General features: G+C 67.7%; 30 protein-coding genes and 7 pseudogenes. 23 read left to right on the top strand and 14 right to left on the bottom strand.

Going from position 1 to position 57671, the window contains the following annotated elements:
• Positions 1 to 424: 424 nt before the first annotated feature.
• Entirely contained in the window at positions 425 to 2392 is a 1968-nt protein-coding gene (locus PV342_RS32665; protein WP_500319833.1) for a competence protein CoiA family protein, read from the top strand.
• Positions 2393 to 2827: 435 nt separating this feature from the next.
• Here the strand turns inward: PV342_RS32665 and PV342_RS32660 are convergent, their stop codons facing one another.
• The 3 genes from PV342_RS32660 to PV342_RS32650 form a co-directional block, all read right to left on the bottom strand.
• Entirely contained in the window at positions 2828 to 3334 is a 507-nt protein-coding gene (locus PV342_RS32660) for a hypothetical protein (RefSeq protein ID WP_500319832.1), read from the bottom strand.
• 3 nt (positions 3335 to 3337) lie between these two features.
• A complete protein-coding gene (locus PV342_RS32655; RefSeq protein WP_500319830.1) occupies positions 3338 to 10249 on the bottom strand; it encodes a polymorphic toxin-type HINT domain-containing protein in 6912 nt (2303 codons plus the stop codon).
• A gap of 258 nt (positions 10250 to 10507) precedes the next feature.
• A complete protein-coding gene (locus tag PV342_RS32650) occupies positions 10508 to 14983 on the bottom strand; it encodes a LamG domain-containing protein (RefSeq protein ID WP_500319827.1) in 4476 nt (1491 codons plus the stop codon).
• Positions 14984 to 16414: 1431 nt separating this feature from the next.
• On the opposite strand from PV342_RS32650, the gene PV342_RS32645 reads away from it, so the two are divergent.
• From PV342_RS32645 to PV342_RS32630, 4 genes are all read left to right on the top strand, one after another.
• The gene (locus tag PV342_RS32645) at positions 16415 to 17506 is read left to right on the top strand and encodes an ImmA/IrrE family metallo-endopeptidase (RefSeq protein WP_500319825.1); all 1092 of its coding nucleotides are present in this window, start codon (positions 16415 to 16417) and stop codon (positions 17504 to 17506) included.
• Between the two features lie 424 nt (positions 17507 to 17930).
• Positions 17931 to 18275: a hypothetical protein gene (locus PV342_RS32640; protein ID WP_089229411.1), complete on the top strand. Its 345-nt coding sequence runs from the start codon at positions 17931 to 17933 to the stop codon at positions 18273 to 18275.
• 600 nt (positions 18276 to 18875) lie between these two features.
• Positions 18876 to 19895, top strand: coding sequence for a Mu transposase C-terminal domain-containing protein (locus tag PV342_RS32635; protein WP_500319823.1), 1020 nt, complete (start codon positions 18876 to 18878; stop codon positions 19893 to 19895).
• An 82-nt stretch (positions 19896 to 19977) separates the two neighbouring features.
• Positions 19978 to 21024 carry an ATP-binding protein gene (locus PV342_RS32630; RefSeq protein WP_500319821.1) on the top strand — a complete coding sequence of 349 codons (1047 nt, stop codon included), beginning with the start codon at positions 19978 to 19980 and terminating at the stop codon, positions 21022 to 21024.
• 72 nt (positions 21025 to 21096) lie between these two features.
• Here the strand turns inward: PV342_RS32630 and PV342_RS32625 are convergent, their stop codons facing one another.
• Positions 21097 to 23598: a helicase associated domain-containing protein gene (locus tag PV342_RS32625; RefSeq protein WP_500319819.1), complete on the bottom strand. Its 2502-nt coding sequence runs from the start codon at positions 23596 to 23598 to the stop codon at positions 21097 to 21099.
• A 192-nt stretch (positions 23599 to 23790) separates the two neighbouring features.
• On the opposite strand from PV342_RS32625, the gene PV342_RS32620 reads away from it, so the two are divergent.
• The 4 genes and pseudogenes from PV342_RS32620 to PV342_RS32605 all read left to right on the top strand — a co-directional run bounded on the left by PV342_RS32620 (position 23791) and on the right by PV342_RS32605 (position 28097).
• On the top strand, positions 23791 to 24924 hold the full coding sequence (locus PV342_RS32620; RefSeq protein ID WP_500319818.1) for a hypothetical protein: 1134 nt from the start codon (positions 23791 to 23793) through the stop codon (positions 24922 to 24924).
• Positions 24925 to 25034: 110 nt separating this feature from the next.
• Positions 25035 to 25124: pseudogene (locus PV342_RS32615) on the top strand (succinate dehydrogenase/fumarate reductase iron-sulfur subunit); the annotation flags it as partial.
• 71 nt (positions 25125 to 25195) lie between these two features.
• On the top strand, positions 25196 to 26875 hold the full coding sequence (locus PV342_RS32610; RefSeq protein ID WP_500319816.1) for a serine/threonine-protein kinase: 1680 nt from the start codon (positions 25196 to 25198) through the stop codon (positions 26873 to 26875).
• A 472-nt stretch (positions 26876 to 27347) separates the two neighbouring features.
• Complete coding sequence (locus PV342_RS32605; RefSeq protein WP_500319814.1) at positions 27348 to 28097, top strand: hypothetical protein; 750 nt, start codon at positions 27348 to 27350, stop codon at positions 28095 to 28097.
• Positions 28098 to 28267: 170 nt separating this feature from the next.
• Here the strand turns inward: PV342_RS32605 and PV342_RS32600 are convergent, their stop codons facing one another.
• A complete protein-coding gene (locus tag PV342_RS32600; RefSeq protein ID WP_500319812.1) occupies positions 28268 to 28771 on the bottom strand; it encodes a zinc finger domain-containing protein in 504 nt (167 codons plus the stop codon).
• A 586-nt stretch (positions 28772 to 29357) separates the two neighbouring features.
• Between PV342_RS32600 and PV342_RS32595 the strand changes: the two genes are divergently transcribed.
• Complete coding sequence (locus tag PV342_RS32595) at positions 29358 to 30653, top strand: IS256 family transposase (RefSeq protein ID WP_500319810.1); 1296 nt, start codon at positions 29358 to 29360, stop codon at positions 30651 to 30653.
• 392 nt (positions 30654 to 31045) lie between these two features.
• On the opposite strand, the gene PV342_RS32590 is transcribed toward PV342_RS32595, so the two are convergent.
• Together PV342_RS32590 and PV342_RS32585 are read right to left on the bottom strand one after the other, a co-directional pair.
• The gene (locus PV342_RS32590; protein WP_500319808.1) at positions 31046 to 31183 is read right to left on the bottom strand and encodes a hypothetical protein; all 138 of its coding nucleotides are present in this window, start codon (positions 31181 to 31183) and stop codon (positions 31046 to 31048) included.
• Between the two features lie 85 nt (positions 31184 to 31268).
• On the bottom strand, positions 31269 to 31796 hold the full coding sequence (locus tag PV342_RS32585) for a peptidoglycan-binding domain-containing protein (protein ID WP_499508784.1): 528 nt from the start codon (positions 31794 to 31796) through the stop codon (positions 31269 to 31271).
• Between the two features lie 299 nt (positions 31797 to 32095).
• Here PV342_RS32585 and PV342_RS32580 point away from each other — a divergent pair.
• A pseudogene (locus PV342_RS32580) lies at positions 32096 to 32607 on the top strand (hypothetical protein); the annotation flags it as partial.
• A 399-nt stretch (positions 32608 to 33006) separates the two neighbouring features.
• Complete coding sequence (locus PV342_RS32575) at positions 33007 to 33825, top strand: phosphotransferase (RefSeq protein ID WP_499516675.1); 819 nt, start codon at positions 33007 to 33009, stop codon at positions 33823 to 33825.
• Positions 33826 to 33849: 24 nt separating this feature from the next.
• Here PV342_RS32575 and PV342_RS32570 read toward each other — a convergent pair.
• Positions 33850 to 34134: pseudogene (locus PV342_RS32570) on the bottom strand (glycosyltransferase family 2 protein); the annotation flags it as partial.
• A gap of 285 nt (positions 34135 to 34419) precedes the next feature.
• Positions 34420 to 34732, bottom strand: a pseudogene (locus PV342_RS32565) (SOS response-associated peptidase family protein); the annotation flags it as partial.
• A gap of 1036 nt (positions 34733 to 35768) precedes the next feature.
• Between PV342_RS32565 and PV342_RS32560 the strand changes: the two are divergent.
• The gene (locus PV342_RS32560) at positions 35769 to 37850 is read left to right on the top strand and encodes a helicase associated domain-containing protein (protein ID WP_500319805.1); all 2082 of its coding nucleotides are present in this window, start codon (positions 35769 to 35771) and stop codon (positions 37848 to 37850) included.
• Between the two features lie 274 nt (positions 37851 to 38124).
• Positions 38125 to 38382, top strand: a complete 258-nt coding sequence (locus tag PV342_RS32555; protein WP_500319803.1) for a hypothetical protein — start codon at positions 38125 to 38127, stop codon at positions 38380 to 38382.
• A gap of 358 nt (positions 38383 to 38740) precedes the next feature.
• Here the strand turns inward: PV342_RS32555 and PV342_RS32550 are convergent, their stop codons facing one another.
• Entirely contained in the window at positions 38741 to 39478 is a 738-nt protein-coding gene (locus PV342_RS32550) for a hypothetical protein (protein WP_500319801.1), read from the bottom strand.
• A 463-nt stretch (positions 39479 to 39941) separates the two neighbouring features.
• Here PV342_RS32550 and PV342_RS32545 point away from each other — a divergent pair, with 463 nt between their 5' ends.
• Positions 39942 to 40451 carry a hypothetical protein gene (locus PV342_RS32545; RefSeq protein WP_500319800.1) on the top strand — a complete coding sequence of 170 codons (510 nt, stop codon included), beginning with the start codon at positions 39942 to 39944 and terminating at the stop codon, positions 40449 to 40451.
• A 96-nt stretch (positions 40452 to 40547) separates the two neighbouring features.
• On the opposite strand, the gene PV342_RS32540 is transcribed toward PV342_RS32545, so the two are convergent.
• The 3 genes from PV342_RS32540 to PV342_RS32530 all read right to left on the bottom strand — a co-directional run bounded on the left by PV342_RS32540 (position 40548) and on the right by PV342_RS32530 (position 47034).
• The gene (locus tag PV342_RS32540) at positions 40548 to 44792 is read right to left on the bottom strand and encodes a tetratricopeptide repeat protein (RefSeq protein WP_500319798.1); all 4245 of its coding nucleotides are present in this window, start codon (positions 44790 to 44792) and stop codon (positions 40548 to 40550) included.
• An 831-nt stretch (positions 44793 to 45623) separates the two neighbouring features.
• Complete coding sequence (locus tag PV342_RS32535; protein ID WP_500319796.1) at positions 45624 to 45842, bottom strand: hypothetical protein; 219 nt, start codon at positions 45840 to 45842, stop codon at positions 45624 to 45626.
• Positions 45843 to 45849: 7 nt separating this feature from the next.
• Positions 45850 to 47034, bottom strand: a complete 1185-nt coding sequence (locus PV342_RS32530; RefSeq protein ID WP_500319794.1) for an IS5 family transposase — start codon at positions 47032 to 47034, stop codon at positions 45850 to 45852.
• Between the two features lie 877 nt (positions 47035 to 47911).
• On the opposite strand from PV342_RS32530, the gene PV342_RS32525 reads away from it, so the two are divergent.
• The 7 genes and pseudogenes from PV342_RS32525 (at position 47912) to PV342_RS32495 (ending at position 56372) form a co-directional block, all read left to right on the top strand.
• A complete protein-coding gene (locus PV342_RS32525) occupies positions 47912 to 49429 on the top strand; it encodes a site-specific integrase (RefSeq protein WP_500319792.1) in 1518 nt (505 codons plus the stop codon).
• Between the two features lie 412 nt (positions 49430 to 49841).
• Positions 49842 to 50633 (top strand): annotated as a pseudogene (locus tag PV342_RS32520) (sigma-70 family RNA polymerase sigma factor); the annotation flags it as partial.
• 1261 nt (positions 50634 to 51894) lie between these two features.
• Positions 51895 to 52578 carry a hypothetical protein gene (locus PV342_RS32515; RefSeq protein ID WP_500319790.1) on the top strand — a complete coding sequence of 228 codons (684 nt, stop codon included), beginning with the start codon at positions 51895 to 51897 and terminating at the stop codon, positions 52576 to 52578.
• Between the two features lie 291 nt (positions 52579 to 52869).
• Positions 52870 to 53010, top strand: a pseudogene (locus PV342_RS32510) (IS1380 family transposase); the annotation flags it as partial.
• A gap of 225 nt (positions 53011 to 53235) precedes the next feature.
• Positions 53236 to 53712: a hypothetical protein gene (locus PV342_RS32505; RefSeq protein WP_500319788.1), complete on the top strand. Its 477-nt coding sequence runs from the start codon at positions 53236 to 53238 to the stop codon at positions 53710 to 53712.
• 443 nt (positions 53713 to 54155) lie between these two features.
• Positions 54156 to 55530, top strand: a pseudogene (locus PV342_RS32500) (IS1380 family transposase).
• Between the two features lie 308 nt (positions 55531 to 55838).
• Positions 55839 to 56372 carry a hypothetical protein gene (locus PV342_RS32495; RefSeq protein WP_500319787.1) on the top strand — a complete coding sequence of 178 codons (534 nt, stop codon included), beginning with the start codon at positions 55839 to 55841 and terminating at the stop codon, positions 56370 to 56372.
• A gap of 215 nt (positions 56373 to 56587) precedes the next feature.
• On the opposite strand, the gene PV342_RS32490 is transcribed toward PV342_RS32495, so the two are convergent.
• A complete protein-coding gene (locus PV342_RS32490) occupies positions 56588 to 57148 on the bottom strand; it encodes a hypothetical protein (protein WP_500319786.1) in 561 nt (186 codons plus the stop codon).
• A gap of 61 nt (positions 57149 to 57209) precedes the next feature.
• Here PV342_RS32490 and PV342_RS32485 point away from each other — a divergent pair, with 61 nt between their 5' ends.
• Complete coding sequence (locus PV342_RS32485) at positions 57210 to 57524, top strand: hypothetical protein (protein ID WP_500319784.1); 315 nt, start codon at positions 57210 to 57212, stop codon at positions 57522 to 57524.
• The last annotated feature ends 147 nt before the right edge of the window (positions 57525 to 57671 follow it).

Below are 57671 nucleotides of genomic sequence, written 5' to 3'. Positions count from 1 at the left end.
CTGCGGACCTGCCGGTGCGGCGAGCTCGGCTGCCGCTGGCATCCACGCCACCGCGGCTGCGACGGGACGATCCTCCTGCTCCTGAGCTGCAGCGCCGGGGGCCGCATTTGGCGCCTCACCGATGCATGCCAGGCCTGTTTGGCTGTCACGGATCACGCCGCCGCGGTCCCTGAGCCCTGCGCATCCGTGGGAACGGCCGACGAGACGGCTTCCCGTCACAGGGAGTCGCTCACAGTCGGAGCCCAAGAACTCGACGCCGATTTCTACTGGCACGACGGTGCGCTGTATGAGCAGATCTAACGCCAGGGGCCATCCGGCGCGGGTTCACGTACGAGGGAAGCCCGCCGCCCCACCGAGAACCGTTCCGCACACCGGGGCAAATCCGGGCGGCCGGAGAACTACCAGCACCTCGAAGGAAGGCCCTGTGGGCTCCGAGAACAGGCCGGCATCCGGCGACCTCAACGCGTTCCTGACCGACGTCGAGCTCACTCAGGCCCATGCCATCGCCGGGATCATCAGCCGGGCGCTGGCCCGCCAGTTCGCCAAGCGACTGCGTCGGCTGGGCAGGCAGTTCCAGGACCGTCCCCGTCAGGCCGCCGCTATGAAGCGATGGCTGGTGAAGCTTCCACCCGACCGCCTCTCGCTCTTCGCCGAGCTTTCTGCCTTCGAGGGTGCAGCCCTCCTGATGCCGCCCGCCGATGCCGGCGAACGGGACTGGCAGACAGCGGCATCCATCATCGACGTCTATCCCGGCATCATCCCGGCCTCTCAGGACACCCGCGCGCGACAGCTGCTCAGCCTGCGGTCAACAGCCCAGCAGCGTCAGGAAATCGCCGCCCAAGGCCTACCCTTCCTGCGGGACCGCCCCGGGCCCCTGACGCCGTCGGATCCCAGGTACGCCGCGGCAGACGTACGGTGCGGCGCCCGGCCACGACACTGCCGCCGCCCGGCCTGGAGTGACTGGGGGGAGCGAGCGCTCGCATTGCTCTGCAATGGCGCCACTGATCCGCTGACCGAACTTTGCCGTCGCCCGAATCACGCGACCTCGCGCGCGGACCACAACACGAATTCGGACGCGGCCTCGCCGGCACTCTTCCCTGCACACGTGCGGCGCTTTACGGTCAATCGCATGGCCAACGGGGTTTTCCATACTAAGTACGGCATAAAGATCAATCTGACTCGCGATGATCTGGGCCACCCGGAACGGCCCGGGCTACTCGAGGAAATCACGCAGTCAGTCGGACAACGAGCCCGGGATCTTCTGCAGTGCCTGAGGGATTACGACGGCGGCCAATGCCAGTGCGCACTGGCTGACAAGACGCCTTGGATGTTCGTACGCCGGCAGCGCCGCGGCGGCACCGTGGCTTGGGTGGCGGCCCACCTGCCGCTCACCCATGTCGCTACGCCACAGGAGAGCGAGAAGCACAAGGCGATGAAGGAGCGGATCGCTCGCACCGCGTCCCGGCACGGGCTCCAGGTGCAGACCGAGGCCCGGTCCGAAGACGGCAAGGTGATCACCGACGTACTGGTGACCGGAGCGGGCGGAAGTGTCGGATGGGAAGCGCAGTACTCCCCCGTCAGCGCCAGCACCGTACGTCGCCGCTCCGCCAACGCCAGAACCCTCAACATCGCTCCGCTGTGGGTGACCGGGGACGAGACCTCCGCCCTGATCGACCGAGTGCCCTGGACCCGAGTGGACAACGTGCCCTGGCAACGCATTGCCTCCCCCCTGACCATGATGATCCGTGGCGGCGTGCGGCACCTGCAGATCTGGAAGTGCACCCCCGTCAGCGAGCGCACCTGCCCAGAAACCGGGCACGCCTGCGGCAGATGGCACAGCGGCTGGTTCCTGCCCGCCCTGTGCATCCCACAGGAACGCGCCACCTCCCTGGACGAACTCGTCGTCACCAGCGCAGACGGCGAACACCTCGCCGTGCGCGCCCGAAACCGGCACGACCCCAAGCGGATCTCTTACCTGTGGGCCCTCGCCCGAGATGTACGGCAGTGGCAGGAGCTCACCGGCGAGAGCGACAGCCCGCCCGAGTCCGGCCCGGACGACGAGCCGGTCACCTACGCCGAGCAGGACCTCGACAGTTCCTGCCGCTACGGTGAGGAGCGATACGGGACCAGCGATCCTCGTCCCCGGCGCGAGATGGCCTCAGCCATCGGCCTGCACACCTTCGACGAGGCCCACGACGCCACCCACCGCCAGCCGAGCCGCCCCATTCAGCTCCGGCTGACTCCTCGCGAGCGCTCAGCGGTTGCCACCCAGCTGAAGTGTCCGCCCTGGGAGATCGGCCCATGCATGCTGTGTGCCGCCCCCATCCATCGCTACGGACCACGCAGTCCCCTCGTCTGCGCATCCTGCCGCTCCAGCTCCCCGATTCCCTAGGCTGGCGGGCTCCGGTCCGGCCGTCCTCCAGTGAGCCGCTGATCGCCGACGCAGAGGTCATCGAAGCGGAACTCACGGCCGCGCAGGAAGAAGACAGGGAGCCTGATGCCGGCCTCCTGCGGCGTACCTGGCTGCAGATGCACACTCAGGCCGAACCTGCGGCCATCGCCGTGGCCGGCAGCGCAACCGCATCGCTGGTCACTCAACTCGGCCACTTGTTCGGAGTGGCCTGACGCAAGCCCCGGCAGCCGGGCCATACCGAGTGGCCGTCGACACACCACTCCAAGGGAGTTGACCAACACAGCTCGCCCTGTGCCCACAGACAGAGTGCCCCACTGGCAGCAGCCAGTGGGGCACTCTGTCTCATCAGCCAGACCGAAGCGACGCTGGCATCTCATGACGCGTCGTCCGCAAAGGCCTCAACTGCACCGCCTCCTACATGCGCTTCTCGCCGTCATCCGAACCGAATTTCACTCGCCACGGTGTCGATCTGAAGCGCTCGTCGCCTTGAGCCCAATAGCCGCGAGCCATTTCGACGATCGTGGCAAATTCAGCGGATCTCACAACGGAGATCAGGGTAGGACCCACCAGGGATCCGCCCTCGTACGGTCGAGCCAGCATGGTAACGCTGCCCTCGTAAACATAGCCTTGGATGAGCCATCGATCCAGTGACTCCGTGAGAGACAAGGTTGCAGGATCGTGGAGTTCCTCCTCGGATAGCAACACCGCCAGGACGACGTCCGGGTCCTCGGAAAGTAGGCTGAGCCTCTTATCCGAAAACCACGGAAGGTCCCCCAATTCCTCGAAGGCCCCGTAGGCAAAGCCCGAGTCAGCGGCCCCGACCAACCTACCGTCGATGATCAATTGAAATCGGGACTCACCCGAACTCGCTACCCGGTCGACAAGAAGGCCAAATCGACCGTCGTTGGTCAGAAACCTCAACCCTTAACCCCTTCTGACCGAAATCGGAATATCATCCAGCGGAATAGGAACCGACGTCCCGGACTTTGTGACCCCATTACTACTTCCACTGAAATGCCAGACATCGTCGGTGTGCTGGGAGTAACGGTAGTATACGGCCTTTCTCCCGGAACCGATCTTCGTCCAACGCACCTTGCCCACCTGGACACTGTTGGCAAACTGTTGTTCCGCATCAGCCGGCAATACCCCCTTGGCGGGGTTATACGGATTGGGTCCGCCTACCGGGTCGTGATGTCCCGGATTCTCATAAATGGGCCCACACGTCTGTGAATTGTGAACAAGCACCGGCGTAGCCCCCGCCAGCACATAGTACGTGTGGAGATCCGCGACGGTGAGGTTGTACATGTCGCGGTCACCGAGGCGGATCGTCACCTTGACGACGCGAACCTGGGTGTTGTCGACGGTGTTGAGTGCGTCGCCAGCCTTCAGTTTCCCTGCGGGTACCCACGTGCGGCGGGTGTCGTTCCAGAAGGGGTGCTTGGCGGTGGTGTGGAGGGTGATGACGGCGCCGTCGGCCTGGCGGATTGCGACGTCTACCAAGTCGTAGTCGTGGTTGACCAGGGTGGCTGTGACGGTGTGGCCTTCACGGTGCTTTCCGGTGTCGGGGTCTGCCGCTTCGACCTTGTCGCCCTTCTTCACGGTGGCGATGGGCTTGGTTGTGCCGTCGTCCATTAGGACCGGCGTGTCGGAGGTGAAGCTGCAGCCCTCCTTGAGGGCTGAGGCGACCTCGCGACTGGCGCTCGCTGTCTCCGCTTCGAATCCGGCAAAGGCCAGGCGTTCGATGGATGCTTCGCCGGCGGTGAAGATGGTCGCCGCGGTCCAGGCGCAGGCCTCGCTGTCTCCGTGTGCGACGCAGTTGTACGCGTCGACGAGCGGTGAGATGAGGACGCTGGCGGCTGTGAGGGCAGCCGTCTTCCTTATTTCGTTGTAGGCCTCGCCGAATTCTTCCGGGGCATAGAATCGAACGCCGAACTCGTCGTGGCCGATGTAGACCTGGCGATTGTTCTTGGCTTTTTGCTCGACCTTTTTCTTTTTGGCCTGGTAGGTGACCGTCGCACTCCAGCTCTTCCTGGGCTTGCCGAAGTAGATGTGCTGGACCTTGAAGGTGTGCTTTTTCCCGGTCGACTTCTTGGGGGTGACGATGGTGTATTGCCAGTCGCCAGGGCCGCCGGTCCAGTACTCCTGGCTCCCGCCGCCGCAGCGGCCGCTGCACGCGCCCTCGGGTCGTTGCCCCGAGGGGTCCGACAGGGTGAGGGGGTTGTTGTTGCTGTAGGCGTAGCCGTTGAGGGACTGGGGGTCGGCGCTGGCCAGGATCGGGTCGACGCTGATGAATCGGCCGGTGGTGGGGTCGTAGTCGCGGGCGCCGAGGTGGGTCAGGCCGGTTGCGTCGGTGGTTCCTCCGATGAAGCCGTGGCTGCCGGCCCAGTTGGCGGGCTTGGCACCGCGGTCGGTGCCGAACGGCGATGTGTAACGCTGGGTCAGGGCTCCGGTGGTGGCGTTGATGTTGCTCACGCCGGTGCCGTGGTGGTCGTCGACCTCGAAGGTGACCTGATTGCTGTCGCTCCGGACGGCTGTCGCGCCGGCGAGGCCGTAGTAGCGGGTGGCGGTGGCGGCGGTGGCACCCTTGACGTAGTTGATCTCGGTGCCGCCGAGGTACAAGGTCGTGTTCTCGGCGGACGGGTTGCCCGTGTCGAGGGTGTGGGCGGTCAGCCGGCTGCCGTCGGAGCCGTAGACGTAGTCGGTGGTCTTGGTGCTGGTGCCGCTGCTGGTCTTGACGGTGTCGACGACCTTGTCGAGGTGGTCCTCGGTGCCCCAGGTGAGGATCTGGTCGCTGGTCTGGCCGAGGGCAGGGTGGAGGTGCCGTTCGGTGGTGTTGCCTGCGTCGTCGTACAGGTAGCTGTCGGTCGTCGGCGCGCCGATGTTGCCGACGATCGTGGTGACGCTGTCGAGCTCGTGGTCGCCGCCCGCCGGGTAGGTGTAGGCGCGGGTGGTGTCCTTGGACGGGTCGCCGGACAGGTCGTGCTGGGTTTCGCTCTTTCGGGTTCCGTCGGGGTTGTAGCTGTAGCTGGTCCAGTAGGGCGCGACGGTGCCGAGCTTGCTGCTGTCGGGGGTGGTGCCGCAGGTGGCGTTGGTGGTGGTCCAGGCGTTGGTGAGTCGGGCGAGACCGTCGTAGTTGAAGCACTGGTTGTCGGTGCCGGTGCGGGCGGTGTTGGTCAGGGCCGTGATGTTGCCGGCCTTGTCGTAGGTGTAGGCGGCGGCGCGTGCGGCGCCGGTGACGCCTTCCTGGTCGGTACGGCTGCTGGCCAGTCGCTGGGTGCCGTGCTCGTAGGCGTTGGTGATCCAGGTGCTCTTGCCCGCGGTGGCCATAAGGGTGGACTGCGTGGGCTTGCCGGTGAGGCTGTAGGCCTGGTCGGTGAGGTAGCTGACCAGGTTGCTGGTGACGGTGTCCAGGCGGTGCTGGGCGTCGTAGGTGTAGGCGACGCTTTCAGCGGCCAGGGCTCCCGCGGCCGGGTAGCTCACCGACTTGACGGTGCCGTCGAGGTTGTAGGTGGTGCCGAGGATGTAGCTGCCGGCGAGCTTTTCCTGGCCGGATACGGAGGGCACCACGACGGTGGTGCGGGCGGGCCGGTACAGCGCGTCGTACAGGCTCGGGGTGGAGGTGTACTGGTACGTGGTCCCGCCGATGGTGGCGTAGCGGGTGGAGGTGCCCGGCATGCCCTTGTTCCCGGCGGGGTCCCAGGCCTGCTTGGTCAGCAGGGGGCCGGTCTCCGAACCGTCGTGGGTCTCGGTGACGCGGGAGAGGTTGTCGTAGACAAAGGCGACGGTCTTGTTGCGGCCGTCCTTGACCTTGGTCTGTTCACCGCGGTCGTTGTAGGTGGGTGTGGTGGTGCCGGAGTCAGGGTCGACGGCCTTGATCTGCCGGCCGAGCTGGTCGTAGGTCCAGGTCCAGGTGGCACCGGCGGAGGTCAGGCGGGTGAGGTTGCCCGCCGGGTCGTAGCCGTAGTTGGTGGCCTGGTAAGGGCCCGTGGCGGTACCGCTCTTGTCGGTGTACTCACGCAGCTCTGTGGCGTGGCCGTCGGCGTCATACAGCGTGGTGGTCGGAGTGCCGCCGTCCGGGGGGATCACTGTGGTGCGGTCGCCACCATAGATGGTCCTCGTGTTGGAGATCGGTGTGCCCATGCCGTTGCCGGCGAGCAGCGTGGTCTTGGTCTCGCGTCCCAAACCGTCGTACTCGGTGGCGGTCTGCGAGTCGAGGTTGGCGACGTCCTCGATCTTGAAGAGAGTGCTGCTGGGCGCGCCGCTAGCGTAGTAGGGCGCGTAGGTCAGGACGGGCTGGCCGCGGTCGTCGTAGAAGGTGTCGGCGATCAGGCGTCCGCCGCCGTCTCCGGGTGCCTGCACTTCGCGGGTGCGGCCGAAGCCGTCCAGCAGGGTGTAGGTGGTGTCCTGGGTGCCGTCGTTGTTGAGGGTGGCGGCCGCGGTGGCGGCGATCTTGCCTTCGGTCAGGTTGTAGGTGAACTGCTGGTTGGGGGTCTGGTTGCTGGCCTTGGAGCGGTTGGGCAGCCAGACCTTCACGATGCGGCCGAGGGCGTCGTAGACGACGTCGGTGCGCAGGGTGTTGGCGTCGACGGTGGTGGTGGGCAGGCCGCGCAGCAGGTCGAGGGTCGTGGTGGTGGTCTGGGCCGTGGTCGAGGAGCCGACGACTGCGGGCGGAGTGGTGACCTTGACCTGGGTGGGGCGGCCGGTGGCCGGGGTGTAGGCCGTGGTGGTCGTCCGCGGGTTGCTCTGGGCGGTGGTGACCGGGCCTGGGCTGCCGGTGGTGTCGAAGACCGTGGTGGAGGCCAGGTCCGTGGTGGTCAGGTCGCGCCCGTACTGGTCGTAGGTGGTGGCGTCGTCCAGGTAGGTGGCTTTGGTGCCGGTGATGTCCTTGAGCGTCTCGGTCACGCTCGGGTGGCCCTTGGTGGGGGCGGTGCCGTAGGCCTGGCCGTCGTAGCGGATACGGACGTCGGACAGGACGGCGGAGGTGCCGTCGGCCTTGGTGGTGCGGTCCACCGTGGCGGAGCACTTGGCGGCGACGGTCTCGGTGTGCTCGGGGGTGTCGAGGATCCAGGCGGTGGTGTTGTCGGCGTAGGTGGTGCGGATGCACCGGTCGTCGACTGCGGTCGCCTGGTCGCCGAAGTCGTCGGTCTGTGTCGGGCGCCCGTAGGCGTCGAAGCTGGTGTCGGTGCGGGTTTCCCGCCACTGGGCGCCGTCACCGTCGTCGAGTGAGGTGAAGGTGCGGGTGGTCCCGGTTCCGGTGAGGTTGGCGGTGGTCGTGCCCCAGGAGCGGACGCGCTTGGCGGTCTCCTTCTTCCAGGGGGCGTTGACCGTCTTGTTGAGGATCTTCCCGCCCGGTCCGCTGTAGGTCTCGGTGCGGTACTCGAAGCCGGCCCAGGCCGGGTCGTCGGTGAGGGTGGTGCCCTGGCCGTCGGGGACGGTGACGGTGCGGGTCTTGGTGGCGTCGGTGGGGTCGGTGCGGTCGCCGTTCATGCCGCGCAGGAAGTAGTGGTCGTCCTGCGTCTTCATGGTGTCGACGCCGCCGGTCTGGACCCGGGTGTGGGCGTAGCCGCGCCACTGGGACCAGGTCTTGAGCTTGTCCTTGGTCAGTCCCTCGTCGTCGTCGAAGGCCCAAGCCGCGTCACCGAGGTAGGTGTAGTTGGTGACCTGGTCGGGGGATCCGCCGGTGCGGTCGGTCAGGAGGACGGCGTCGACGACGTACTTGTTGAACCACTCTGTGGTGGCGGCGACCTCGTTGGAGGGCTGGTAGATCTGCGGGAAGCAGCGGGTGGTGTTGCTCTGCGGTGTGGGCAGGTGGTCCGCGTCGCATGCGGCCGCGGAGTAGTTGATGTCCGTCTGGGCGCCGAGTTCGTCGTCGATGGTGCTCAGGCGCTGCTTGATGAACGGCGATCGCCCGTCACCGACCTTGTCCAGCCGGTTGACCATCGCGGTGTAGCTGAGGGTGGTCTTCGGAAGGGTGATCGACGTGGTCGCGTCGGATCCGGTGTGCTGGATGGAGTCCAGCAGCAGCTGGTACTCGGCGCCGGAGGTGCCCCACTTGTGGCCAAGAGCCCAGGAGTCGATGTCCTTGTAGGTGCCGTCGGCCTGCAGGGTCTGAGCGGTGACCTTGGTCAGCCGGGTGCGGGTGAAAAAGGCCGGGGAGAACTGGGTGGTGCAGTCGGTGCCGGCCTTGCAGTTCAGGTCCCAGGGCGTGTCGTACCAGTACTGGCGCTGGGTGTCGATGGTGTCCGGGTCGCAGGTGACACCCGGCTGCGGCAGGCAGCGCTCGGCAGTGCCGAAGGTGACCTTGGCCATCGGCTTGACCGTGCTCGAGTAGATGTCGGCCTTCTGCTGGCCGTACTCGATGTGGTCCACCACGCCGCCCCGCACATAGGGGGTGTCGTCGGTGGCCTTGAGGTTGCGGCCGTAGGAGTTGGTCTCCTGCTTGTACCAGTAGGTGATGTCGTTGCCGTCGGTGTCCAGGACGTAGTCCAGGTTCCACCGCCAGCCCTGCTGGCACCAGGAGTCGGCGAAGGCAGTGGCGTGGCAGGGTTCGCTGCTGTCGTCGCCGAAGACGGGCACGGTGTAGACGGACTGGGTTTCGGTCTTGCCGGAGGCCCAGTTGGGCAGGCGGTTGTAGCCGAAGTAGTACTGGGTGCCGTCGGTGGTGGTGGCGATGAAGTACTCGCCGTCGTTGTCACCGTTACCGCGGGCGGTGTCGCGCTTGCGGACAACCTTGGTGTTGTCGTCGCCCTTGATGCGCCATTCGTCGGTACCGACGGGTATCAGTTCACCGGAGTGCCCGTCGAAGCTGATGGTGGCGTTGTCATAGCCCCAGCACAGGTCGCCGGGCTCGACACCATTGGTCTTGACGCCGTCGTCGCCGCACGCCTTGTAGGCACGCTCGATGAAATTGGAGCCGATGTCGAAGCCGTCACCGGCCCAGGACGACTGGTTGTTGCTGTTGGCGGTACGGCCGTCAAGGGCGCCGGAGTCGTAGGCCAAGCCCACGGTAGGCGCGAGTTCGCCAGGTACCGACGGCATCGGCATGGCGTACGACCACGAGAAGGAACCGGTGTTGAGCTGCGTCTTCCAGGTAGAGGAAGAGCTCAGCGGGCTGGCCTTGTAGTCGCCGGTCGGGCCGGATGCACTGGCGGTGACCGCCAGGACGGTCATGGCAATGACGCCCGCCGACTGTGTCTTGGCGGCAGGCACGGCCACGGCGTCGGCGGTCACCGTCTGCTGCTCGGGGTTGTTGGCTCCGGGCAGCTCGGTGGGGGTGTGACAGGCCGGCTTGTCGGGGGTGGTGAGGACGCAGGCCGGGAGCTGGACCATGCGCAGGCGCGCGCCGTAGCTGGCGCCGCCAGCCTGCGCGAAGCCGCTGTAGTCGACGGTGACCTTGGCGGCACCGGCCGTGGTGGCGGTGGTGTCGGCGCCGGTGACGGTCAGCAGGACGCCGTCGACGCCGGCCTTGTGGGCTGCGTCGCGGCCCAGGACGCGGACGGTCGCCTTGCCGGGGGTGTTCGCGGCCGTGGTCTTCTTTGTGCCGTGTTCGCTTGCCGCGTTATGGCGGTGTGTGGCGGCACCGACGGTGACGGGCAGGCCGGTGGCACGGTGCGGTGTAGCCGCCAGGTCGACGTCGGCCGCGCCGCTGCGCGGCCAGATCACCTTGGGCGCCTTGGGCGGCTTCGGCTTGTGGTGCTTACGTGCCTTGACGTGGGTGTTGGCGTGGCCGGGGACGGGCTTGTCGGCGGTGGGGATGGCCGGCCTGCCGGTGCTGGCTGCTGCCGGGATCGCCTGCGGCAGAGCTTGCAAGAGCGATGCCGCCAAGGTGGCGGCCACGACAGTGGCGATCGTCGATGCTCTGCGGCCTGTTGGCCGAGGTATGCGCATGACTGGAAACGCTTCTTTCTGCTGGCAAAAGCGGCTGACGTCGCAGCTCGCTGTCGATGAGCGGGCCGGCTCTCCACCCCCACAGCTCGCGACCGGCGGTAGGGGCGCGGCCAGGGCTGGGACGGAGGACCGTGGGGCCGGGGTGCGGGGCCCGGACAGTTGGCGTGTCCGGCCCCCGCACCCGTGCGGTCTCGTGTCGGTCAGGCGTCAGGCGTCAGGCGTGGGCAGCTCGGCGCTGAAGTCGGCGAGCTGGATGATCTGCGCTGCGCTCAGCACGCCCTGGTAGGCCCACACATCCTCGATCTGACCGGAGAAGTACTCCGTCCAGACGCTGCCAGTGCGGTTGCGGCCGAACTGCAGGCCACCGGTGGCTTCGAAGGGCTGCTTGGCACTGCCCCAGGAGGTGTAGCCGGTGCAGTCGTCGGGGTTGGTTTCGCTGCAGGCCTGGTTTTCCAGGTTGCCGTTCACGTAGAGCGACAGCTGGTCGGTGAAGGCGTCATAGGTGACGGCCAGGTGGTTCCACCCGATGCGCAGGCTCGCGTCATAGGTGTGGGAGAGCGTGGTCCGCACGGCGGGGTTGCCGTCCTTGTCCTTCGGTCCGTCGCCGTTGGTGACGGCAACGGTCCAGGTGCCGGTGACGATGCCGTCGACGGTGCCCAGGTAGTGCCAGCGCACGGTAACCGCGCTTTCGGCAGTGCCAGCCATGGACAGAACGGTCATGTCCCGGGTGGGCTCTCCGGCGGTCTGCGCCCATCCGGCAAGGCTGAAGCTCTGGCCGGTGTGGAGGCCCACGGAGGCTGTGGCGTAGTCGCTGGTGCCGTTCAGACCGAGCGCACCTGGCGGGTCGGAGGGCAGCAGGGCGTTGACCGGGTCGATGCTCGCCTGGTTGGCGAGCACGGCCGGGTGGTTGGCCTTGGAGCCGTCCGGGGAGGACAACGGCGAGCCGGTGGCGGTGTTGAAGGCCCAGCGGCCGGCGATGACCGGGCTGCGCTGGACCATGGACTGTGCTTCCAGCGGCGTCAGGATCCGGTCGAAGACGTGAATGTCGTCGATCAAGCCGGAGAAGAACTCGTCGCGGACGCCTGCCCGGTAGACGGCGCCGACCTGGAACTCCTTGTGCGGGAAGGCACCGGTGGCGGTGTAGGCGGTTTCGCCGGTGAGTCGGCCGTTGACGTACATCCGGATCTTGCCGGCTGCGGCGTCGTAGACGCCGAGCAGGTGGGTCCACTCATTGGTGGTGGGTCCGGCGCAGAACATGCCGTTGGTGGTGGTGCCAGGCGTGCAGCCGGCGGGCTCGGATGCCTTGATCAAGGTGGCGGTGGAGGTGTCGGCCTGGTAGCGGCCGAACACCCACCGCTTGTCGGAGGCGGAGTAGTACAGCGACAGTTCGTTGTTGTATACGCCGTTCTGGGTCAGGACCATCTTCGCCTTGGTGTCTCCCGCGGCAGGCACGGGGGTCTTGGCCCATGCGGTGACGGAGAAGGAGCGGGTGCCGTCGAGCTGCGGCCGTGAGGTGATGCCGTAGGCGTTGACGCCGTCGAACTTCACCGCCTGGTCGATCACGCCGCCCTGCGACGGGGTGGGGCCGTTGAGGAGCTGCAGTGCGTCGGCCTCGGGGTTGCCGATGGTGGTGAGCAGTCCGCCTTCAGTGAGGGTCTTGAACGGTGCGTCGAAGTCCCACACCGCGCGGGCGGGCAGGCCGCTGGTCAGAGCGGTGTCCTGGGCGACCTTGGCGATGTCGGCCGTGCTCAGGGCGCGGTCCCACACCTTGACGTCGTCCAGCTTGCCGTTCCAGGGGTCGATCTGCGCGCCCTTGTACCAGGAGCTGCCGATCTCGAAGGGCTTCGGGCCGTTCCACAAGGACGGCACCGTCACCGACGGGGCTGCGACTCCGTTGACGTACAGCGTCATGGTCTTGGTGGTGGCGTCGGCGACGCCGAGGAGGTGCGTCCACTGGCCCGTGGTGACCGGCGCAGTGGAGGCGGATGGGTAGCGGACCCAGCCGGTGGCCACGTCGGCGTTGTAGGTGGAGAACTCCCACTTGCCGCCGCGGATGCCGAGGAAGAACGCCGACATGTAGCGGCCGTTCTGGCTGACCGCGGCCTGGGTGGAGGTGGCGGCGTTGGCGGTGTTCACCCACGCGGAGACGGTGTAGCTGGCCGACGTGTCGAGGATGGCCCGCTCGGTGGCGGCGTAGCTGGGCAGGGCGCCGTCGGTAGTCAGTGCGGACCCGCGGTGTCCGGCGGTGCTCTGAGCCGCCGCTCCGGAAAGCTCGGCGGGGAGGTCGCCGCCGCGGCCGGTCATGGTGGTGTCGGACTGGTCCATGCTCCATCCGGCCCGGGCCGACTGACCTTCGAGCACGTTGAAGTAATAGGGCTCGGGCTCTGATTCTTTGCCAGCGCCGTCGACCGCCGTGACGGTCAGCCATCGCGGGCCGGACCGATCGGGCATGATCTGGACGGCCTTCAGGTCACCGTTTGTGGTGGCGACGTCATGGATGACGGTGGGGGCGGTGTCGATGGACCAGCGGTACTTGACCACGTCGGTGGCCGCCGAGTCGAAGGTGAACGTGCCGTATCGGCCCACCCCGTCGGTCCACGGCAGGTTGTCGCTGTGGGTCATTTCGCCGACGTAGTCGTTCGAGCGGATCCGCGGGCCGTCCGGGACAGTGGTGTCGACGTTGAAGTAGCAGTCGGTGGGCGCGTCACCGGTGGAGCTCCACGGGCCCCACTCGCCGCCGTCCCAGGCACGCACCTCCCAGCCGACGGTCTTGTTGAGCGGGATCGCAGTCGGCAGGGGGTAGGAGAACGACGAGCCGGACGCCTTGAACGTGCTGGACGCCGGAGCCGTGGCTTCGGCGCCGGTGGACCACCAGCGGCGCTTGAACCCGGTGCCGTCGTCCCACGCCGCGGCGAACTGTGCACCGATCTTCTCCCCGGAGTCGGGGTCGGTGAGCGTCGCAGTGACCTGGGGCAGCTTGTTGATGGGGACCGGAGACGTCGAGCAGACCGAGCCGGGCGCCATGGACAGGGCGGTCATGGGAGCCTGCCGAGGCGGCAGGTTGTAGCGCACGGTCAGCGACGCGTCGTCGGAGAACCGCTTCCAGCCGTAGGCGTCCGTCTCATCGCCAGCCCGAAGACCGAAGGTCATCGACGAGGCGCCGCTGGTCGCGGCGGACTGAACCTGGTCCTTGACCGCGCCGGAGGTGCCGCCGAACTCCAGGTCCGCCGCCGGGCACGAGCCGGAGTATCCGTAGGCGGCCGAGACGGTCTGCAGGTCCTTGATCCAGAAACCGGAGACCTTCTGGGCGTCCCAGTCGGTGGACTTGCTGATGCCCTTGGTCGTCCACAGATGCACAGGCCGGGCCGAGCAGGAGTACGAGTGCGTCTCGTGGACGCTGAACTGCGCGGACAGCACATGCTTGCCGGAGAACTTGCTGACCGGGATCTGGTAGAAGACCCGCTTGACGTCGCCAGGCGCGCAACCGGTGTCGACGTCGGCGCAGTAGCCGGTGCCGAACGTACTGACGTAGTCACCGTTGTAGGAGAAGTGCCAGTAGGGCTGGGAGGGGTAGGCCTTGGAAACCCCCGCCCAGTTGGTGGTCACTGGGGTTTCCCAGGTCGGGTCGATCATCACCGGGTAGACCGTGTGGTCACCGGTCAGGATGTCCGCGTCAGCAATCAGCGTCATCGACTTCTGGTCCGTTGCGACCGACACATCCAGCGGGGCCGAGTGATCGCCGCCGTCCAGGCCGCTGCCCGGCTCCTCTCCGCCACCCTCATCACTGGCCCCATCATCACTGGCAGCCTCATCGCTAGCGACCTCGTCATCCGCGCCAGCTGCCGCACGCAGGGATGACCGCTCCGTGGCCTCCCCGGCGAGCGGCTCTGTGGCCGGGGCCCCGGGACCGAAGTCCGCGGCATCGGTCGAGTCGTACATCATCGGCTTCGGCGCGGTGAATACCGTCCCGCCGGCCGCCTCGTCCACGGCGGCCAAGGAGCCGTCCGAGCGCTCGGTGACCTTCAGGCCGTCACCGTCCATCCCCAGGCGCAGCGTGGCAAGCGCGGGGTTGTGGGCGGCCTCGGCCGTCTTGACCACCAGCACCTGAGAGAAACCGGTATCGGTGGCGGTCAGGCGCAGGTCCACGTCCGGAAGCACCGAGTGGTACTCGGCGGTGTCGCCGTCCAGAACCGGCTTGGGCAGATCCGTGGGCCAGGTCAGCCGCAGCGTCTTCCCCGCCTTGGACATGGTGACCATCGCCCGGTCACCACCGCCGGAGAACCGCACGTCCGCCAGCGAGGCCTCAGGTGCGAGCGCTCCGCCTGCGACGGTGCGCAGGCTGGTGTCGATCGCCGTCCACGCGCCGTCCTTGAGCGTGCGCACCGGGCGGGTGTGCTCGGTAGCCACCAAGGTGCCGTCCGGGTGGGCGCTGACCTCGCTGGTCTCCGTCCGCAGGCTCGGGACGTCGACCGCCTTGTCGGTCTTCTTTGCCTTGGCCAGAGCCAGCGACTCGGGGGTGTCGCCTTGGTCGGGCTGCGACGGCGGCTGCTTGGCAGGCTCCTGGGCAGAGGCGGCGGCCGCAGCGGGCGTGAAACCGGCCGCTGGAAGGCCGGCCAACAGCGCGCCGACGGCAACAGCCACAGCGAAACGACGGCGCTTGGGCCGCGGTCGTGTCGTAGACACGGATGGTTCTCCTGGGGGGATGAATGCGCCGCCGCCACTCGGCGACCTCGCGCATGGGCGCCCCGCTACAGCCCACCGTTCACGCGAGTATGCGTGCACTCAGCGAGCAGCGGCCGGGGCAACCGGTATAGCCAGTCCTGCACGGGACCGGCAGGGGCGTCAGGGAGCAGGAAGCGATCAGGCGGAGGCAGCCACAAAACCGCGCGACGGCGGAACCACACCGACCGCCCCGCGGCCGCCGGGGACTCCCCCGACATGTCGCACGGCAGCGCCGAGCAGCCCACGAAGGTCGCCCAGGGGCCAAAAAAGCATCACGCCTCCTTCAAGAAATCTCCATGAGAGATCAAGGAGGAGATCTTCACCCGATCCGGAACCACACATTCCGCCGGGCCCATCGAAGCGACAGCACCCACCCACCAGCAGACGCCGATCAGTGCCGATTTGACCACATCAGAGCACCCACAAACCCACCCGCCACAGACGCCTCACAGGCAACCGGCAGTCAACAGGAGCCCAAATAAGACATGAGCAAACATTTACATTTGACACGCCACAATCAAGTTATCCGGTCAATGCATACCGATCGAAACGACCTTAATCGGCGTCAGTTACTCATAAAATTACAAAGTCGCTTACGAGAGATTTGAGCACTGTGTTAGCCTTCACGGCTAATGAGAGCAATGGGGTTACCAGAGGGCCTTAGGGCCCCATGCGTCATCCCACAAGCGATACGCACGTCACGATGCGGCGATGCCAGCGAGCAGCCGGCATCGGCCCGCTCGTCGATCGGAGAGAGCACTCAGCAAATCCACACCTGAGGCCAAGATCGTCTGGGCTTCCCAAGCAACTTCACCGGAAACCAGCCGGGGAGATGGCGGTGATCAACCGCTGCCGTACAGCCGGCGCAGGCTGACTACGTGGATCCTGTCGAGCTCGCTACCAAGGACTGTGACCTTGTGAATCTGCCTGTCAGCGGTGGCTGCGAGGACAAGGCTGGACGCGCAACGTGCATTCATCCTTCTGGGGGATCAGGTCGATGTCGCCCTGTGCGCTGCGGAGATCGTCGACAGGCTGTCTGCAGTGGCGTACGCCCTGGTCCTGCTCCTAATTCCCTGGGCTGCGGCTCATGAGTTCCTGGGCTGGAACGCTCTCAGGCTTATCTGCGGTGCAGCAAGTGAGGGAGGAGCTGGGATTGTTGATCGAAGGGCGGCCGGAGGGACGTGCTGGCGGTGGCGGCGGAGGTGATGCACAGCCAAGACTGCCTGAGAGCGGGTTCGAGCAGATTCGGCGCGCAGTACGACGTCAGAACGTGGCGGAGGCGTGCTGGGGGCGTCGATTTTGCCTTGCCCGCACGGGAGACCGGCGGCAGTTCCCCGGACCGGCATGCCCGCCTCATGCGGTTACTGGCCGGCCAGGGGTAAGGGAGGCGCGATGAGGCAGGATTTCTCCGCGATGGCGCCGGGGCAGGCGCAGGCGATACTGGCCGTAGTGGAGCGCGATCACCCGGGCCGACTCGATGCCTTGCGGACGAATACTTTGGTAGAGCTGCGCACATGGAGGGCGGAGATCCAGCTATGGATGCATCCTCCGCACAGCGGCTGGGGACCTTGCTCGGTGGACGGCGAGTACAACAACGAGACCATGCCGCCCTCCCTGCACGTCGGTGGGGCGTCGCCGCGCGAGCAAGCATTCGCCGCCCTGCACGAACTGGGTCACCATCTGCAGCAGTCCGACTCCGGTCTGAGGGCTCCCCTGTCCGACTGGAGTTGGAACGAGTCCAAAGCCCTCTCCGGTCTGGGGGCTCGCCTGTCCGACTGGAGTTGGAACGAGTCCAAAGCCCTGGAGGAAGAGGCGTGCGATGCCTTCGCCGCCCGTGTCCTGCTCCCCGAGCCTCATCTTCCCGACGCTCTGCGGAAGGCGGGGCCGACGGCTGCCGACGTAGTCGCACTGCTTAGCAGCTCGCATGCCTCGCGGGAGGCCTGTTGTGTGCGCGCCTCGGAGTTCTTCCTCCGCAGCGGCCTCGTGGTGCTTCTCGACGCGGAAGGCAGAGTTGTCTTCGCGGCCCGCCACGGCATGATGCCGCCCCAGCGCGGTTCCGACCAAGCGGCCACCCCGCTGATCCGTGCCGCGTTGAGGAGCCGAGGCAGCGCCCAGGTGGACCGGACCCACCTCGTCCTTTGCGACGGGCATCCCAGTGAGGATCTGTACGGTCAGGCCGCGTGGCTGGACGAGAATTACCTGGTGGCGGTGCTCGGTGTCGATCAGGTGGCCTGGCGCCGGTTCAATCCGCCCGGCAGCAGTACGAGCCGATTCCTCTCAGGGAGGCTCTGCGAGACCTGCGGCGAGGAGCTCTCGGTGTCGGAGACCTGCGAGATGTGCTGGCAACCGAAATTTCCGCATGGGCAATGCGGCTGCGCTGCCGCCTGGCCTGCCGCGTATCGGTGGTGCCCCTTCTGCATCCAGAGGAAGTTCACGGCGCAGTTCCCGAAGCCGGGTCTAACTGCCTGCCGGGACTGCGATTAGCGGCTCCGCAGCCCGCCCTCACCAGTTGCTTGCCGAGGGCCCGGATGATTCGCACGGTGCGACGTGAAGCATCGGTGGACGGCACCGGTGGCGTCCCGCCGCCGGCCCGCGGGGGCTGGCTGTGCCTGGAGCACGGCCGCCCAGGGCACTGCGTGGCGGCTTCGCCCTGGCCGTCTACATCCTCAACCCTGATCTGCCCGAGCAGACAATGACCATCGCCTTTGGGCTCGGGCGACCGGACACACCTACGTCTTCTTCAACGGCTCATGGCAGTCCCCCACCAGTACAGTGACAGCCCCTTGTGTATGTGGTCTTCGGGTGATCCCCCCCAAACAGCGTTGGAACCGGCGGCGCGACGGGCCAGCCGCACTCCACGGGTTATGAGGCCCTGTCCGGCGGATCACGGCGTCGTAGTCTGCAGCACATGCACAGCACATTGACCGAGCACGCCCGGTGTCTTTACGGAGACGAATACCGTCCGACACCGGCATGCGGTCAGGAGCACCGCGAGCGCTACTTCGTCGAGGAACTGACCTTCGCTGATGCGGACGCGATCCTCTCGATGCTTCGGGAGCTCAGCCCGAACCTGGTCGACGGCCAGCTCCCGGTCTGGATCCGCAACCTCGCCTATCGGCTCGTGCTCCTGCAGAGGCCGGACGAGCCTGCGCTTCTGCGGGAGGCCGCGCAGAACCTGTGGCTGCACGGCCCGGATTGGGACGACATCGCGGCGCAACTCGAGCGGCGGGCCGAAGAGCTGGAAGCCCGCTGACGGAACTGGCGGAGGTCACCTTCGGTCATAGGCGGATCGAGGTCACGGTGAAGACGTAGCGTCCGCTGCCCCTTGCCGGGGGGCTTTGACGGATACCGCCGGACTGCGGGCCGACCCTTCGCGGGAGCCGGTGTTTTCAACGGCGCTTGCAGGGTCCCCTGTCCAGACTGCCGTCACGTCGCGACGAAGCCCAGAACGGCGCTGGCGTCGTGATCACCTCGGCTTCGCCCGCTTGGCGCGGTCGTCACAGCGCCTCGGCTGGGCGTCCACGGCACGTTCCTTGGCTCAGCGGTTCGTCCAAGGTCGTCCGGAACCTGACGCCGTCACCGTTGCCGCGAACAGGCGTTGTGCTAGGAGGTTCGCAGGGCGTCCTTCGGACGGTGCGGCCCGTCGACAGAAAGAGGGTCTGCATGGCGCGGGAGTTACTGGTCGTGTATCAGGGTCCGAACGGGATCCGGCGTACGCTGCCGGCGGAGCAGATCGCCGGGGTTTCCCTCGCCGAGCTGCGTGAGGTGTGGAAGCCCTCGCGGCATCCGACCCAGCGCAGCATCGTCACCTATTGGTGGGCGGCTGTCGATCAAGTCGATGTTCAGCCAGCACGTGAACACCTACACCGGGAACCGGCCGTACCGGGTCCGCAGGACTGTGGACGGTGAGCAGTTGTGGACGCTGGCCGAACTCGACGACATGCTGCAGCAATGGATCGCGCTGGAGTGGCAGAACAAGCCGCATCCGGAGTTCGACGACCCGTACGACCCATACATGCCGGAGCTGTCGCCGAACCAGATGTACGCGGCGTGCGTCGCGCTCGAGGGCTACCTGCCGATCCCACTGAACCGGGAGGACTATCTGCGGCTGCTGCCGACGGCGTGGGTGGGCGTGAGCGAGCAGGGCATCCGGTTCAAGAACCGCACCTATGACCACCCCGCTCGCGACCCGAAGGAGGGACTGAACCCCTACCGGCGGGTGCCTTCGGGGTTGCAGGGCAAGAAGCACAACGGCTGGGAGCTGCGGTACTCCCCCAACGACCTGTCCCGGGTGTGGCTGCGGGACCACCGCACCAACATCTGGGTGGAGGCGGTGTGGGTGCACCAGCACGTGATCGGAGCTCCGTTCACGCAATTCCTTTGGGACATCGCTGCATCACAGCACCTCGAGCGGGGCGGCGAACTCAAAGACGATGAGACGATCGCGCAGGTACTGGCGGAACTGCTGGACCGCGCTTCCCGCGGCCCGGACCGGTCCGGGACGGTGACCGTGCCCGACGGATACGCCCCACTGCCGGCACCCGGTCCCGCCCACGAGTTCGACCCCTATGCCGGGCACGACATGGCGGACCTCTTGGCCGCCGCCCACGCCGCGTCGCCTGCGGACGACCCGCTGGCGCTGGACGATCTCGGCTTGTACTCCCCCGGCCCTGCAACCGGTGACGCCGGCATCGACTGGTCGCAGCCGCCGCAGCCACCGGACCCTGCCTGGGCTGCCTTGGAGCGGGAGCAGGACTCGACCGGGCCGGCAGATCCACCCGTCGCTGCCCGAGGTGATGACTTCGATGCCCGTTACCAGCGGACTCTGACGGAGTTTGCCCAGCGGCAGCGCGACGACGACGCCGAGTCGTGAGCACCGGCGCGACATCGGCTTGCTGCAGCCGGCTCACGAGCCGCAGCAGACAACGACACAGGTTTTGAGGGAGCACACGCAGATGGCGGAACTGACCCGCGAGGAATGGCTGGCGCTCAGCAACCCGACGGTGCCGGAGAAGATGCTCCTGGCACCGCCGGTCCCGATGTGGCCTCAAGACTGCCATGCCTGGCGCGCTCGGGCCGACAGGCTCGATGAAGTCCCGGAGCTCGCGGACTGCGCCCCGATAGGCACTAAGGTCACCGACAACGATCGGCGGCTGCTGTACTCCGCGCACATGCGGACTGTGCGCACGCCTGCGATCCGCAAAGGGATCCCGGTGACGGCCGAGCCGATCAAAGCGAACCGGCAGCGGATCGGAGGAAAGATCGCGATCGTAATCGAAGGACCGCGCGGCACGGGGAAGTCGACGCTCCTGGACGCGATCGCCGTGTACTGGCATCGGCGGCTGAGTCGGCTGTACGGGCCGGACGAGAACCGGATTCCGGTCGTAGCGTTGACCGTACCGCCACCGGGCCGCGGGAACGTACGCAACTGGGCCGGCGCGTTCGCCCGCTTTCTCGGGCAGGAACGCGAGGGCGGCGACCCGACGGCTTCGGTGATCCGTACGATGCGCAACGCCCGCACCCTGCTGGTCGTCGTCGACTCCATCGAGCGGCTCCGCACCCGCACCGAAATCGAGCAGGCGTTCCAGTACCTGGATGTCATCAGCGAGGAGACCGGTGCGACGTTCATCTACTGCGGCCGCAACGCGCACCCGATCGTCGACCCGCAGACCCGCGACAACGACACCCCACTCGAGCAGGACGAGACGCCGTGGGGCGACAGCGTGGTCCTGCGCACCAGCCGGATCGGCTACAGCGACGAGGAGATGGCATCCTTCGTTTCCATCGTCGACCTGTTCGACGCAGATCTGCGGCTGTTCCGGCACGAGCGCGGTGACCTGACCGCGCTGGCCCCGTACCTGCACAGGCGCAGCCGCGGCTATATGCGCACGCTGTCCCACCTGATCTGCCAGGCGGCACAAGGAGCGATCCTGAGCGGGGAGGAGCGCATCACCGAGGAGCTGCTGAAGAAGGTGTCGCTCGGGCAAACAGTGCAGTTGTGAACCGTACGGGTCTGTGCCCAGCTGTCTGGTCACGTCCCCCTTCCGTCGGGCTTCCCGGCGCGGGGGGTGCGGCTATGCCGCAGGCGCAGGCCCCTTCGGCTTGCCCTCCTTCAGCTTCTTCTGCATCTTTTCCCACCGCCGGCGCTGCTCGGCGTTGAGGATATGGGGGGTGGAACGGAAGAGCCCGATCCACCAGCCCAGCGGGTTCACTCTGTCGGCAATGGCCGACCTCCGGCACTCGTAGTGCCTTTGCGGCACGTCCAGATGGCCTTCTCGTTTCAGAAACACTGCGGCGTCTTGGAGGGCGAGGTCGAACTTCGACTCCAGGTCGGAGAGCTCGCTGCTCCGGGAGTCCGCCTCCCTGGCCTGTGGCACCACAGCGAGGGAGGGCTTGCTGTAGGCGGGTTCCGGATCGTCGGTTCGCGTCGCGACGGCAAGGGCGTGCTTGGTTCCGCCGTATTCGCGGCCGTCTGGCCGCGGATGGATCCCGATGGCACGCAGCAGGTCCCGCTGCTCTCGGTGGTGCAGTCGGAAGAAGTCACGCTGCTGGCGGCTGACCCACTCGTCGATGGTGCCGTCGCCGCGCTGGTATGGAACGTTTGAGGTGCGGTGCCATGGTTCAGGGCCGGGTGACAAGAGCTTGGCGCGCAGGTACTTGCGGTGCCATTCCCGGGGCCAGGGCGGGTTCCAGTGTGGATCGATCGCTTCCAATGCCTGCTGGCGCTCGGCGGGCAGCCGGCCGGCAGTCGCCTTTTGCCGCTGGGCGGCGAGCCAGGCGCCCAGCTTGTGGCCGCCGACCTCTTCACTGCCGGGGACTAGGAGGTGGCCGTTGTCTTCCGCCCAGGCCCGGGCGCGTTCGAGTATCGACGCGGGCGCGGACCTGCGGGCGGCCCACCGCATTCCGAGCGCGTCCAACGCCTGGTATTGCTCGGGCGGGAGGCGGTTCAGGGCGTGCCGCAGGCGAAGGTTGCTCAAGCACAGGCCGAGCGAGAAGCCATCGTCGTCGACATAGGGAGCGGGGACATCCAGGTGTCCGAAGCGCTGGTGGTAGGCGCTGGCCGAGGCGAGTGCCTGCTCCCAGGTGCCGATGGCGGGCACAGCGATCTCCAGGCCCAGAACTTGTGCCAGTTGGGCTGCTCGCTCCGGGTGGGCGTAGAAGCTGGGCTGTACCTGCAGGCGGCCTCCGCGGGGCCGTGTGATGGGCAGAGCGATGCGGTCCATGAACGATTCGTCGTGCGCGCGCAGTGCCTGCAGCAAGGTGAACAGGGTCTCGAACGACGAGTTTTTGAACAGGTCCATGGCCTTGGCGCCGCGGCGAGCGTAGACGGGGAAGACGAGGGTGGTTTTCTTTCCGGCGCCCGGGGGCTGCCGAAGCCCGCGGCCGATGGCCTGGATGGCGTCGATGATGCTGTAGCGGGGCTGCACGAAGACCACGGCGTCGACATCAGGCATGTCGACGCCCTCGTTGAGGACGCGGACGTTGGACAGGACCGCGCACGGCCGGTCGGGATCGCCGAAGTCGATCAGTAAGGCATGACGGTCCGCGTTCGGCTGCTTGCTGTGGATGGCCCGCGACCACAGCGCTTCGCGGCGCAGCGGCGCGCCGACTTGCAGAGCGGTCTGCGGCAGCGAACCGGCAAATGCCTCGGCGTCATCGATGCGGTTGTAGAAGACCAGGACTCGGCGCAGCCCGTGTTCCAAGATCGCACGCAAAAGGGCGACCTGGACGGCGCCGTTGCGTAACCCGTCGTGGTGGGCCGTAACGCCGGGTGCGCTGGCTGCCAGGATGGCGTGCAGGTCGGCGTCCTCGTCCTCGACGACCGGTACCACGACCTGGTAGTCGGCCAGGATGCCTCGCTCGATGGCTCGCGGCATACCCAGCTGGTACACGATCGGCCCGAAGATCTCACGGCGTTCCATGGTGGCCAGGGGAATCCGCTCCGTCAAAAGTTCGTCCGTGGCGGCCCGTCTTCTTCCCCAGACCCTGGGGGTGGCGGTCATGTACAGGCGGAGCTTGGCCGGGATCGCGGCATCGTCGTGGACCGTTCCCCATCCGGTGCCGAACGCGGAGCAGGTGCGGTGGGCTTCGTCGACGACGACGAGATCCCACGGCGGTAATCCGAACTGGGCGTGGGCCTCGCGGATGTGGTGGAGTGAACCGTAGGTCGTGAACACGGTGAAGGGGCCAGTGGCTTCGGCCGCGGCTGCGATCTTCTGCGGGCTTCTGGTCATCACCACCTCGTCCGTGGACATGCCGGTGTCGCGTTGAGCCACGGAACACACCCCGAGCGCCGCTCCGTTGCGCCCGGCCTCACGCCACCGCCGGATGGTCTGCACCACCAGGGCTCTGGTCGGCATCACCACCAGGACATTGCCGCGTCGCGCAAGGATGCGCGCCGCTGCGACGGCGACCAGCGTCTTGCCCGTGCCGCACGCGCTGACCAGTGTCATGCGCGACTCACCAGCGGCCGCGGCGGCCTTGATCGCGGCAAGCGCGTCGGCCTGGTGCTCGCGTAGTTTCACCACACCTCCGGAAGATCCGTTGCGGATCGCGCGGGGAATGTACCCGCCCAAAGCGCCACTCTGACGGGCCTATCGGCGACTTTCAGCCAAAGTCACCTCTTGTGGGTAAAGGAGGGCGAACAGCGCGCATGTGCGAGTGGGACGCCGTAAAGAGGTTGGGGGCCTGCGATCCGTTCAGGGGCGGGCTCCCCGTTGCGGCAGCCGCCGGAACTGCATCTCGGCGGTACGGAGAGGAGCCCACCAATGGCGACGACGGCCGGTCGTTCCCGCAGTGATGGCGCGCCTGCGCGCAGGAGCAAGGCCTGGCGGCCAGCACAGCGGCTCGCTCTGTCGGTGCGGTCCATCGGCGGGGAGTCGACCGGCTCCTTCGCGCGGCGACTGGCAGACGCCAACGGCATCCCCGACCAGGAGTTCTGGGCCATGTTCGGAACGCCGGCCCGTAAGGGCGGTGCCCCGAGCGACCCCCGCTACAGCGATGGATACCTGAACGCCGCGGCTCTCGAGCGCCTGGCCGTCATGGCCGGCCGACAGGTCAGGGAATTGCAGTTCGCACTGCCGAACCTGCGCCCCCACCGGCTCCTGCCCGAACAAGCCGATCCGGTCTGGGACTGGCCCTGGGACACGTCCGGCTGCTTCCTGGTGCGGGTATGCGAGGTGTGCGCCCACATCAAGAACACCAGCCTGCTCTCCTACCTCGCCTCTGACACGACCTGGCAGGTGTGCTGGGATCATCGCCGCTGGCTGGACAATCGCCGCGAGCCCGGGACGGACCCCATCACCTTGGACGCCCTGCCCGAGGTCCTCGACGCGCACCAGCAGCGGGTCGTGCTGGAACACAGGTTGGGCGCCGGCGGACGCGCGCTGTTCGCGGACGCCTACGCGATCGTCTCGTGCTGGTGGAACGTCCCCGCACTGAACGCACCCGTATGGGGGAACCGCCAGCGCCTCCTGGCCAGGGCCGGCCGGGACCACCTGCGTGTGGCGCCGCTGGTTTTCTACCCAGAAGCGGTCCAGCTGGCTCAGGCGCTCGCAGCCCGGGAGCGGCAGCGACTGCGACGCACCCTGACCCCCGAAGGCCACTATCGGTGGCTGGACAAGGTGGCTGCGGCCATGGACCGGTGGGGCATCCCGAGCGAACCAGGGCTGGACGCGGTGGAGCACTGGGCCGACCAGCATCCGCCGCTAGGCAAAACCCGGGACCTGCAGGCGGCACGGCCGATGCGCGGCCGGCACCGGCGGCTGCCTCTGCCCGACAACGCCCACGCGCTCAATGCGCCGCTGGGTGAGCGTTCCTGCCTGCCGTGGAAACTGGGTGAGCTTCTCACCAGCGAACTGAACCCGGCATTCGACGGCTGGGCCCTGCACGGCCGGGCATGATGCAGGCGTTACCGCGCACCGGCGCCCACCCGCGAACGCCAGGACTCCGTTGGAGCGGTGTTCGCTCCGACTCGATGGGACCGGTCGATGGACCCGAGTACGCCCGGGGCTGCGCAACGGCCTGCCCGAAGGAGATTCCGCTGCGCTCGATCGCGGCGATGAACAAGGAGTGGCTGCGGGCCCGACTCGGCCGCCGGTAGGGGGATTCCGCCCGCCGCTCTATACTCCCTGTGCTCTACCGGTGGGCCGGGCATGGAGACACGGGGGAAGCATGGCGGAAGCTGCAGAGACGTCGCTGGCGATGGACGTCCTGGCCGTGGTCGGACCCGCGCTGGCGCTGCGAGCAGCAACGCTACCTCTGCTGACGCGTACTCAGCGGGCCGTGCGGAGGCAGGCATCGGCGGACTCGTCCGCGCCGCCTCGGACTGTCCCGGTAGCGGCCGCGGGAGAGCTGGCCCTGGGGGTGGCCGGCGGCATCGGCCTGTGGATCCTGATGAACCTGGACTTCTTCCCCCGGAACTACTTCCTGCTGCACCCCGTCGTCCTGGACGACGGGACCTTCCTGTCGGAGTACTACGGCCTCTCCCTGGCGATGGCGTGGACCCTGTACTTCGTCACCGTCGTCCTGGCAGCGGTGGTCTGGCCGCTCATGTGGTTCCGGACGCAGCGCACCCTGCTGACCACCGGTGTGCCCGCGAGGTCGTGGATCTCGTCACCCGAGGGTCGGTTCCGGCTGGGTGGCCTGGTGGCCCTCCGGGTCGCACTGGGGCTCTTCCTGCCGACGGGTCTGGTGCTGGCGGCCGTCGCGTGCCAGGTCGTCGCGTACGTGGCGAGCCGGAAGTACCAGACCGGGGCCGGGGTTCCGGCGGGTGGCGCTCCGGCCCGCGCCGGGCAGGCCGTCTCCGACGCGCCGACGGTGGGGCCCGGGTCCGCGGCTTCTGCCCCGCACGTCGGACCGCTCGCCCAGCCTCCGCAGCCGGCTCGGCCCGCCTCGTACGTACCGACGCGGCCTGACGCGGTCGTCGGCGCCGTACCGCCCATCGCCCATCAGCAACTCCGTCCAGGCGAGCCGCGGACAATCGGCGGCTACCAGCTGCTCGGCCGCATCGGCGCTGGCGGGATGGGCACGGTCTACCTCGCCCGGCGCGAGGGGGCAGCGACGCAGGTCGCGCTGAAGACCATCAACCCCGAACTCCTTGACAACGCAGATCTGTTGCGCCGATTCCAGCGCGAGTCCGAGGTGCTGTCCATGGTCGCCGGCGTCTACACTGCCCGCGTCCTTGACTCCGGCGTCGACGCCGGACGGCCCTACCTGGTCATGGAGTTGCTGGACGGACAGCCCCTCGACGCACACCTGGAGGAGCAAGGTCCGATCCGCACTCCCGACGCGCTGCGGGCGCTGGCGCTCGCGCTGGCCGTGGCACTGTCCGGAGTCCACCGGCTCGGCCTGGTCCACCGCGACCTCAAGCCCGCCAACATCATGCTGACCACGGCCGGACCGCGCCTGCTTGACTTCGGCATCGCGGATCTGGTCGACGGCACCAGGCTCACCCGCACCGGCGCCGGACCGGGGACCCTGACGTACATGGCGCCGGAACAGTTCGGTGAGGAGCGCGTCGGTCCAGCCGCCGACGTGTGGGCGTGGGCCTGCTGCGTGGTCTGCGCTGCGCACGGCACCAGCCCGTTCGCGGCGACCAGTCCGGGCGCGGTGATCCGCCGGATCGTGGACACCGGCCCCGAGTCGGCCGCGATGGCGGCGGTGCACGCCCTCGCCCCTGAGCTCGCGGCCGCCGTTGAACGGGCACTGATCAACGACCCGGCGGGCCGCCCGGCGGACGGCGCGGCCCTAGTGGACCTGCTCACGTCCCAGGGGAGCCCGCATCACAAGCCGGCGCAGCTGGACGCCGTCCGCGAGGAGATCACCCGGGGCTGGCGCACCCTGACCCTCTGACCGCCGGGCCTCTGACCGCCGGGCCCGCCCGCTGGCGCCCTGCTCAGCTGCCGACCGCGCGCAGGGGGCTCAGGCGTTCCGCAGCGCACGGGCTCCTCGATAATCTCCTTCTGCACTTTGGCCACCAACGGGTTGGGGGAAATACATGCCGAACGCCTCAGGCGGCACCAACGGAAGCGGGAACGGAGGCCCCGCGAGCAATGGGGCAGGTTCCCAGTTACCTGCTCCCCCTGCGTCAGGTGGACCAGGCACACCCGCCGCGGCTCCGCAGCCCACAACGGTTACCTCAACCACGCCCACACCAGGCACGGCACCAACACCAACCAACGCGCCGACAACACCCTCGACATCCGTAGGCGGTTCGGCCGCACCGCCGACCACCGGCACACCGCCCGTCCCTAGCAGTGATCCAAGTTCGCGCTGGCGGCACACACCCAACAACATTGGCCTGCTCAGCGCAGCCGCCGCAATTGTGGGCATCCCCCTCTTCATCCTCTACGGCAACGACTCCGCCGACACCGGGCACTCACAGGCGGAGAGCGGCGAGGTGCAAGCAAGCACCGGTGTGTCAGAGGCTGCACGCCAGCCCAACCTCAAGGTGGCGCGCGTCGCCGCCTACATCGACGGAGGCATCGAGGGCGTCGAGCAGGACACCGAGGGGGCCGCGCCCGTTAAGCAGAAGGATCTGAACGGTCCGCACCTGGACGTGACTTTTGAGAACAGGGCGCCGGGCCCCTCCTTGATTACAAAGGCGACGCTGCGGCTCCGCGAGGCCGGACAACTGCCGGGCTGCCACCCGACGGGCGGAGATCTAGGGATCTCCATGAACTACGACTTCCCGATGCCGCTTGAGCTGCCGAAGACACCCTACGAGAAGTCGAAGGACATCAGCTTCAGTGTCGAGGACAACAAGCTCGACCGCCTGACCCTCACCATGGGGCCGGAAACGGTCGGGTGGGGGCCAGCCTGGTACGGAGTGGCAGACATCGTCTTCGAACACGACGGGACCAAGACCACTGTCGGCCCCATCGCTCTTGTCGGCACAGGAGGCGACGGGGAGTTTTACCCCAAGGGTGACACCTGGGTCATCGAGAACGTCGACGACCCCGCATGCCTAGACGAGACAGCCACGTTGGTGGACCGACTCGCGAACATCCCCAACGTCACCGTCTCAAAGGAACTGAAGTCATTGCGGGACAAACTCACTTCAATGGGCCACTGACACTCCGGCCGGTCCTGGACCGGCACCCCGGAGTCATCGACCTGCTCTGGGTAGTGCAACGAGCGACCAGGAACACCGTCCTCGCGCTCGGAACGCTTCCCCACCCCCACATCGCCCCCGGATAGCCGGGGCTATGATCCGTTTGACGGGTGGCGGCATACGGGAACCGCTCACCGCCGGGGCTGCTGCTGTTTGTCCTGGGCAGCAGCCAGGACCCGCTGCACCACCTGGAACCGGTCCCGGTGGAGCCCGGCGATCACGACAAGCACGCCGTTGGCGTTCATCTTCTGGCATGGGCTTCCCGGCGCGGCCTGGCAGCGCGGACACGTCACCTTCCTCGCCAAATCCGGTTCGACGGCCTCTGTGCCAGTGCTCTGGTCGGCGTTGCCGCCGCGCCCTCCGGCCCGACGCACCGTGGACGCCGGGTCGGTCTTCGTGGCTCGCTTGGGGGGCTCCTGCAGGCCGCAGCCGCCAGCGTGCACCGGCTTTCCTTTCGCTCCTCGCTGTCTGCGAGAGACGCGTCCATCGATCGGGTACCCACAGAACGCGCAGACCAGGGGGCCCCGGCAGCGTGACGGCGTGCCGGCTGCCTTCGGTGCCTGGGCCGCGACGGTTTCGGTGGTGCCGTCGGCCCGGGTCACGGTGACGTCGGAGGCTGGTGCGACGTCGTACATCTGCAGCGTCGGCGTTGCGCGGTGGCTTTCTCCCTGTCGGCCTCCGCGGGCCACCGACGGAATTCATCTACCTGCGGCTCTACGGTTCAGGTCGTGACGCCGATCCCGCGTTGATCCCGCTGGATTCCCTGAAAGACCGGCCCGGAGCTGATGTGGCCAGTCGTCTACGGCAACCGGACAGTGGCCGAAAACGTCCCAGCGGACATGACGACCACTGGCAGACAGCCCCTCCGGTCCGCGCCGCCCTGGCGACACTGTGGGCGAGGTGCTGACCCGACCCGTGATCCAGTCGGCTGCCGCGGCCGTCAGTTAGAGCCGTACAGCGCGTGCCTGGCCCACCTCACGAACGCCGATCGGGCCACCTACCTCAGTGCCCTGGTGCCCGGCAGTGACCTGGACCATCGCGGTACTCCCATCTCCGAGAGTCTGCTGCAACAACTCCTGGACGCACTCCGTGACCCCGCCACCGGACAGCCCTGTCTCGGCGCAACTCGGTTCGACGGGGCGACGTTCTCTGGCGACATCTCGTTCGGCAACGGGGTCTGTACGGTCTTCGGTGTAACTCCCGATCAAGGAAGAACACCTGATGAGCGACGTGACTGCCTCCGTCGAGGCGGTTGAAGAGGTCCGACCGGTCGAGTTGTCGACGGACGTGCTGGATGAGCAGTTGATCGGGCAGTTGGTCGACCGGGCCCGCGCCGGCGGGCTCCAGCTGACCGGCGAGGGCGGACTGCTGCAGCAGCTGACCAAGCGGGTGTTGGAGTCCGCCCTGGAGGGCGAGATCACCGACCACCTCGGCTACGAGAAGCACGACTCGGCCGGAGCAGGCAGCGGCAACTCCCGCAACGGGATCCGGTCCAAGACGGTGCTGACCGACGTCGGACCGGTCGAGATCGACGTTCCCCGCGACCGGGAGGGCAGTTTCGAACCCCAGATCGTCAAGAAGCGGCAGCGCCGGCTGACCGGCGTGGACGAGATGGTCCTGTCCCTGTCCGCCCGGGGTCTGACGCACGGGGACATCTCCGCGCACCTGGCCGAGGTCTACGGCGCGAGCGTGTCCAAGACGACGATCTCGACCATCACGGACAAGGTCATCGACGGGATGGCCGAGTGGCAGAACCGGCCTCTGGACCCGGTCTATCCGGTGATCTTCATCGACTGTGTGCACGTCAAGGTCCGTGACGGGCAGGTCGCCAACCGTCCGATCCACGTGGCGCTTGCGGTGACGGTGGACGGGACCCGCGACATCCTGGGCCTGTGGGCCGGTGACGGAGGCGAGGGCGCCAAGTACTGGCTCCAGGTCCTTACCGAGATCCGCAACCGCGGCGTCGAGGACGTGTGCATGGTCGTCTGCGACGGGCTGAAAGGCCTGCCCGACGCGATCGGCACGGTCTGGCCGCAGGCGATCACGCAAACCTGTGTCGTTCACCTCATGCGGGCGTCGTTCCGTTACGCGGCCGGCCAGGACTGGGACAAGATCTCCCGCGCCCTCAAGCCGATCTACACCGCGCCGACCGCGAAGGCCGCTGAGGACCGCTTCTTGGACTTCCAGGAGGAATGGGGTGCCAAGTATCCGGCGATCGTGCGCCTGTGGGAGAACTCCTGGGCCGAGTTCGTGCCGTTCCTGCAGTTCGACACCGAGATACGACGTGTCGTCTGCACCACCAACGCCATCGAGAGCGTGAACGCCCGCATACGCAAGGCTGTTCGGGCCCGCGGACACTTCCCGAACGAGGCGGCAGCACTCAAGTGCGTCTACATGGCCGTCATGAGCCTGGACCCCACCGGCAAGGGCCGCAAACGCTGGACCATGCGATGGAAGCCGGCCCTGCAGGCCTTCGACATCGCCTTCGACGGCCGGCTCTCCGTCGGCCGCCGATAACTCACACCACCCGAGTTACACCGTTGACTGGACACACCCACGCTCCACAACTGCGGCTGTGGGCTGACCACTACTGGCAGATCGCCTACTGGACCACCGGCAGGGACGGGCAGCCCACCGCGCCGCAGTGCCCGTCCCCAGTCGGCGTCGTGACGGCACACGATGCCGAGCGGGGCCGCCGTGACTCGCGGCGTAAACCGACCGCGCCGGCCGTGGGCAGCGGACCCGGGGCCGGGGCTGGCGGGGACGCCCCCTCACCGGATGCGGTTCGCTCTCCGCTTCCGGAGTTCCCTCCTGCGGAGCCTGGTGAGGGGGGTCGCCGGTCGGCGCTTCAGCGTTGGCTCCGTCAGGTCCGCGGTGCGTGAACGGAGTGAGGTCTCGCACTGGCCGAGTCAGGAAGCAATGCGGAGCGTCAGTTCGCGCAGTTGGCGGCCGGTGGTCGTGATGTCGTATCGGCGCGAGTTGCTGACAGCCGCCGTGGTCAGGGCCTTGCGTCGGTGGAAGTCCCGGCCCATCTCGTCGAGGACCATAGGGCAGCGCACCCCAGCTACAGCGCGCCCAGGGCCGGCCTCCCTTCCGGTAGGCCGGCCCTGGGTGCGATGGTGACGACGGGAGTCAGCAGGTCCGGTAGTTGTAGCCGGCCTTCCGCCAGTTGCCGTGACTGTCGACGAACTCGTAGTTGCCGTCCCCGAGGCGCCTCATCTTGAAGTTGTTGACCGTGCCGTCGTATCGCAGATTCAGCGTCTGGCCAGGAGCGTCACTGCCCGACACGTACGCGATCTGATAGTCAGCCGCGTAGCTCCAGGTCGCCTTGCCGGCACTTCCGTCGACTGTCAGGTAGTCGGTGTCATCTTGATACGCCGCGGTCGCGCTCTTGGTGTTGGTTCCGAAGACGCCGTCGATGTCCGATGCCAGGTAGCCGTTTGCCCAAAGGACCATCTGCCAAAGGCAAGTAGCGTTGGAAGATGCGTTCGTGTTGATGTCCGTGACGCCCTCGTCGCCCCAGTCGTTGGTGTAGACGCCGGTCCCATACACGTAGGCCAGGCCGCTGTATGTCCCGCTTGCCGCGGCCGGGGTGGTGCTCACAGCGAGGAGGGTGGCGGTCAGTGCCCCCACCGTGCACGCGCCCAGCTTGGTGCGCATCCCGTGCCAACTCATGAAGACTCCCGGACTCAGGCCCCCCCTTGGAGCCAGATCGCGCCATTACACAGCAGCTCAGGCCGAATTCGCACCTAAAATTCAGGCCAAAAATACGCCATGTTCACGCCAACCTAATTGAGCGTAGACGCGTTGAGGATGAGTCAGGCGAACGACTCCCCCTTCCTGTTGCACTGTGTTCGGAACTTTGGCCCAAGCGGGCTAGCGGTGGTTTGTTGACGGCGGGTCAGGGTTGCAGTGGGCCGGTAGCAGAGGAACGTCGCCTCGCTGCCTGGGGGCTTGTGATGACCCGTCGTCTGCCGTGTCCGCCCGCACCTGGCCCGCTGGAAGCCTACGCCGCATGCTTCGATGACCTGTTCTCCACACTGGCACAGCGCCGCGGGTTCCGCGAGTACCTGACCGGACTGCTGCTGCCGCGGGACCGTAACAAGGCGTTGACCTGCCTCGCAGGCACCGCCACGCGGCGGGGTTGCCGTTCGTCATGGCCCTCAAACCGAGCCACGGCACCTGGGCCCACGGCAAGGACGCCTACACCCCCGTCGACGCCGCCCGCGCCCTGACCTGGACGGACCCCCAGCATCCCGGCGACTGGACCCCGGTCCGGCGGACCTTCCGCGACGGGCACACCGAGACATGGTGGGCCGCCGACGCCCACCTCGGCTGGTGGGGCCCCGACGGACACATCCGCCTGGTCGTGGCGACCGCGGACCCGGCCACCCTGCCCGCCCACCGCCGCAACCTGCTCACGGGCCACACGCGCACGGCCTTGCAGCCGGACCGCCCGGGGGCACGACGGCCGCCGGTCGGCACTGCGGTGCTGGCTACGCCAAGTCCCCCGGGGCCTGAGCCGCTGCAATCGCTGATCAGGTGCACGGTGGCAGGAAACTGCGGTCGTGCGCCCGTGCGGAAGCATCACACTCATCCGGTACGGGAATGCCGGTAATGTCCCGCTGCCGTACGGAAGCGGTGTGGCTCTGGGGGCGGGATGCGGGGACGGACATTCGCGGCGGTGATGGTGGTATTCGCCGTCATCAACCTGCTGCTGGCAACCGCTGTGGCGATTGCGGCCAACCCGGCCACCAGCGCCACGTACAACGGCTAAGGGGGTGTCGCCCCGAGCTCTTCGGAGTCAGCGTGGCGTAGGCTCCCAAACGGCTGGGGTTCAGGTGCCCCAGCGAAGCAGCAGGAGAATTGTGTGGCCGGGCAAGACAACACCCACGGGTTGGAGATGCGCTCCAACGTGGTGGTCAAGCGGTTCCGGTCGTGGGGCCGCGGTGAGCCGCAGCGCGAGTGGCGGGCGCTGACGCTCCTTGCAGAGCACGCGCCCGGTCTGGCTCCGCAGCCCCTGAAGGCCGACCTGGAGGGGGATCCACCGACCGTGGTGATGTCCCGACTGGCCGGGGTCCCTTTGCGAGGCACCGTGGTCTCCGGCCGCAGAGCGGCCGCCTTGGCGGAAGCTCTGGCCACCTTGCACGGTGCTGTTCCGCAGGACGTACTGGCGGCGGTTCCCGAGGGTGCCTGGAACGTGGTCAAGGCCGTCGACAAGGCCCGGGACTGGTGCACGCAAGCCCAGCAGTTCGGGCCGGATCCGCAGGTTGAGAGGGCGTTCAACGAGGGCTGGCGGTGGCTGGACGCTGCGCCGCTGGATGACCTGGTCAAGGCCGATCCTGTACCGGTGTTCGGTCTTACAGACGGAAACCTCGCGAACTACCTGTTCGACGGCGAAGTTGTCCGGTTGGTTGACTTCGAGGACTCTGGCCGCAGCGATCGCGCCTTCGAGCTCGCCGAAATCGTCGAGCACCCCTCCGGCTGGGTGGACAGCACCCTGGATGTGCCAGGCCTACTGAGCCACTTTCCTCTGACTGGCGCGGAGGCTGCCCGGCTACGGGACGTGCGGCGTTTGCTGGCGCTGCTGTGGCTGATCATGCTGCTTCCCGGACGGCCTGGATTCGACCGCAACCCCGCCGGCACTGATGAACGGCAGGCGGCCCGGCTGCTGGCCCTGCTGGGCTGAGACCCGCAGCCGGGCGCGGAATGGTCACACGATGGGCGGACGGCCCAGTCGCGTCATCTTCCATACGGTGCGCCAGCGCATGGGATGCCGCGGCGGGCACGGCGTGCGCCAGCCTTCGGCGAAACCGCCGACCCACGCCCGCAGGCCGGCGGCCGATGGTCTGCGGGCGAGCGTGAGCGCTGCCCAGATACCGAGGTAGATCGGCACCAGCACCGAGGGCAGGTGTCGCCGGGCCAGCCAGACCCGGTTGCGGGCGACCATCCGGTAGAACACGGCGTGCCGGGTTGGAGAGGTGCGTGGGTGCTGCAGGAAGTGCTCCACCGCAGTGATCAGTCCGTGCCAGGCCACACTGGACACCGGATGATCCGGAAACAACTTGTCGTCGCCGGACAGACTGCTACCCGGCTCCACCCGTGCTGGCCCGCTGTCGTCCCCGCTCGTTCGTTTCGCCCACAGCTCGACGGCGCTCTTCATCCGGCCCAGTCGGGCTTCCCACGATGCATGTTCCGACATGGCCGGAGGTTAGCGATCCGCAGGTTCGAGGGGCCAGGCAATTCTGCACGCGACGGACGGAGGCGCTCCTTCAGGCAAGAGTCACGGCGTCCAGGAGGTGGGCCCGTTGTTCCGGACGCTGTTGACCGCCGTATCTACGGGCCGGATCGATAGCTGACCGTCCGCGGGCGCGGTCAGCAGGGCGCGGAATTCGTCGGGGTCCTGGTGCTCGGGATCTAGCCAGGCGTCGTAGTCGGCGGCCGCGACGGTCAGCGGCATCCGGGGGTGGACCCGGCTGGCGGCTTCGGTGGCCTCGGTGGTGATGATCGTGCACGTGGCCAGCCAGGCGCCCGGGTCGTCGTCACCGGCGACCTCCCTTGTTCCGCCACCACTCGTACAGGCCCGCGAAGGCCAACCAGTGCCGCGATGACCTCACCAGCTTCCTCGCCAACCTTGGTCACCCTGCCCCATAGCAGTGCCTCCGGATCGCGGTCCCGGTTGTCGGGGTGGGCGTCGATCCACCGCGACACCGCGACACCGGCGTTGATCCGGCCTGGATGTTCGGCCGCCCCGGTGGCGGTCACCGGATGTCCACCCCGGTGTGCGGCGACACCATGGGAGCGGCGACGGCCAGAACGTGTTCGGAGGTGCCGAGGACACTGGGCTGGTCCTCCAGACGCCGCAGGGCGTCGAGGACCTGGGCACGGCGGCCCGGGTTCTGCAGGCGCTCGGCGAGATCAGACAGCAGCTTGGGCGGGCCTACGGCCCCAACCGGGGCCTACGCGGCCCCGGACCCCACGCCAGCGCCTAGGGCGCGCTGGACCGCCCTTTCCTGCCGCCTGCCCTGCGCTCCGCGCACCCCTCGGGCGCTGGGCGCCCTCGGTGGGCAGTTGCCCTTGGTAGGCCGCCCCCCTCCGCTGCAAGCGAGGCCGGCAGACGGTCGAGGGCAATGGTTTCGCCATAAGGGGGCTTACGGCGGGGCAAAGGAGCCGGGGTACTTCCGGAAGCGACCTGCAGACATTTGGCACGGCGAATCCGCGCGGTCCGTCGACCGCCAGGCGCCGGACCCGAACCCTGGTCGGGTCCCACTATCCAGACAGGGCTCGGGCGCTAGCCCTGCACCAACCTTCATGGTCACTTCCGGGCTGTAGTTCCGCAGCACCCAAAAGGTTATCCCCGTAGTCACAACATCCTCCGCCCAGTTGCAGCACCACAGGTCAGAGCGACACGGAGCCGGGTATCAAGCGCCCCTGCAGCACACCACACCAGGTCAGACGGCAGACCAGAGCTACATATATGTAACTCAAATACCCAAGGTCAGCGCATCGAGCATGTCGTAACTAGAGAGAAAGTCGACACTCGACGAGGCGCACGGCGTTGCCGGGGACCTGGGTCGGCCGTGGGGCGCGATCCACGACAACACCCGCATCCCCGTCGCCTTCCGGCTGTACATGACCGCGACTCCGCGGATCCTGGCCGCGCCGCGGCCGCCGAAGGGCAAGGACGGGACCGAGCTGGAGATCGCCTCGATGGTCTCCGACCCGGCCGGCCCTTACGGGGAGTGGATCTTCGAGCTGGGGCTGTCGGAGGCGGTCGAGCGGGGCATCCTCGCCGGCTTCGAGATCGACGTCCTGGAGATCCAGGACCCCGACCTCACCCTGGGAGCCTCCGAGGAGGCAATGCGGGGCCGGCGCCTCGCGCTGCTGCAGACCGCGCTGCTGGAACACGCCGCCGCCCACAACCTCCGCACGGTCATGACGTTCCACCAGCGCGTCGAGGAAGCCGCCGCGTTCGCCGTCAAGCTCCCGGAAACCGCAGCCGAGCTGTTCACGTCGGAAGTCTCCGAGTACGCCCTGGCCGAAGCTGGCTCACTGCCGGCGTCGTCGATCGACGCCGACTTCTACGACCTCGCCGCGCACCGGCACGTACCACCGGACCGGGTCTGGGCGCAGTGGCTGTGCGGCGACCATTTCGTGGCGGAGCGGCGTGAGGCGATCCGGCAGTTCGCCAACGGCACCGACGCGCAGGGCAGGCGGGTGCACCGGGCGTTCCTGGCCAGCGTGCGTGTGCTTGGGGAGGGCGTGGACATCGTCGGTGAGCGGGGTGTCGAGGCCGTGTGCTTCGCGGACACCCGCGGCTCGCAGGTCGAGATCGTGCAGAACATCGGCCGCGCCCTGCGACCCAACTCCGACGGCCGGGCCAAGGTGGCCCGCATCATCGTGCCCGTCTTCCTCCAGCCCGGCGAAGACCCCACCGACATGATCGCCTCCGCCTCCTACGCCCCCCTTGTCGCGGTCCTGCAAGGCCTGCGCTCACACGACGAGCGACTGGTGGAGCAGCTCGCCAACCGCGCCCGCACCAGAGGCCCGCGAAAAGTACATGTCCTGCGCGACGTGGAAGGCCGCATCATCAATGTCGGCGGCAGCACGGCCGGGGAGAGCCAGGGCCAGGGCGCTGCGGAGGGCCGGACAGGGGCGGGGGCCGCGGTGGAGTCGGCGCTGCTGAACTTCGCCACCCCCCGCGACCCCGCCACCATCGCCGCGTTCCTGCGCACCCGCGTCTACCGCCCCGAATCCCTGGTCTGGCTCGAGGGCTACCAAGCCCTCCGACGCTGGCGCCAGGAGAACGGCATCACGGGGCTGTACGCCGTGCCCTACGACACCGAGGTCGCAATGGGTGTGACGCGGTTCCCCCTCGGACGCTGGGTCAACCAGCAACGCCGCGCCCTCCGGACCGGGGAACTCGAAGAACGACGCAGAAAGCTGCTCGACGAGCCGGAAGCCGGCATGGTCTGGGAACCCGGCGACCAAGCCTGGGAAACCAAACTCGCCGCGTTCCGCTCCTTCCAGCGAGCTCACGGGCACTTGGCTCCCAGGCAGGACGCCATGTGGGGCGAAGCCTTCGACAACGGGAGCAAGCCGGTGCCGGTAGGGCAGCACCTGGCCAACCTGAGACGGCAGGGCGGCCTGGGCAAAGACCCCGCACGAGCGGCGGACCGCGCGGAGCAGCTGGCCGCCATCGATCCCGACTGGAACTGCCCCTGGCCCCTGGACTGGCAACGCCACTACGCCGTACTACGCGACCTCGCCGAGACCGAACCCGACCACTCGGTCGCCGGCATCCAACCCGGCGTCGTCTACGAAGGTGATGACCTTGGGGCGTTCATCGCCCGACAATCGCGGGACTGGGCCCAGCTCAGCACCGAACAACAGCAACGGCTCACCGCACTCGGCATCCAACCCACCCCGCCGAGCGAGCGCGCGGGCGCGGCACCGAAGGGCACAGCGCAGGGATCGAGCAAGGCGCAGCAGGCGTTCCAGCGTGGTCTGGCAGCACTCGCGCAATGGATCGAGCGCGAAGGAGCGGGGCGGCCCGTACCCCGCGGGCACGGTGAACCGATTGCGGTCGACGGCCAGGAAGAGCCAGTGACCGTAAGGCTCGGCGTATGGATCTCCAACACCAAGCAGCGGCGGGACAAGCTCACCGTGGAGCAGCGTGCCGCCCTCGCCGAACTGGGGGTGGAGTGGGCGTAGACCGTTTTGAGCGACCGGCCAGCCGTATCGAAGGCTGGTTGATTTCACGCATTGTCCTGATGTGGGGCTGAGCGCGTGGGTCCAGGCGCAGTGCTTGGACAGCGACGGGACGGGGGTACCGCGCTGGCCCTTGTACAGTGCCGTCAACCGTTCGCATGGCGCTGAGCGGGCGTGAGCTGATTGCAGGGCTACCGAATGAAAATCGCCTGCTGAGGGCGCTACGCTCTCGGTCATGTCAGAGATAGGCCGAGAGCTTGTCCGTGCTTTTTGGGCCGTGGACCGCTTCCTGGGTGGTGAGCGCCCGCCCACACGGACGCAGAAGTTCGCGGCCCGGCACCCGCTTGTTCTGGCCCTTCTGGCAGGAACGGGTTGCGCCGCCTACTTCCTGGTCCTGCCGGGAGTACAGCCGTCGGATTTCCTCATCGCGCCCGTCGGAAGCCTCCTGCTCGGTGGCATCTTCGGACTCACGGCGCTGTACGGGCGACGCCGTCAACGCCGTCTGCGATGGCTGGGTCTGTGGAACGGCGCCTGAAACCTGAGCGTCTGCCTCGTCCAGGCAGCCGGGCCCGCTGGCCTACTGACGCCAAGCGGCAATCCCGCCCCGCCACCGGCACGAGGCGTCGCACGGGCCGAACAGAGCCTGGGGACGCGACACTCGCAGGGCTTCGCCGTGAGTATTGTGATTGTATGTACAGCAAGGCCCCCGAAACCCTCTCCCCCGTGGTGCCGAGCTGCCAGCCACCCTGCCGGGGTCGGCTTCCCCCCTCAACTCCATAGCGGGCGTGCACAGCCCTCCAGCACACGGTGCAGCCCGCAATCCGGACCCGTGAGCAGCGCCCGTACAGCAGCGCTGGTCCAAAGCCCGATGCGGTCCTGGTGGCAGAGTGCAATTACTGGCCGGCGAGTTCGGCCAGCATGGGCTCAAGCCGTGCTGACAGCGCCCGGTCGGTGCGTTCCAGTTCGCGTGCCAGTGCGGTCAGCACGGCGGCCAAGGCCCGGCGCAGTTCCGTGTCGTCCAGCGAGCGGATCAGCGTCTGGTGGAGCTCGGCGGTGAGGTTCTGCGGGAGCAGGTGGGCGCCCTTGGCATGGGCGGTGGGGTGGCCGAGGCGGAGGCAGGCGAGTGCGATCACCTGATCGCGGACGGCACTGATCCAGTACTCGGCCTGCCAGTAGCGGCTGCGTTCGATGGAGGTCCGAGCGTGGAGCGCATGGTGCCAGGCCAATCCGACGAGATGGTCGTGGCCGGGAGGATCGCCTTGCCTGAGGGGGACGGTTGGGCCGAAGACGGTGCGCCAGGCCGGCCCGAGTGGTCCGAACTCTCCGGCCGGGGTGAACGCGATGTCGATCTCGAGCCAGCCGGGCAGGAGGAACACCCGGTAGATCGTGGAGCCCGAGGGCAGGTCCCAGTGGTGCCGGGCGGAGAAGTCTTCGTAGAGCGTTGCCGTCCACCGCTCCAGCACGGGGCCGGGTTCGCCGTCAACAGCGAACGCAAGGTCGAGGTCCGACCAGCGATCGGCAGCGCCAACGGCTTCAGACCCCGTCATCGCGGCACCCACCACCGCAGGGTCCACGCCCGCGAGAAGCAGCAACCGCTCGCGGACACGCTCTCGTTCCCCAGCGTCAAACACGCCCCCGACTCTACCCACCCCACTCCTCCTCGCCGGGGCGATGTCGCATGTGGGAGGCTGCCGCGCCGCAGCGTGCAGCAAGGTGCATGCCCGCCCGCCACGGCCCTCCTGAAAGTCACGATGGCGTTCTCCCCCGGTGCCCGCCGAGGTGATCCTGGGACCTGGGCGGAGCGGGCGTGGACGAGCCGTGCTCTGCATGACGGGCTCGCCCAACAACGGCAGACGCTGTGGGACAGCGTCCGCATGGCGTGGGACTGTCGTCTTCCCCAAGGATCGCCAACGCGCTGCTGGACCCGCTGTGCGATCAGCGGGCGAGTCAGGCCGCGGACCCGCAGGACCGTTCGGAGGTGCAGCACGCGCTCCTCGCCGCTGTCGCCGCGGAAACTTCTCAACGATTCCGAACGTGTACATGGTTAGTCGTGAAAGGTTTTCTTGCGGCGTGCGGCCGCGAATGGGGGCGAGCATGCTGTTTGAAGAGATGACGGCGCTGGCGACAGAATGCGGACGGGCAGTGGTCCAGGCCGTGGGAACCACGCTCTGGCCCGTAACGCAGCGTCGTACCGCGGAGTTGGTCGGCCGCGGTGACGCCGTGCGCGTGAGGGCGGAACTCGTACGCCTCGATTGCACCGCGCAAGCCCTGACACCCCCGCGGTCAGGCGATGCCGACATGGAGCGGGCGCGACAGGAAGGGCTATGGGCCGGACGGTTCGAGGCCCTACTGGACCGCCTTGAGGGAACCGAACAGTCCGGTACGGCAGCAGAGTTGCGCGCGCTCCTTGAGTCTCTCACCACCTCGGTCGGTGACACAGCCATCGAGACCGGTAACGCGAAGGCCCGCGACGGCAGCAGCGCGGTAACCGGAATCCGGAACGCCAGCGGTTGCCGTCCCGGCCCGTCGAAGGTCGCGTACACCGGAGACGCGGAGGCCGCCGGACCCGGCTCCACCGCCATCACCGGAATCGTCAACGAATAGGCCCGTCCTGCACAGCCAGGTGCCTCGTGCAGAGCAGAGCACGCGCTGGAGACGCCAACCACAACACACAACGATGTCAACGTGACCGGCGTCGCCTCATCCCGGACTCGCCGACACCGCCCGCCCGCTGCAGCAGTGCTTGAACTTCCGCCCTTGCCGCATCATGCAGGGGCACGGTGCATTTCTGCGCGGCCGCACCACTGTGAGCGGCACGACTGCCCCAACGGCCTGCCCGAGGAGAATGGCACGCTCCAGGTATGTGGGATTGTCCGCCACCATGCCCGGAAGGTTCCGACCAGCAATGACGATCAGCGAGCCATGATGGGCCCGCTCGTACCAGCGCGGTAGGAAGCTCAGCGGCATCTCCAGCAGCAGGTTTCCGTATGGACTACTGATTGTGAGTTTGTTGTCGACCAGGCAGGCCTGAAGGTCCCGGCCGGAGACGGGTGGGAGGTCGCGAAGGTCGAGGGGCTTGCCGCCGTTGTCGTCGTAGAGGGTGCCCAGGTTGGTGAAGCCCGATTCCATGAAGAGCCGGAGGCTGACGTCCTCAATGCGGCGGCCGCCGTCGATTGTTCCCCAACCGCCGTGGCAGTCGAGGACGATGCCAGCGCGATCGCCGCCGAAAAGGATGCATTCGGCGTCGACGCGATCCGGGGAGCGGCCGGGGGCTGGTCCGGTCAGTTCGATCACATCTGAGAGATGGCAGTGAGAGTGCGCGAGGCGGAGCATCGGGTGGTGGACGTCCGGGTGGCGGAGGCTGAGGAGTTCGGCCTCGCCGGACTCATCGATGATCAGGTTGCACATCGTGCAGTACTGCCGGGAGGTGGCGAACCGAAGCTTGAGCGCCTCAAGGTCGAATGCGGCCAGAGCCCGCTGCACGGTTTCGGAGATCCGCACGCTGCGCAGCCCGGGCAGGGCAGGGGACGGCACCTCGGCGTCGTCGCGTACTTCCCGGAGGGCGCGAGCACGGAGTGATTCAAGGACGCGCAGGCCGACCGGGCCGCCGCCCACCAGTTCCACCAGGCTGGGCACGGTGCCGTCCGGGTCCGTCTCACGGTGGAGTGCACCCAAAAAGACCAGAGCCTCGCCCGCCTCAGGCCAGTTACCGAGTGCCTGATGGAGCACGAAGGCCTGCTGGGCGCGCAAACGCGCTGACTCCGGCGCGTGGAGAGCCTTCTCAGCACGAGCCAGGTTGAGGAGGCAAATGGCCCGCAGGGGGTCGTCGTCGAGACGTTCGCTGATCTGCAGAGCAGTGCGGAAGGACGCGGCCGCAGCCAGGTGGTCGCCGGCCTCGGCGTGGCAGGCCCCAAAATTGGTGTGCAGGGATGTCAGCACACTGTCCATGCCGAGCTTTTGGGCAAGCGGGATGTTCTTGGTCATCAGGGCGAGGGCATCGTCCCGGCTGCCTATATGCATCATACAAGTTGCGGTGTGCGCGCGAGCGGAGAGGAGGAGATGGAGATCTTTGCGCTCGGCGGCGACTCGCGCGGTCTGTTCGTACTGATCGGCTGCTTCTGCCCACCGCCCTGCCCGGGCGTGGATGCTACCCAGTGCCATCCGACAGTGCAGGACGCCTTCGATGTCTTCGTGCCGCTCGCAGTCGTCAAGTGCCCTGCTGATCGAGGACAGGGCCTCGGTGTGCTGGCCGCGTCGTGAGTGGAGGACAGCCAGTGCGCGGGTCGCCCGGGCTCGGGTGCTGGGGGAGGCGGCATCGCTGAAGTCGGAGACTACGGACCGCAACATGCGAGCACCGTCCTGCCACTGCCCCGCGGCAACCAGGGCTTCGCCCAGGGCCGCCCGCATCTGGGCAAGTGCTCGACTCTCGTCGGTGCCAGCGAGAGACTGCTCCGCTTGGTTCAGGAGGCGGACGGCGTCTCCGACCCTCCCTCGGTGCCACAGCAACTGGGCCTGCTTCTGTAGAACATCTGCCTGAAGAACTGGATTGCCAGACTCTTGGGCCATGTCCGACGCTACCTTGAACTGCGATTCCGCCGTGTCGTGGTGGCCGATGCCGCCGCTGTACGAGGCGAGATAAGTCAGGGAGCGCACCGCATGTTGATGATCGCCGATGCGGATGGCGAGCTCGGCGCACTGCCCGAGGTAGGTCGCGGCCCGGTCGAGGTCGGCGCGGTGCGCGGCTTCTTCACCCAGCCGGAACAACGCCCGGACCTGGCCCTGCATGTCACCGGTCTCCTGGTGGATGGATAGGGCGCCCTCGAGCGGCTCGGCCGGAGCAGACTCCGGCCGAGCATTTGCCGGGACCGCCGCGAGGTCCATCAGCGCCTGCGCCTCCCATTCCCGGCTGCCGATGGCCCGTGCCCGTTCAATGTCCCGAACGGACTCCTCCGCCGCCTCCGCCTCGCGGCCCGTGCTGCTCAGCAGTTTGGCGATCGACCGGGTGGCGAGTGTCTCCCCGAGGCCGCTGCTCCGGCTCAGGTCCCGGCTGTTGCGCAGGTAATTCTCGGCCCTACGTGTCTGTCCTACCGCCAGGTACGCCTGGCCCAGGTTTCCCAAGGCGAGCGCGAGAGCCTGACAATTCCCTACGGTCCGCCAGAAGTGCAATCCGAGGCGCAGGTACGGGACGGCGTCGCGGGGTCGCCCCAGGTTGATCAGCAGCGTCCCCAGGCCGAGCTGCGCCATGAATAGGTGCTCGGCATCGTTGGCCACACGCGCCGTTTCGGCGCAGCGGTGGAATAGATCCGCCGCATCCTGGCTCTCGCCGAGGTGCCCGGCAACTACGGCCCGGTTGTACAGTGCCGTGGCCGTCCAGTTGGCGTGCCCGGCCAGCTCCCCGCCCTCTTGTACGCACTGGTAGACGCGGTCTAGCTCCTTCCAGTGACTGGCAACCCGCAGGTGTTCGGTGAGCGCGAAGGCGAGAAGTATCAGGTGGTCCCAGACTTCGTATTGCCGGGCCGTCTCGACGAGCGCGACCGCGCCGGGACGGTCCGCATCCAGCGACCGCAGCGCTTCGACACTGCTCTCGGCGAGCACAGTGGCTTCCTCGTCCAGGAAACCGATCGCATCGGTAGACGACCGCACACGGAAGGCTGTGACGAGACAGGCATGACGGACCACATCCGCCCGTTGCGTCTGTGGCCATGGCGCGGACGTCAGCCGGGCAAAACGGTGCTGAATCTCGTGCATCACGAATCGGTCGTCGTCGAGCTGCTCGATGAGGCTGAGCTCGACCAGCGAATCGAGGAGCGCAGCCGCGTCCACAAGGTTGACTTCGTTGACCTCGTCCAGCGGAGGCGGTGCGATGCACGCTGCAACGACATCGACGGTGAACGACATGTGCGGCAGGACGCCAAGTGCGGTGAAGACCTGTGCCTGGTCGCGTTCGAGCGCGTCGAAGCTCTGCTGGAACACCGGCTGCAGCGCGGTCTGGCCGGCGACGAGAGCCTTGACGCTGCGGTCGGGGTTGGTGATCTCCGCCAGGTAGCGGTCGGCGTTCACGCGTGGCCGGCGGGCCAGGTGCGCCGCGGCGATGTGCAGGGCAAGCGGGTGACCGGCGCACGCCGCCGACAGCGCGGCCGTCTGCTCGTCAGTCAGCCGGCCGGAGCCGGCAACCGACCGTACAAGCTCCTCGCTGGACGCTGCCGACAGTGGGCCGAGGTCCATGAGGCAGACCAGGCCGCTGAGCCCGCTGAGCTTGACGCGGCTGGTCCCCACCAGGGCGAACGGACCGTCGACGGAGAGGATCTCAAGGAGCGCCTCCTCCGAGACGATGTCGTCGACGAGCAGCAGGACGCGCTTGTCGGCGAGCGTCGTCCGGAGCAGCGCCAGCCGCTGGTCACGGCGATCCGGCAGGGGAGGCTCAGGCGGGATGAGCGCATGGAGTATCGACGACACGAGGTCCGTGGGGATGGCCGACAATGCGAGATTGATGTGGAACTGGCCGTCCGGGTACCACTCCGCCGCAAGCCGGCACATGCGCAGGGCTACGTCGCTCTTACCTATGCCAGGAGCCCCGGTCACCACCACCGCCGCACGGCCACCATCGTCTGCGCGCCGCAGCACGTCAAGGCCGGCGGAGATCACCGCCTCGCGCCCGAACAGACGCGGGCGCCGCTCACCGGGCAGGACGGAGTTCTGAATCGAGCAGGATTGTGGGGAAGGCAGCGTCACACGAACGTCGCCCGCCACGTATCCGGTGATTGCCACCCCACCGTGCGAGGCGTGCGCCGCCCCCGTCGCCCTGACTGAGACGGAGCTGGGCGCGACGGCCGCCGCCGCGCCGACTCCGGTGATCGCGGTGCCGCCCTCCGTCGCGCGGGCGTCGCCGCTGTCCCGCACCTCGACGCCCACCCGTGCGTCTCCCGAACCGTTCTCGTCCTCCATCAACCTGCTCCCCGAGATCAGCTGTAGTCGATCCCGGTGCCAGCACTGCTGCCGGACCCGTCAGCCGTTGCGCCACCAGTCCGATCCACCATCGCCGAACCCGTTCCCGCCCCACCTCGCCTGCGGATGCCGGTGTGCGCCGACCCGCCACCGGACGCCGTCGCATGGCCGGTATCCGTGGCCGAATCCCCCTGCCGGGGCTGCAACCACGCCCACACCAGCCCTGCAACCCCGGTGCCTACCTGCAATGACGCTCCGACCAGTTCCCCGGTCCCCGGGCCATTCAGCAACCACACCATAGGCGTCGCCCCGATGCAGGCCACCCCGACCACGATCAGCACGATCTTCCACGGCCGTGACACGCCGTCCCGCCTTCCCCCTGGCCAGCCTTTCCGCAGGTATAGCAAAGACGTTCATGCCGTTGCCACTGGTTCCGACAATCCGGGTTGTCCGTGATTGTGCGTGGGCCTACCCCCTGATGGTGAACCCGCTTCGTTGATCACGCGGCAAGCGTGAGGTTAGCCGCATGGGTAAGCCGTGCCATCGCCTACGACGGCGATCTGCCTGCGCTCGCTGTGAAGGCCGGCAAGCAGTTCTTCTTCTACTCCCCGCCTATGGACGACAGGGCCTCTTTGTCAGCCCTCCGTCCGATCCTGCACTTCACAGATGACGCGGGTGTGTCGTTGAAGCTCGACCTGCTTCAGAGCCTCAGGGAGGGCATACCCGCCGCAGCGGAATGACGAAGGCCCCGCAGCGACGGGGAACGCTGCGGGGCCTCGACCTGGGGTTGACCACCCACCGCCGCCAGAAACCTCGGCTGTGGGCTCACAGTCAGCTCTGCGAGCGCAGCTGCCTGAGCCGGTCGTGCATCTGCTTACGCACACTGCTGCGCTGCTGCGCGTCGGCCAGGAGCTCTTGGCGCCGGCGTTCACCAACCTTCTCCCGCAGCCAGGCGACACACTCGGCAACTGCTTCGTCCGCCTTGACGCCTTGGTCTTCGCGTTCGATGCACCAGTCCTCGATGAGGTCGGCCTCTTCGTACACACCCAAATTCGCTTCATAGAATTTGTGTGTCTCGACGGTGACCCGGCTGAAGTGCTTGACCCGGCGCTGCAACAGCAGGTTGATGCCGTAGGGATGCAGGCAGGCTATGCGAGTACCAGCGGCGAGCTGTTCGGGCGAGACGTGGTAACAGGCGTCGAAGAAGGCCGCGCAAGGAGGAGGGATGGACTGCCGGCAGCTGGCGGTGGCGCTCGGTCTCCAGCCGGTGCCGGCGGAGGTCGAGGGGTGCGGTCGAAGGCCAAGCGTCTGGTGGCGCGGGGCTGGCTGGCCGAGGAGAGTCCGGGGATGTACAGCGTCCCCGCTTGGCCATGCTCATCGACCAGTAGATCATCGCCTCCGAACTGTCGGTGCGGGTCTCGTAGTCGCGGGCCAGGCGGCGGGTGCGCATCAGCCACGCGAACGTGCGCTCAACCAGCCACCTCTTGGGCAGCACCGTGAATCCGCTGGTGTCGTCGCTGCGCTTGACCACGGTCAGGGCGATCCGCAGGATGCTGCGGGCGAGGTCGACGAGCTGCCCGGTGTAGCCGCCGTCGTCCCACACCCGCGTGATCCGCCAGTGCCGCTGCCGCAGCCGGGCCAACAGTGTCTGTCCGGCCTCGCGATCGGTGACCGACGCCGCGGTGACCGTGACGGCCAGCAGCAGACCGAGGGTGTCCACCACGATGTGCCGCTTGCGGCCGTTGACTTTCTTTCCTGCGTCGAAGCCCCGCGTGGCGGCCGGCACCGACGCTGCCGCCTTCACCGACTGGGCGTCGATGACGCCCGCGGTCGGCTCCGGATCCCGTCCCTCGATACTGCGCAGGCGGTCGCGCAGCCGGTCGTGGAGTTCAATGATCAGGCCCTTGTCCCGCCAGCGTCGCCAGAACGCGTAGACCCGGTCCCAGGCCGGGAAGTCCGCGGGCATCGCCCGCCAGGTGATACCGCCCGCGACCAGATAGCGGACCGCGTCGACCATCTGCCGATGGCAGTAGCCCTCCGGCTGCCCGCCCCTGCCCTCCAGCCACCCCGGCACCGGCAGCAGCTCCCGCACCACCGCCCACTCGGCGTCCGTCATATCCGACGGATAGCGTCGAACGCGTTGCGGACGATCGGCCGCGCTGCCGTACACGTGCGCGAGACAATCACACGGCAGAGTGGCTGAGTTGGACCCGGCCGACGCGAGGGCGTAGAACTGCGACAACAGGGCCTCCTGGGCGCTCGTTGGTCTCGACAACCCCGAGCTGCACAGGAGGCCCTGCTGTCATGCGTACTCGGCCGAAAGATCACCCACCCAGGAAGCCACACTCGAACCCACGCTCACCATGACCGGTAGAGCAACGGCTACTATCAACACCCTTTGGCGACCTAATAACGGCGGCCCGCGTCCGTTTTGATCACCAGCCCAGCCCCTCCCCCGATCTCCTCCACGTACGTGGCGTTGGCAGATTGACCTGTACCGACATCCTCGACTGGGCCCTCTTCCGGGTCGGGGGAGAAGCCCGGCGGCAGGTCACGGACGTGGACGCCCGGCCCTTTCCCCGCCCGGGTCCGCACCCCGTCGGCCACCGGGATGACGGCGACGGCGAGCAGCTGGCGGACGCGCTTGGTGTCCGGCTGATCGAGCTCCTTTGCGGGGGCGGTGAGGAGGACGCCGCGGTTTCCACCGACGGCGGCGCGTACTGCCTCACGTACGTCGTCCCGCGTGGGCTCGTCCGACTCGTCCTGGGCGGGCTCCTACCTTCGGCTTCCGCCCGCGCGTCGAGCACGACCCTCGGACAGAGCAGAAATGGGTCGTTGGGCTGGTCGTGGACGTCCGCACAATGGCGGTCCAAGACGCTTCGCGGCCATGCCGGCCACGCGGGGCAGGGCGGTGTCTGTCAGAGCACTCGCCCCGAGGCTGCACGCGCCAGCCATTTTGAGGCATTCGAGCATCCTCGACGGTGCGTTTGCCGGTTTTGCCGGTACTGGAGTCAGCACGGGCTTAACTGGTGCGGGAAGCGGTCAGTGACCGGACGTACACAAGCCGCGGTCAGCTCTATCAGGTGAGCCGTGCAGAAGCGGAAGGAACCAACCCGGGTATGCGTGAGCCGGCGTGGACGGTGCACTTCACGTCGCGAGACGTGGTGCAGCCGGAGCCAGTCGCGCCGGCGCTGCGGGGGCTTACGGGCGACCTGGAGGTGTGGCTGGAGGAGACGGGTCTGCCTGATGGGCTGCCCTTCCTGCTGTCGCCGCGGTGGGAGTACGACGTGGCGCTCAACTCGTATTTCCACCGGGTGCAGTTGATGGGTGCCCCGTGGAACAGCAATGCCAACCGGGCGCGGGCGCTGGCCGGGTTCTTGACGTTCGTGTACCGGGCGCGGGGTGGGCGGGGGTGGCGGGAGGTCACGGAGGCTGATCATCTGGCGTATCACCAGTGGCGTCGGCGGGATGCGGCCGGCCCGCGAGTGTCGGGTGGAACGTGGAGTCAGGACGTCTCCCACGTCAATCAGTTCTTCGTGTGGGCTGCCGGGCAGGGGCAGATCGGCGAGGTACCCATCCCGCACCGGCCGTCCAGGCCGGCTCCCTGGGGCGTGCCGTCCGGGGCCCGGGTGCGGGAGTCTGTGCCTGCGACGTACGCGCATGACGGGGGCGGGGAGCGGGTCGAGTGGCTGCCGCCGGCGTCGTACCGGCTGTGGCGGGACGTGGGGCTGCGTGGGTACGGGCCCGGCGGGTTGCCGTCGGGGCGGTTCAGGGGGCGCTGGGCGGCACGGAACGCGGCTTTCGCCGACTTGATGGTGCGCACCGGGATGCGGCTGTCGGAGCAGGCCCATCTGACGACGCTGGAGGTGCCGGGCGGGCCCGGGGCGGGTGGGTACCAGCGGTTCTGGCTGCCTGGGGCGATAGCGAAGTACTTCTCCGCCCGGTGGATCTATGTCCCGGACAGTGTGGTGCGCGAGCTGGCGGCCTATGTCGAGCTGGACCGGGCGCAGGTGGTGGCGGAGGCGCGTGCGGCCGGTGCTTACCGGCGATGGCGCCGCCCCGTGGTCGTCGACGATCCGGCGCGGCCGCATCTGGCGCGGGTGGCCGGGAGCGCCACCGGCCGCGTGGTGAATGTGCGGGAGCTTGTGCCCGAAGAGCGGCGCCGCCTGCTGGTGGAGGGTGGCCAGGGTCTGGAGCCGGCGCTGTTCTGGCTGGGTGAGGGGGGTCAGCCGCTGGCGGTGTCGACGTGGAAGAGCGTCTTCGCCGGGGCCAACAGGCGCTGCCGGGCGCAGGGGGTCGCGCTGTCGTGCCACGCCCATCTGCTGCGGCACAGCTTTGCCGTGGTGACCCTGGAACAGTTGCAGCGGGGCCACATCGCGGCTCTCGGCCAGCTCAATGCCGCGCAGCGCGGTCAGTACACGCGCATCTTCGGTGACCCCCTGAACTGGGTCCGCCGCAGGCTGGGCCACCGCTCCGTGGTGACGACGACTGTCTATCTGCACGCGCTGCAGGAACTGGAGATGGAGACCCGGATGGCGCTGGTGCCCGACACTTGGGAAGATCCCCGCGATACGCCGCTGCCTGGGATCGGGGACGACACCCGCGCTCCGGCCGGTACGTCCGGGGTTTCGGGGTGAGCCGGCGGGGCCGGGGCAGCACCGGCCCGGGGCGCCCGGCCGCGATGCCCACCGGGACCTACACGCCAGATGTCCCCGTGCAGCAGGAGATGAACGGCACGCTGGTGGTGTCTTTCCACGGGGACGACGGGCGCCGCGCGGTCTTCGATGTCTCCCGGCTGCCGCTGCCGGGCTGGCACCGGGCTCTGGCCGCCGCTTTCGCCGCACGGACCGGCCCAGCTGGTGGTCTGCGCACCCGCGCCGCGGCGAGCACGGGCTGGGGGTCCCTGGTCCGCCTGATGCGGTTTCTCGCCTGCCTGCCGCAGCCGCCGGCCGTGCCGAACCAGCTCACGCCCGAGCACCTCGCGGCCTTCCACGCCCACCGGGTCGCGACCGCGCCGGCCACCGGCCACCAGGACCTGGCAAGAGCCCGGCGGCCGACGCGGAGGACGTGCTACAGGAGACCTGGCTGCGGTGGGCCGACGTCGGCCGGTCACAGGTCCACGACCCGCGGGCCTACCTCGTCCGGGCCGTCACCCGGCAGGCACTCAACCGCATACGTACACTCTCACGCCGCCGCGAGGACTATGTCGGCGAGTGGCTGCCAGAACCCTTGCTGACCCACCCCGACGTCGCCGAGGACGTCGAACTCGCGGAAACCGTCTCCATCGCGATGCTGACCGTCCTGGAGACGCTCGGACCGGTGGAACGCGCGGTGTTCGTCCTCCGCGAAGTCTTCGACATGCCGCACGACGAGGTCGCCGAGGCCGTGGGCAAAACCCCCGCTGCCGTTCGGCAGATCGCCCGGCGGGCCCGGAACCACGTCGCCGCTCGGAAGCCACGCGTCAGCGTGAGCCGGTCGGAGCACAAGGCCGTGGTGGCCCGGTTCGTCGCCGCGCTGCACACCGGGCGCATCCAGGACCTTCTGGAGATCATGGCGCCGGACGTGGTCCTCATCGCCGACGGCGGCGGGCTCACGGCCGCCGCACTAACCCCCATCCATGGGGCCGAGCTCGTGGCGACGATGCTCGCCGGCACGGACCGGGCCGGATCCGAGACCACAACGGTGTGGCTCAACGGCACCCCTGCGATCCAGATCGAATCCGACAGCGGACGTGCCGCGGTCAGCCTCGTGATCGAGAACGGGCGCATCACCCGGATCTACGCGACATCCAACCCCCAGAAGCTGACACGGCTCGACAAACCAACTGATCTCAGCAGGTAGAACGTGACGCGGATGTTCCGGGCATGACGTGCCCAGAACGCCGCCCACATCGCCGGGGCAAGCCCTGCGGTGACGTCAAAACTCGTGAATACCACACGACCGTGGATCCGGGTGCATCCCAAACCCGTGTACAGCGGACGTCGCAACTCGTGAATCACTGATAGGTGCGGATCCGGGCATCTGACAGAGTGGGCGTCATAGCTGGGGTGCCGGGCGTAAGCGGCCCAGACCTCGAAGACCGCGGACGGCATCTCGCCCACGGCCCTCGAAACCAGGTCACCATTGTCGTCGGTGCTGCGGAACGGTCCATGGACGACGTTCCAAGTGCCGTCCCGCAGCCGGAACTCCATGGCCGCCCACAGGGCCGCGAAATGCTCGTGCTCCTCCTCGCCCCACGGTTCGTGCGCGACCAGCCAGCACGCAGTTCCCGCCCGACCTTGTGCAGTGGTTCGCAGGAGTCGGCTCCGCTGTTCACCACGCTGAGAACTGCTGGCTGAACATCCATTTCGACTCCTGACGCCGAAGGTCCCGAAGGTCTCCAGGGCGCGTTCCCGCAAGGGGATCGCGAACAGGGCTGGTCCGCGCTGGCGTGCGACCTATTCAACCTTTGCGGCTGCGAGGTCAGCGACGCGCTCTTTCCAGGTTCGAGCGCCCTTACGCTTCTTCTTCATGTGGTGATCTTCCCCGTATCAGCTGTCAGCGGGAAGATGCAGCCAGGCGTCCAGCCATGACTGAGCGCCCGCCCACCAGCTTGCATGGGACGGGCGCTTCTGTGCTGTCAGGCCTGGTCTGGCAGGTCGGCTAGGAACGCCGGCCACGTAGGCCAGCCGTTTAACTGCGTAGACAGGCTGCCCAAGAAGAAGGCCGCGACGCCCCACCAGAACTTCCACCCCTCCATGCCCGGGGATCTATTGGAGCCGACCAGGACTCCCGTGACCTCTTGCAGCCACCGCGAGCGGGACTCATCCCCAGTGCGACATCCGCGGCCCGGATTCATCACAAGTTCGTCACTAGTCGCACAGGTTGCTCACACAATTGCGGCCTCGGGCGTTACGGTCATCGCTCTATGCACCACCATGAGGGGGACAACTTGACCTGGGACAAGCAGCCAACCCAGCCCAATCCACAGCCCGGTTGGGGTACTCCGCCGAACCCGCAACCTGGGTGGGGTGCGCCGCCGAACCCGCAGCCCGGGTGGGGTGGGCAACCTGCGCCACGGCCGCCCAAGAAGAGCCAGAAGTGGGCCATCATCGGCGGCATCGTGGGAGCCGTCCTCGTCATCGGCGCCATCGGTAGCGCCATCGACAGCGGCAACGGCACCGCCAGCACCCCCAAGGGATCGGCCAATGCAGCGCCGTCGGCACCTACTAGCGCGCCACGCGCGGCTGTTGAAACGAGCGCTTCCGCCACACCGATGCAGACGCCTACGCCTACGCCTACGCCCAGCGTCAAGGCTGAACCGAAGCGGGCAACCATGCCCAACTTCGTCGGCATGGGACTGCAGTCCGCGCAGGACGCCGCACAGGAGAAGGGGTTTTACAGCCTCATCTCTCACGACGCCCTCGGTCGCGACCGGAACCAGGTGTTCGACCGGAACTGGCAGGTCTGCTCGCAGAACTACAAGGCTGGCAAGACGATCCCCATGGACACCACATTGGACTTTGGTGCTGTAAAGCTGGAGGAAGTGTGCCCTGCCACCGAGAAGAAGGCTCCCGCCGCCGCCGGAACCAAGATGCCCAACTTCGTCGGTGATTCAGTGAACACCGCCCGGGCAGCCCTGGACTCGTCTACATCGATCACGGTGGCCGACGCGAGCAGCGACGACCGCATGGTCTTGTTGGAGTCGAACTGGCAGGTCTGTACGCAGAGCCCAGCGGCTGGTGTCGCCCTCCACGGTCAGCCTGTCGCCTTCACTGCTGTGAAGTTCGGAGAGAGCTGCCCGTGAGCCTTTGCCCTACGGCGTAGTGGGACCGACGAGCGCCTCGTAAGACAGCGGGCGCCCCGCCCTCTCGGAGGAGAACGGGCGCCTTTGCTGTGTCAGGCCTGCTCCGGCAGGTCGGCGAGGAACGCCGCCCACTCCCCCGGGGGAACGCCAGGACTGGGCCGTGAAGGTCCCTGGAGTCGCGGACCAGGACCGGCCGGCCCAGCTTGTCGTAGGTCGAGGCGGAGACCCGCTGGTAGACGGGAGCCTTGGTCACCGGGTCGTAGCTGGCCACTCGGTAGGACGATGCCGGTCCGACTCCGACTGTTCTCCACCGCCGCACAACTCGTCACCACCGGACGCCGCCGCTTCCTCCGCCTCGCCCAGCACTGGCCCTGGACAAACCTGATCAACCAAGCCCTACAACGGCTCGCAGCCCTACCGAACCCAGGCTGACCCAACTTCCCATCCCTACGAGCAGCACCACCCACCGGAGCCGTGGAACCCGGCGCCCACCCGGCGCGACAGCCGGGCCCTCGCCGTGCCCGAACCCAGCCACCGCGCGAATCAGCCGCCGGCTCGCACCGACGGCTGATCACGAAAGATCGAGGTTAGTAGGCCGTCTCTTTCGGATCATCGACCGGCATACTGGGTGCCATCCAACGGCTGGGAGCAGGCAGCGTGAAATTCGACATATTTCGCATCAGTGCAAGCATTGCGACTGTCACCTTGACGGTACTCGCCTCGACCGCTTGTTGGACAGGCAAACCCGTCGCCACTCCAGAGAGCGTCACTCATTCCGAATTGGTCGGCCGGTGGGACGGGGGGCAGGAATGTAAATCGCCGCTTCCGGTCATTCGGCTGCGTGACGACTACACCTTTTCCGTCAAGGACTTTCCGGTCGAGTGGTCCGGCCCCGGATCGGACTCGAAGGTGACGCGCCGTTCGACCGACGGGAAATGGCATGCGGTCAACAAGGACCCCGGCCTGACACCCTATCTGGTGCTTGGTTTCGAGAAGGGTAAGGACCCCAGCTTTCTGTCGTTCTATGTGGAGAACGGGGAGCTGTGGATGAGCGGGAGTGTCCCGGAGTACGGGGAGCCCGACAGTGCCTACTCGTGCTACTACAGGCGCACTTCTGCCGACCCTGAGGCCTAGTTAGGAGCGAGCTGGGGACATCACGGCCTGACCTGTCGGTTCCCCACCATGGATGGAGTCGGCGGCGCTTCCCCTTGCGTGCCGTGATTCCCCCTGACTCCCCGCCTGTTCTGGCACGAGAGTGGCACGGTCCGCGGTGGTGACCCCCTCGATGCGAACTAAGGGCACGACGGTCGCTGAGGTCTGCCGGGCACGCCAGCCGGTCGTTGAGGGCTGGTGACGGTCGGTCGCGGGGGCGGTGGTTGCTGTACATCACTGCTGTACAGCAACGAAATGTGCGATCGGCGTCCTCGTCCTGGTGCGGCACTCTGGCCTGATCTAGCCTCGGGCTTTCGCAAGGCGGGGCGTCCGGTGGGTGATCAGAAACGAGAAGAGTGCTCCTGACCTGCAACGATGGGACTTGTCTAGGGTCCAGGTCGTCGCATGAAAGAAGCACTCTCCAGGTGAAGAAGCGTATCGGCTCCTACCCGCGTGTCCGTACCGAAGGCGGTGGTCGCCGGGTGGTCTCCCAGGCCGGCGGTGTGCTGCTGGTAGAGACGATCCGCAAGACGGTCTGGATCAGGCAATATCGGCGGCGCTGGCGCCGTGGCACAAGCCTCGGGCGGTGCACGACCCGGGCAAGATCCCGCTGGATGTGGCGCTGGCGGTCGCGCTGGGTGGGGACTGCCTGGTTGACGTCGGCATGCTGCGGGCCGAACCTGCAGTGTTCGGGCCGGTGGCCTCCGATCCGACGGTGTCACGGCTGATCGACACGCTGGCGTCGAGCGGGAAGCAGGCGCTGACCGCACTGCGGCAGGCCCGCGCTCACGTCCGCGAACATGTATGGACGTTGGCCGGTGACGCGGCGCCGGACGCGGCCGGGCAGGTGGTCGTGGACCTGGACGGAGTGCTGGTTGTCGCGCATTCGGAGAAGCAGGACGCGGCCGCGACCTGGAAGAAGACCTTCGGGCACCATCCGCTGATGGGGTTCGTCGACCACGGTCGGGGCGGGTCCGGGGAGCCGGTGGCCGGGCTGCTGCGGCCCGGGAATGCCGGCAGCAACACCGCCGCCGACCACATCGAAGCCGCCCGGCTCGCCCTGAAACAGCTGCCGAAGAAGTACCGGCGCGGACGGCAGACGCTGATCCGCACCGACTCCGGCGGCGGCACCCACGAGTTCGTCGACTGGCTGTCCACCCGCGGCCGGTGGCTGTCCTACTCGGTCGGCATGACCATCACCGATGCCATCCACCAGGCCGTTTTGAAGGTCCCGGCATCGGCCTGGACGCCGGCCGTCGAGCCGGACGGCGAGATCCGCGACGGCGCCTGGATCGCCGAACTCGACGGCGACTGCCTCAAGGGCTGGCCGAAAGGGATGCGGCTGATCGTGCGGAAGGAACGGCCGCACCCCGGCGCCCAGTTGCGCCTGACCGACGCCGACGGCATGCGCCTGACGCGTTCGCCACCAACACCAAGAACGTCCCGATCGCGGCACTCGAACTGCGACACCGCCAGCGCGCGAGGGCCGAGGACCGCATCCGCGCCGCCCGCGCCACCGGCCTACGCAACCTGCCCCTGCACGGCGGCGCGCAGAACCAGATCTGGCTGGAGATCGTCCAGATCGCCCTGGACCTGTTGGCCTGGATGCCGATGCTGGCGCTGACCGGCGCCGCACGTCGATGGGAACTCCGCCGCCTGCGGCTGCGGCTGTTCTCCGCGGCCGCTCAGCTCGTCACCACCGGACGCCGCCGCATCCTCCGCTTCGCCAAGCACTGGCCCTGGACCAGCATGATCACCGAAGCCCTGCAACGGCTCGAGGCCCTGCCAAACCCTGGCTGACCAGTAACTTCGCGTCCCTACAAGCAGCACCACCCGACCGGAGCCGTGGAACCCGGCGCCCACCCGACGCGACAGCCGGGCCACCAGCCTGCCCACCTGCAGGAATCTCGGCCCCCGAACGAGCCGAAAGGGTCCGTCAGCAAGCTGACGGACCCTCATGCAAGATCGAGGCTAGGGCCCGCGATGCTCGGGTCCTTCTTGTGGGTGGACGATCCGGAGTTGCTGCAGCGCATCGCCGAGTTCCCTTCCGCTTGCATGGTGGTGAGCAAGCAACCACGGGGTAAACGCTACGCAAGGTCGCTGAGGCGGTGAGAGACGCGGCCGGTTTCCCGGTTCGTGCTTTCTCTGAGCTGGAGGAGCTGCGCTTCCACCAGGGTGGCAAGGCTTCGCTGCTGGATCCCGGTTCACCGCAGGAGTACATCCGGTTGCCTGCGCTGCGCACCCTGGGTTACCGCAGGGCCGGGAACCATCTTGTCCCGATCCTCCACACCAAGATGATGTTGCTGGGTGAGCTGTGGTGGCACGACGAGGACGGCCTGGGGGGCGTGGCGGATGTCACCGGCTTCACGCCACATCGGCTCTGGCTGGGCAGTGCCAACGGCACGGAGAGCTCCCGCCGCAGCCTGGAATTCGGGTTGTGGCTGGAGGATCCCGGCCTACTGAAGGCCGCGCGACGGTTCCTGGTCGAGGTCCTGGCCCACTCCCAGGAGCTCGACCCGGACAGTGACAGCCTCGAGCCCGACCTGGTGGTGCCGGACTACGACGATGAGGCAATGTGGGAGGCAATGGCCGCACTCGCCGACCATGACGCCGATGAACACGACAGCGGGGACGGCGCGTGAGCAGCGCAGGCGAAGTCGTGGCTGCAGGCTCTCCCCGGTTTACCCTGCAACCTTGGGCTGGCGGGCCTTCCAGGACCTGTGCGCGGCTGTCCTGCGGGAGGTGTGGGGGCAGTCGGTGCAGGCATTCGCCGACTCTAACGACGGGGGCCGGGACGTAGCGGGCAGTGTCGGCCCGGACCCGAGGTCCGGGCCGACAAGGCCCTTGGGCTTCGGCGTCAGCGGGGGGTGACGCTAAAGCTCTGGGCAAGACCCTGCGGCAGGAGGCGCTGGGCGGTGTACTGCTCGGCCACCGCCTTCGGGTCGCTCCAGCTACCCGCGTCAGCGAGGGCCATGGTCGCCTTGCGCACCGCGTCCGCCAGTTGTCCCATGGTGCCGGTGGTGATGATGCGCGTGCCGGGAGGGGCCACGGCGTTGTACTCCAGGGTGTTCACCCGGTGCAGCATCACCGGGGTGGCGCTGCACGAATGGTCGTAGGTCTGCTGGAACCCGTTCATGGAGTGGGCGAGCTGGGCGACGTCGCTGCGCCAGATCTTGTCTGAGGTGGCGCCCGACTTGGCCTCCAGGACGAGGTACTTCAGGTCGCCGATGGCCCACAGAACATCCGGGCCGTTGCCGGTGGAGAGCTCGGGTCGCTGGGCTTCGAACCCGAGATGGAACCCCAGGCGTTCCCATGCCCGCTCGAAGGCCGGGACCCGGTCCGGGTGGTAGTCGAGGTCGGCGAGCAGGACGTCGACGCCGACCAGCAGTTCGTTGCGGTCAGCGTAGGTACTGGCCAAATAGCCGGCGGCTAGTGCTGTGACCGCAAAGGTTCGCCGGGTTGCCTGGCAGGATCTCCCCATGCTTGATGAGAAGCTCGACGCGCTTGCGCAGATGATGGCAGAGCACATGGCCAGGCCGTTCCCGCCCGGCTTCCGCGGCCTGGACATCGAGGGCCGGGACATGGTGATGCTCGACTCGGACGCCTATGCCTACGCCGCCTGTGTCCACGAAGACCTGCTCAGCGAGCAGGCCCACGCACGTTTGACGCGGCTGACGTCGGCGTTCGAGAAGGTCCTTCCGGCGATCGACGACGAGTACGCGGCCAAGTACTACACGCATCTGCACAACATGGTCGTGCTGTCTGCCGACATCGACAGCCAGCGCAAGAAGTAGTCCCCGCCAGGAGTGCAGCAAACCAGGTGCACCTTTGCGGTCAGAGCACTAGTAGACTGTCGCAGCTAATGTGTGGGGTATAGGTGGCGGAGTTTGGTGCGTGCGTCGTGGGTGGTGAACTGCCAGTTCACCTGACGTTGGTCGGTG

The sequence above is a fragment of the Streptomyces sp. PA03-3a genome (assembly GCF_033792735.1).
GTDB lineage: Bacteria > Actinomycetota > Actinomycetes > Streptomycetales > Streptomycetaceae > Actinacidiphila.
This window is presented reverse-complemented; position numbering and strand designations above follow the sequence as displayed.

Bases quoted from the DNA above. Each gene is read 5' to 3' on its own strand.
- PV342_RS32610 (WP_500319816.1), top strand. From the start codon at position 25,196: ATGGCGGAAGCTGCAGAGACGTCGCTGGCGATGGACGTCCTGGCCGTG.
- PV342_RS32640 (WP_089229411.1), top strand. From the start codon at position 17,931: ATGCACAGCACATTGACCGAGCACGCCCGGTGTCTTTACGGAGACGAA.
- PV342_RS32630 (WP_500319821.1), top strand. From the start codon at position 19,978: ATGGCGGAACTGACCCGCGAGGAATGGCTGGCGCTCAGCAACCCGACG.
- PV342_RS32600 (WP_500319812.1), bottom strand. From the start codon at position 28,771: ATGTACGACGTCGCACCAGCCTCCGACGTCACCGTGACCCGGGCCGAC.
- PV342_RS32620 (WP_500319818.1), top strand. From the start codon at position 23,791: ATGGCGACGACGGCCGGTCGTTCCCGCAGTGATGGCGCGCCTGCGCGC.
- PV342_RS32525 (WP_500319792.1), top strand. From the start codon at position 47,912: ATGCGTGAGCCGGCGTGGACGGTGCACTTCACGTCGCGAGACGTGGTG.
- PV342_RS32590 (WP_500319808.1), bottom strand. From the start codon at position 31,183: ATGGTCCTCGACGAGATGGGCCGGGACTTCCACCGACGCAAGGCCCTG.
- PV342_RS32485 (WP_500319784.1), top strand. From the start codon at position 57,210: ATGCTTGATGAGAAGCTCGACGCGCTTGCGCAGATGATGGCAGAGCAC.
- PV342_RS32545 (WP_500319800.1), top strand. From the start codon at position 39,942: ATGCTGTTTGAAGAGATGACGGCGCTGGCGACAGAATGCGGACGGGCA.
- PV342_RS32645 (WP_500319825.1), top strand. From the start codon at position 16,415: ATGAGGCAGGATTTCTCCGCGATGGCGCCGGGGCAGGCGCAGGCGATA.
- PV342_RS32540 (WP_500319798.1), bottom strand. From the start codon at position 44,792: ATGGAGGACGAGAACGGTTCGGGAGACGCACGGGTGGGCGTCGAGGTG.
- PV342_RS32560 (WP_500319805.1), top strand. From the start codon at position 35,769: ATGACCGCGACTCCGCGGATCCTGGCCGCGCCGCGGCCGCCGAAGGGC.
- PV342_RS32585 (WP_499508784.1), bottom strand. From the start codon at position 31,796: ATGCGCACCAAGCTGGGCGCGTGCACGGTGGGGGCACTGACCGCCACC.
- PV342_RS32595 (WP_500319810.1), top strand. From the start codon at position 29,358: ATGAGCGACGTGACTGCCTCCGTCGAGGCGGTTGAAGAGGTCCGACCG.